The 54,775-nt window shown below is 47.0% G+C and carries 45 protein-coding genes, 1 tRNA gene and 1 riboswitch (1 of these 47 cut by a window edge); of the genes, 31 read left to right on the top strand and 15 right to left on the bottom strand.

Going from position 1 to position 54,775, the window contains the following annotated elements; all coding sequences use genetic code 11:
- The first annotated feature begins 175 nt into the window (after positions 1-175).
- On the top strand, positions 176-1,483 hold the full coding sequence (locus tag DCM90_RS07405; RefSeq protein WP_109250734.1) for a dicarboxylate/amino acid:cation symporter: 1,308 nt from the start codon (positions 176-178) through the stop codon (positions 1,481-1,483).
- A 698-nt stretch (positions 1,484-2,181) separates the two neighbouring features.
- Positions 2,182-2,352: riboswitch (M-box (ykoK) riboswitch) on the bottom strand.
- Positions 2,353-2,406: 54 nt separating this feature from the next.
- On the opposite strand, the gene DCM90_RS07400 is transcribed toward DCM90_RS07405, so the two are convergent.
- On the bottom strand, positions 2,407-3,942 hold the full coding sequence (locus tag DCM90_RS07400) for a multicopper oxidase family protein (RefSeq protein ID WP_109250733.1): 1,536 nt from the start codon (positions 3,940-3,942) through the stop codon (positions 2,407-2,409).
- Positions 3,943-4,146: 204 nt separating this feature from the next.
- Here DCM90_RS07400 and DCM90_RS07395 point away from each other — a divergent pair, with 204 nt between their 5' ends.
- Together DCM90_RS07395 and DCM90_RS07390 are read left to right on the top strand one after the other, a co-directional pair.
- Complete coding sequence (locus DCM90_RS07395) at positions 4,147-4,488, top strand: hypothetical protein (RefSeq protein ID WP_109250732.1); 342 nt, start codon at positions 4,147-4,149, stop codon at positions 4,486-4,488.
- 132 nt (positions 4,489-4,620) lie between these two features.
- Positions 4,621-4,893 carry a hypothetical protein gene (locus DCM90_RS07390; RefSeq protein WP_109250731.1) on the top strand — a complete coding sequence of 91 codons (273 nt, stop codon included), beginning with the start codon at positions 4,621-4,623 and terminating at the stop codon, positions 4,891-4,893.
- Positions 4,894-4,981: 88 nt separating this feature from the next.
- On the opposite strand, the gene DCM90_RS07385 is transcribed toward DCM90_RS07390, so the two are convergent.
- Positions 4,982-6,421, bottom strand: a complete 1,440-nt coding sequence (locus DCM90_RS07385) for a nicotinate phosphoribosyltransferase (RefSeq protein ID WP_109250730.1) — start codon at positions 6,419-6,421, stop codon at positions 4,982-4,984.
- A gap of 95 nt (positions 6,422-6,516) precedes the next feature.
- Entirely contained in the window at positions 6,517-7,233 is a 717-nt protein-coding gene (locus tag DCM90_RS07380) for a GntR family transcriptional regulator (protein WP_109250729.1), read from the bottom strand.
- A 207-nt stretch (positions 7,234-7,440) separates the two neighbouring features.
- Between DCM90_RS07380 and DCM90_RS07375 the strand changes: the two genes are divergently transcribed.
- Entirely contained in the window at positions 7,441-8,439 is a 999-nt protein-coding gene (locus tag DCM90_RS07375) for an amidohydrolase family protein (protein WP_109250728.1), read from the top strand.
- 85 nt (positions 8,440-8,524) lie between these two features.
- Here the strand turns inward: DCM90_RS07375 and gnd are convergent, their stop codons facing one another.
- Together gnd and zwf are read right to left on the bottom strand one after the other, a co-directional pair.
- A complete protein-coding gene (gene gnd, locus DCM90_RS07370) occupies positions 8,525-9,967 on the bottom strand; it encodes an NADP-dependent phosphogluconate dehydrogenase (protein WP_109250727.1) in 1,443 nt (480 codons plus the stop codon).
- Positions 9,968-10,312: 345 nt separating this feature from the next.
- Positions 10,313-11,767, bottom strand: a complete 1,455-nt coding sequence (zwf, locus tag DCM90_RS07365) for a glucose-6-phosphate dehydrogenase (protein ID WP_191981031.1) — start codon at positions 11,765-11,767, stop codon at positions 10,313-10,315.
- Between the two features lie 447 nt (positions 11,768-12,214).
- Here zwf and DCM90_RS07360 point away from each other — a divergent pair, with 447 nt between their 5' ends.
- Positions 12,215-12,997 (top strand): Ig-like domain-containing protein, encoded by a 783-nt coding sequence (locus tag DCM90_RS07360; RefSeq protein ID WP_109250725.1) that lies wholly within the window; start codon positions 12,215-12,217, stop codon positions 12,995-12,997.
- An 11-nt stretch (positions 12,998-13,008) separates the two neighbouring features.
- Here the strand turns inward: DCM90_RS07360 and DCM90_RS07355 are convergent, their stop codons facing one another.
- Positions 13,009-13,725 carry a dihydrofolate reductase family protein gene (locus DCM90_RS07355; RefSeq protein ID WP_109250724.1) on the bottom strand — a complete coding sequence of 239 codons (717 nt, stop codon included), beginning with the start codon at positions 13,723-13,725 and terminating at the stop codon, positions 13,009-13,011.
- A 127-nt stretch (positions 13,726-13,852) separates the two neighbouring features.
- Here DCM90_RS07355 and DCM90_RS07350 point away from each other — a divergent pair, with 127 nt between their 5' ends.
- Together DCM90_RS07350 and DCM90_RS07345 are read left to right on the top strand one after the other, a co-directional pair.
- Entirely contained in the window at positions 13,853-14,884 is a 1,032-nt protein-coding gene (locus tag DCM90_RS07350) for a zinc-binding alcohol dehydrogenase family protein (RefSeq protein WP_109250723.1), read from the top strand.
- Between the two features lie 21 nt (positions 14,885-14,905).
- The gene (locus tag DCM90_RS07345; protein WP_109250722.1) at positions 14,906-16,078 is read left to right on the top strand and encodes an MDR family MFS transporter; all 1,173 of its coding nucleotides are present in this window, start codon (positions 14,906-14,908) and stop codon (positions 16,076-16,078) included.
- Positions 16,079-16,184: 106 nt separating this feature from the next.
- Here DCM90_RS07345 and DCM90_RS07340 read toward each other — a convergent pair whose 3' ends face one another.
- From DCM90_RS07340 to nrdI, 3 genes are all read right to left on the bottom strand, one after another.
- The gene (locus tag DCM90_RS07340) at positions 16,185-16,682 is read right to left on the bottom strand and encodes a GyrI-like domain-containing protein (RefSeq protein ID WP_109250721.1); all 498 of its coding nucleotides are present in this window, start codon (positions 16,680-16,682) and stop codon (positions 16,185-16,187) included.
- Between the two features lie 69 nt (positions 16,683-16,751).
- On the bottom strand, positions 16,752-17,522 hold the full coding sequence (locus tag DCM90_RS07335; protein ID WP_109250720.1) for a nitroreductase family protein: 771 nt from the start codon (positions 17,520-17,522) through the stop codon (positions 16,752-16,754).
- Positions 17,523-17,559: 37 nt separating this feature from the next.
- Positions 17,560-18,033 (bottom strand): class Ib ribonucleoside-diphosphate reductase assembly flavoprotein NrdI, encoded by a 474-nt coding sequence (nrdI, locus tag DCM90_RS07330; RefSeq protein WP_109250719.1) that lies wholly within the window; start codon positions 18,031-18,033, stop codon positions 17,560-17,562.
- 133 nt (positions 18,034-18,166) lie between these two features.
- Between nrdI and DCM90_RS07325 the strand changes: the two genes are divergently transcribed.
- Both DCM90_RS07325 and DCM90_RS07320 read left to right on the top strand, forming a co-directional pair.
- Positions 18,167-20,158, top strand: coding sequence for a cation:proton antiporter (locus tag DCM90_RS07325; RefSeq protein WP_109250718.1), 1,992 nt, complete (start codon positions 18,167-18,169; stop codon positions 20,156-20,158).
- A gap of 242 nt (positions 20,159-20,400) precedes the next feature.
- A complete protein-coding gene (locus DCM90_RS07320; RefSeq protein WP_109250717.1) occupies positions 20,401-21,900 on the top strand; it encodes an ATP-binding cassette domain-containing protein in 1,500 nt (499 codons plus the stop codon).
- A gap of 41 nt (positions 21,901-21,941) precedes the next feature.
- On the opposite strand, the gene DCM90_RS07315 is transcribed toward DCM90_RS07320, so the two are convergent.
- Entirely contained in the window at positions 21,942-23,294 is a 1,353-nt protein-coding gene (locus DCM90_RS07315) for a hemolysin family protein (protein WP_109250716.1), read from the bottom strand.
- Between the two features lie 190 nt (positions 23,295-23,484).
- Between DCM90_RS07315 and DCM90_RS07310 the strand changes: the two genes are divergently transcribed.
- From DCM90_RS07310 to DCM90_RS07260, 11 genes are all read left to right on the top strand, one after another.
- Entirely contained in the window at positions 23,485-23,829 is a 345-nt protein-coding gene (locus tag DCM90_RS07310) for a hypothetical protein (protein WP_109250715.1), read from the top strand.
- Between the two features lie 33 nt (positions 23,830-23,862).
- Positions 23,863-24,267, top strand: coding sequence for an Hsp20/alpha crystallin family protein (locus DCM90_RS07305; RefSeq protein ID WP_109250714.1), 405 nt, complete (start codon positions 23,863-23,865; stop codon positions 24,265-24,267).
- Positions 24,268-24,587: 320 nt separating this feature from the next.
- A tRNA-Glu gene (locus DCM90_RS07300) sits at positions 24,588-24,659 on the top strand.
- A gap of 137 nt (positions 24,660-24,796) precedes the next feature.
- A complete protein-coding gene (locus tag DCM90_RS07295) occupies positions 24,797-27,154 on the top strand; it encodes a cation-translocating P-type ATPase (protein ID WP_109250713.1) in 2,358 nt (785 codons plus the stop codon).
- Between the two features lie 88 nt (positions 27,155-27,242).
- Positions 27,243-27,770, top strand: coding sequence for a DUF1836 domain-containing protein (locus DCM90_RS07290; RefSeq protein ID WP_109250712.1), 528 nt, complete (start codon positions 27,243-27,245; stop codon positions 27,768-27,770).
- Positions 27,771-28,091: 321 nt separating this feature from the next.
- A complete protein-coding gene (adhE, locus tag DCM90_RS07285) occupies positions 28,092-30,710 on the top strand; it encodes a bifunctional acetaldehyde-CoA/alcohol dehydrogenase (RefSeq protein WP_109250711.1) in 2,619 nt (872 codons plus the stop codon).
- A gap of 394 nt (positions 30,711-31,104) precedes the next feature.
- Positions 31,105-31,788, top strand: a complete 684-nt coding sequence (gene apf, locus DCM90_RS07280; protein ID WP_109250710.1) for an aggregation-promoting factor — start codon at positions 31,105-31,107, stop codon at positions 31,786-31,788.
- Positions 31,789-31,986: 198 nt separating this feature from the next.
- Positions 31,987-33,141, top strand: coding sequence for an alpha/beta hydrolase (locus DCM90_RS07275; protein ID WP_165815249.1), 1,155 nt, complete (start codon positions 31,987-31,989; stop codon positions 33,139-33,141).
- Between the two features lie 191 nt (positions 33,142-33,332).
- Positions 33,333-34,052 carry a LysM peptidoglycan-binding domain-containing protein gene (locus DCM90_RS07270; protein ID WP_109250708.1) on the top strand — a complete coding sequence of 240 codons (720 nt, stop codon included), beginning with the start codon at positions 33,333-33,335 and terminating at the stop codon, positions 34,050-34,052.
- A 368-nt stretch (positions 34,053-34,420) separates the two neighbouring features.
- Complete coding sequence (locus DCM90_RS07265) at positions 34,421-35,086, top strand: HD domain-containing protein (protein WP_109250707.1); 666 nt, start codon at positions 34,421-34,423, stop codon at positions 35,084-35,086.
- 21 nt (positions 35,087-35,107) lie between these two features.
- Positions 35,108-35,848 carry a CPBP family intramembrane glutamic endopeptidase gene (locus tag DCM90_RS07260; protein ID WP_165815248.1) on the top strand — a complete coding sequence of 247 codons (741 nt, stop codon included), beginning with the start codon at positions 35,108-35,110 and terminating at the stop codon, positions 35,846-35,848.
- A gap of 21 nt (positions 35,849-35,869) precedes the next feature.
- Here DCM90_RS07260 and DCM90_RS07255 read toward each other — a convergent pair whose 3' ends face one another.
- Both DCM90_RS07255 and DCM90_RS07250 read right to left on the bottom strand, forming a co-directional pair.
- Positions 35,870-36,649 (bottom strand): hypothetical protein, encoded by a 780-nt coding sequence (locus DCM90_RS07255; RefSeq protein ID WP_109250705.1) that lies wholly within the window; start codon positions 36,647-36,649, stop codon positions 35,870-35,872.
- The gene (locus tag DCM90_RS07250; RefSeq protein ID WP_109250704.1) at positions 36,642-37,142 is read right to left on the bottom strand and encodes an aminoacyl-tRNA deacylase; all 501 of its coding nucleotides are present in this window, start codon (positions 37,140-37,142) and stop codon (positions 36,642-36,644) included. The genes DCM90_RS07255 and DCM90_RS07250 overlap by 8 nt, the downstream gene beginning before the upstream one ends.
- A 187-nt stretch (positions 37,143-37,329) precedes the next feature.
- On the opposite strand from DCM90_RS07250, the gene DCM90_RS07245 reads away from it, so the two are divergent.
- From DCM90_RS07245 to DCM90_RS07205, 9 genes are all read left to right on the top strand, one after another.
- Positions 37,330-38,055, top strand: a complete 726-nt coding sequence (locus DCM90_RS07245) for a GntR family transcriptional regulator (RefSeq protein ID WP_109250703.1) — start codon at positions 37,330-37,332, stop codon at positions 38,053-38,055.
- 298 nt (positions 38,056-38,353) lie between these two features.
- Entirely contained in the window at positions 38,354-40,735 is a 2,382-nt protein-coding gene (locus DCM90_RS07240; protein ID WP_109250702.1) for a phosphoketolase family protein, read from the top strand.
- Between the two features lie 728 nt (positions 40,736-41,463).
- Positions 41,464-44,580 (top strand): YfhO family protein, encoded by a 3,117-nt coding sequence (locus tag DCM90_RS07235; RefSeq protein WP_109250701.1) that lies wholly within the window; start codon positions 41,464-41,466, stop codon positions 44,578-44,580.
- Between the two features lie 367 nt (positions 44,581-44,947).
- Positions 44,948-45,982, top strand: a complete 1,035-nt coding sequence (gene ptcA / locus DCM90_RS07230; protein WP_109250700.1) for a putrescine carbamoyltransferase — start codon at positions 44,948-44,950, stop codon at positions 45,980-45,982.
- A 40-nt stretch (positions 45,983-46,022) separates the two neighbouring features.
- Positions 46,023-47,447 (top strand): APC family permease, encoded by a 1,425-nt coding sequence (locus DCM90_RS07225; protein WP_109250699.1) that lies wholly within the window; start codon positions 46,023-46,025, stop codon positions 47,445-47,447.
- Positions 47,444-48,538 (top strand): agmatine deiminase, encoded by a 1,095-nt coding sequence (gene aguA, locus DCM90_RS07220; protein WP_109250698.1) that lies wholly within the window; start codon positions 47,444-47,446, stop codon positions 48,536-48,538. Before DCM90_RS07225 ends, aguA (DCM90_RS07220) begins: the two co-directional genes overlap by 4 nt.
- A gap of 13 nt (positions 48,539-48,551) precedes the next feature.
- Positions 48,552-49,487 carry a carbamate kinase gene (gene arcC, locus DCM90_RS07215; protein ID WP_109250697.1) on the top strand — a complete coding sequence of 312 codons (936 nt, stop codon included), beginning with the start codon at positions 48,552-48,554 and terminating at the stop codon, positions 49,485-49,487.
- A gap of 111 nt (positions 49,488-49,598) precedes the next feature.
- Positions 49,599-50,690 carry an agmatine deiminase gene (gene aguA / locus DCM90_RS07210; protein WP_109250696.1) on the top strand — a complete coding sequence of 364 codons (1,092 nt, stop codon included), beginning with the start codon at positions 49,599-49,601 and terminating at the stop codon, positions 50,688-50,690.
- A 17-nt stretch (positions 50,691-50,707) separates the two neighbouring features.
- On the top strand, positions 50,708-51,496 hold the full coding sequence (locus DCM90_RS07205; protein ID WP_109250695.1) for a MurR/RpiR family transcriptional regulator: 789 nt from the start codon (positions 50,708-50,710) through the stop codon (positions 51,494-51,496).
- Here the strand turns inward: DCM90_RS07205 and DCM90_RS07200 are convergent.
- The gene (locus DCM90_RS07200; RefSeq protein ID WP_109250694.1) at positions 51,483-52,370 is read right to left on the bottom strand and encodes an RluA family pseudouridine synthase; all 888 of its coding nucleotides are present in this window, start codon (positions 52,368-52,370) and stop codon (positions 51,483-51,485) included. The genes DCM90_RS07205 and DCM90_RS07200 overlap by 14 nt on opposite strands.
- A gap of 100 nt (positions 52,371-52,470) precedes the next feature.
- Positions 52,471-52,923, bottom strand: a complete 453-nt coding sequence (locus tag DCM90_RS07195) for a universal stress protein (RefSeq protein WP_109250693.1) — start codon at positions 52,921-52,923, stop codon at positions 52,471-52,473.
- Positions 52,924-53,146: 223 nt separating this feature from the next.
- On the opposite strand from DCM90_RS07195, the gene DCM90_RS07190 reads away from it, so the two are divergent.
- Together DCM90_RS07190 and DCM90_RS07185 are read left to right on the top strand one after the other, a co-directional pair.
- Positions 53,147-53,575: a hypothetical protein gene (locus tag DCM90_RS07190; RefSeq protein WP_109250692.1), complete on the top strand. Its 429-nt coding sequence runs from the start codon at positions 53,147-53,149 to the stop codon at positions 53,573-53,575.
- 5 nt (positions 53,576-53,580) lie between these two features.
- Positions 53,581-54,141, top strand: coding sequence for a hypothetical protein (locus tag DCM90_RS07185; RefSeq protein ID WP_109250691.1), 561 nt, complete (start codon positions 53,581-53,583; stop codon positions 54,139-54,141).
- A gap of 351 nt (positions 54,142-54,492) precedes the next feature.
- Here DCM90_RS07185 and DCM90_RS07180 read toward each other — a convergent pair whose 3' ends face one another.
- On the bottom strand, positions 54,493-54,775 hold the final stretch of the coding sequence (locus DCM90_RS07180; protein WP_109250690.1) for an SAM-dependent methyltransferase. The gene runs 569 nt beyond the window's last position; only the last 283 of its 852 coding nucleotides appear in the window; the start codon falls outside the window, past its right edge — the gene reads right to left on this strand; it ends in the stop codon at positions 54,493-54,495.

Here is a 54,775-nt window from a genome sequence, read left to right as displayed (position 1 = left end):
GATAGGACGTTGCCGCGCAACTAACGTTGAATTTCGATTTTATCGAAGTTCAACGTTTTTTTTAAACCTTAAACCAAAAAAACACGAAAATTTCAGGGGAGCAATTCGAATTTCGTCCGGTTTATGGTATCCTAGATAGGAAGAATGCTAAGACAGAATAAGGATTGGTGAGAAAATGAAGAAATACCATCGTTTTCGGTTATCGTTAGGATGGCAAATCTGGATTGGATTAGGGTTAGGGGTTCTTTTGGGGGTTGTCTTTTACCAGAATAAAATGGCAATTACCGCAATGGAAAGTATTGGAACCATGTTTATTAACTTGATCCAAATGATTGTCTTACCCATTGTGGTTTCTTGTTTAACCGTTGGGATTGCAAACATGGGGGACATTAAGAAACTGGGCCGAGTAGGTGGAAAGGCCATCATCTACTTTGAAGTCATGACAACCATTGCACTTGCACTGGGGCTAGTCGTGGGAAACATTTTTCACCCAGGAACGTTTGTTGATATTCATTCCCTGCACAGTTCAAATATTAGTCAGTATTTGTCTTCGGCTAAAGCAGCTAACCATACTGGCTTATGGGGCACCATTATTGGGATTATTCCAACTAATATTTTTAAATCATTATCAGCCGGCGATATGATGCCGGTGATCCTGTTCTCCGTGTTCTTTGGTCTTGGGACTGCGGCCATTGGCGAACGGGGCAAAATTATTACTGATTTTCTCCAGGCGGTTTCAGAGGTCATGTTTAAGATCACGAACTGGATTATGCATTTGGCTCCCCTGGGGGTATGTGCCCTCATTGGGAATACGATTGCTCAGATGGGGCTAAGTTCCTTAATTCCACTAGGCTACTTTATTTTACTGGTTTATGCCACGATGGCGGTCTTTGTAGCCATCTTTATGAGTCTAGCCGGCTACTTTTTCCACGTTCGGTTCTGGGAGTTAATGCGGGTAATTAAGGATGAAGCCGTATTGGCCTTTTCGACTGCTAGTTCAGAAGCGGCCCTCCCTAAAATGATGGATAAGATGGAAAACTACGGGGTTTCCCGCAGCATTGTGTCCTTTGTGATTCCGACCGGATATACGTTTAACCTTGATGGTTCGGCCATTTATCAGTCCATTGCGGCGCTGTTCCTAGCCCAGGCCTACCACATTAATCTGAGCCTGGGCCAGCAGATTACGCTGTTAGTCGTTCTCATGATTACGTCGAAGGGAATGGCGGGGGTTCCCAGTGCCTCATTTGTGGTGCTGCTGGCGACGATTCCAACCGTTGGGATTCCGATTGCGGGAATGACGTTCATTGCGGGAATTGATCGGGTGATTGACATGGGGCGGACCTGTGTGAATGTAATTGGAAACTCGCTGGCAACCGTGATTATTGGGAAATCAGAAAATGAATACGACGCTGAAAAAAATGAAGCGTTTGTCCGGAAGTACTTAGGTGATAATGCGGCTGACCACGCCGTTGAAAATAGTTAATTAAAAAGCCGTGAAGCTGATAGTAATCAGTTTCACGGCTTTTACTTGCATGATTAGGAGATCACTTACCTCCCAAGCATTATAATGAGTAAGTTTTGGGTGAGAACTTAGTGTCAAACGGATTCGGGTTCGGGTGATTCCCATCAGCCTTAGACCGTTTCGGTTCGTTACTGAATTCCCGTGACTGTGATATGAAGATCGTTGAACCACCAGGCACCCTAATTTCCGGGTACGTCAGTAATGAAGATTAGGCTCCCAACGCAGTTCCCTACGATGTGAAGCGCACCATGACTCGCACGTCAATGCATCTTTGCCATTCTGGTGAACTGAGACTTAATCCCATTGCTCAAGCTTTTTCTGGTGTTAGAACCGGACTTTTGTGACCGTTAAACTCAGTCTGCTGCTTCAAATTGATAGCAAAATCAATTGCAGCCTAATCTTGAAAGTCGGCGCTAACGTTCAGATTGTCATACCACCGTTTCAAGCAGAAACGATGAGCAAGGGAAAGCCTAGCTATGGAATCAAGCCTCGCTGCGCAACGAGTGATGAACACTGGCTACGCTTTCCCTGCCGCTCGTTAGGAGTCGCTCCGGGGTCTAAATCGATTATTGACATTGTCATTGTTCATCACCACCTTTGGTTAGTTTGGTAAACAAAAAGTGCGCTTAACCGATTGGCTAAGTGCACTCCAAAAAAGAACTTTTAGCCAATCGTTGAGTTTTAGCACTATACGGCGTAGTTACAAGCAATTGTAACAGCTACGTTAGTTTATGCCTTGCTTTGACATAAACTGCTGACTCATTGGCGTTTCTCGACGTTTCTGAGTAGTAGCATTTTCCGTATAGGAGCCTCACCTAACAGCTTCTCTTTATTTACCTTACCTGTATTATAACGGGATCGGTTACTATTTTCAACCCGCCTGCTTACATTTTCATTCCCATTTTTTTGTAGGAATCCATGCCGGGCAACCACACGTCTTGAACGTTTTCGTGGCGTTCCTTAGCAAATGCGTTCATTAGGGTATCCATGTCCATCAGTTTATACGTTTGGGGGTGGTTCGGGTCGTAAGCCTCAATTTGGGCCATCATCCCACCGTCTTCATGTTCAATAATGTGGCAGTGGTACATGTAGACCCCCGTCATTTGGAATTGGACCTTTAACCGTACCGTTTCACCAGGATTGACGGCAATCGTGTCTTTGAGGCCGAATTCGTTGGGGTTAGGTTCGTGACCGTTCCGGGAAACGACGGTAAATAGTGTTCCGTGCATGTGGTAAGGGTGCAGCATCCCGCCGTCCATTTCGTTCGTGTTCGTCACGTCCCAGTATTCGACGTTGCCCACCTGTTGCTTATCATCGATTCGCTGCATGTCAAACTTCTTCCCGTTCAGTTCAACTTCTTCGTCCATTCCGGACATTACCGCTTGGTGAACGTGGGTTCCAGGGGTCACATCAGGGTTTGGAATATCGACTAAGTGGTCGGGCAGCTTCCGGTCCTCTGGTTCAAACGAGTGGATTCGGAAGTTAATGAGGGGAGCGTCATCGGAGTATAGGGTCACGGTGTCGCCTTCCTTGTAGTCGCTAAAATCAATGATGATTTCGGCCCGTTCTGCGGCGGTCATCATGAGCCGATTCAGGTAAACGGGTTTTGGCAGGATACCCCCGTCCGTTGCGATTTGGGCAAACGGCAGGTCATCAGTCAAGTGGAGCCGCCACTCACGCCGGTTTGCGCCATCCAATAGGCGTAACCGAACTCGCTGGGTGGTCACGTCAAAGTAGGGGTTAATGGTCCCGTTAATCACTGCGGTTGGGCCCTGGGCACCATCAGGATCATAGTCGGCCCGGTAATCCAGCTGGTTATTTTCGTGGAACTTCCGGTCCTGCAAGATTACGGGAATGTCGTCAACCCCGTAGTTGCGTGGAAACGGCAGCTTAGCTTCCACGTCATCCTTAACCAGAACCATACCGGCTAATCCCTTCCAAACCTGTTCGGCTGTGGCTGGGCAAGGGTGAGCGTGCAGCCATAATGTGGCTGCAGGCTGATCCACCTTAAAATCAATGTGCGAGGTTTCGCCGGGGTACACGGGAGCGTGGCAGCCGCCATCGATAATGGGACCGGAGACGTTCAGACCGTGCCAGTGGAAGGTGGTCAATTCAGGAACGCTATTTTTAAGGTCAATGTGGACATTTTTACCGTTTTCAAAGACAATGGTTTGTCCCAGGTATGGAGCATTGTAACCCCATGTCTTCGTTTTAGCACCGGGGAGAAACTGGGTTTCACCTTCCTGGGCTTCAACGGTGTAGTAAGTATCCGTGTCAGTCGATTTATCTGGCTGCAATAGGGGCGGAATATTTAAAGGTTGCGGCGCTACGTTAGCGGGCTCCAAAGGTATGTACGCCTCATCGTGTGTGTTAAAGGCGGCCTCATTAAAAAAGTAGGAATCGTAAACTTTCTGTGTCATAGGAATCTCCTTTCGGGCTATTCAGTACGCTTCCATCATACACCAGAGAAGAAAAAGTTTGAACGAATAACATTTGTAATCGTTTTAATTCAGTGCGGATGATGTACGAAACTAAAAATTGTGTCATAATGGAAATAAAGGGTTGCACTGATGTGTGACAACGATGGCTAACAATGTGAATTACTTTAAGGGGGAACAGTCGCTTTGGCTGAAACTATACACTTTAATGATCTTAACGACGCAGGAAAAGAGCGGGCAATCAGTGATTTTCTAACGTTTTACGTGGCTTATTTCAAGAAGAACAACCTTGAAATTTTATCCAGTTTTCCGATCGACGCCGATATGTCGGACTTAAATGCCTGGTTGTTTGCGAACCATAACTTCACCAGTGTTGAACTGCACGATAAGGCGCTGGCCCAAAAGCAAGAGATTTTAACGGATATGCTAACTAAGATTGACGTTGACCTGAATCAAACGGGGATGCCAGCGGATGGTTCCTGGGAGAATTGGTATCGTAAGCTGTATGATGGCGTGTCAAGTCGGTAATTGGAATTGGGCGGTGGCTAAGGTCACGGCTCTTTTTTTATTCGCCAAACTGAACCGGATTTGTTATAATGGGGCCAAGTTAAAGGATTAAAAGTGAATGTTGCAGACAGTTAGTTAAAGGAGGTCCTCCTGATGCCTGAAAAATTACTTTTAGCACCGTTATCACCAGCCGAAGTGAAGTTATTGGAAGATCACTTGAAGGAATGGTCCACCTGGCGTCAAAGTCAGGATCCGGATACAACCGCCCAAAGTTGGGATGAATTTATTAATAAGAGCCGGCGTAAAGCTGAATGGGTGGCCGGGTTATCCGCTGAAATTGACGATTGGGAAGCCCTGCACCAAATTCAACTTGAATTGCAAGATCGGTTAGCGGGTTACGCCCATGGCGGACAAACCCGGCAGTAATCGAATGGATGGAAGCATAAAATAACTAAGGGTCCCGGTCATCTGATTAATTAATCAGATGACCGGGACCCTTTTGATTGTGATGGGCCTAAGCCTGGCCCTCTAAGTGATCTTGAACTAACCGGGTCTGCAAATCCTTTAAGGCGACCGTCGTTGAAACGTGGTAGGTACTAGGATTGATTAATCGTTTGGTTTCAGGCCAAAGTTCGTCTAGTTTACGCTGCATGTAAGACTTAATTTCAGCAATTGATGGTGAGGTGTAGACCAGTTTGCCATGATCAAAGATCGTCTGCTGAAGCGGTTCGTACCGGAATTCAGTGAGTTCATGGGCGGGAATGGTGGCCATCGGGTCTGCGTCCACTACGGTGATGGGAGCGTCTAACGATTCATCCGCCAGCGCGATGACATCCGAGAAGGCCTTGCCGGATTCGTTGTATAACCGGTAGACCCGTTTTAACCCGGGCAGCGTCAGTTTGGCACGCGTGGCGCTAACCTTGAGTTTCGGCGTAAAGACGCCGTTTTGTTCAACCCCGGCCAGCTTATAAACGCCGCTTAATACGGGACTGGACGCACTGGTAATGAGATTTTCACCGACCCCAAAACTATCGATGGGCGCATCATTTTCCAGCAGGGTGCGGATGACGTGTTCATCCATGGAGTTAGAGACCGTGATTTTAACGTCATTAAAGCCAGCTGCATCAAGCATTCGCCGCGACTCCATGGTTAGGTAGGAAATGTCACCGGAATCAATCCGGATGCCTAAGGGCTCGTGTCCGCTAGCACGTAATTTTTTAAACGTCTCGATGGCGTGTGGCAGCCCAGAAGTGAGGACGTCAAAGGTGTCCACGAGGAGGGCACAGTTATCGGGGTAAAGGTCGGCCCAAGCGTCAAAGGCTTCCTGTTCGTTCGGGAAGGCTTCAACCCAGGCATGGGCCATCGTTCCCGATGGCGTGCCGCCAAAGTGTTCGGCAGCGTAGACGTTGGAGGTACTGTCGCAACCGCCGATCAGGGCAGCCCGGGCACCGTTAGCAGCGGCGTCGGGTCCTTGAGCCCGGCGAGCCCCAAATTCCATAACGGGGCGCCCGGACGCAGCGTGGACAATTCGCCGGGCCTTAGTGGCAATTAAGGATTCGTGGTTTAAAATGTTCAGTAAAATCGTTTCTAACAGCTGGGCCTGAATGAGAGGACCCTCTACCGTTAATAGCGGTTCCTGGGGAAACACGGGGGTGCCTTCAGGAATTGCTGTAATGGTACATTCAAACTTGAAGTTTGCAAGATAGTCTAAGAAGTCCTGATTAAAAATGTGCAGGGATGCCAAATAGTCAATATCTTCCGGTGTGTATTGAAGATCTGATAAAGCATCGATGACTTGCTCAAGGCCAGCGAAAATCACGAAACTTCCTTGGTCGGGAACCCGCCGAAAGAAGATATCGAATACCCCGGTCGCATTTGGTAGGGCTTGTTGAAACCCATTGGCCATTGAGAATTCGTATAGGTCAGTGAGCATAGATAAATCAGAGATTTTCATCAGTAAATTAATTCCTCCTAAGGAACCTTGTCGTATTGCTTAAATTGTAACAGTTTTCATTGAACTGTCAATGAAAGACGGACGGTCGTTTTAGGCTAAGAAAAGCGGCGGTGCTGCAAATGGCGCATGAGTTTGCCAAATGAAAGGGCCCGACTTAATAGGGCAACTTTTCGGGTGCCCCGACTGATTTCGTCGGCCACCGTTTCCACTTGCATGGCGGATTCCGGCTCATCTGATCCGGGCCGATTAGTGACTACCGGCTGACTGGTCGTGTGAAACTCACCCTGAAACTGATACTTTTGGCGGAGCAGCGGAATAATGGCCGTATGGTTCAGTTCACTAATGAAGAGTTGGGGAAAACGCAGGTAGGGCAGGTAGATCGTATCGAAAAAGACGGGAACGGCATTAGCGTAAGTGACGTACTGGATCTGATACAAGTAATCATCCCGGGTTAGGCCCATTTGCGCCCGGATGTCGGGCAGTCCCCCGTCGACAATCAGGGTAAAGCCAGTGAGTTTAACGGTGGGAACTGCCCCTAGATTCATGACCGTTTCTTTGACGTTATAGTAGTGGAAACTCGGATCGTGGTTTTGCCGTTCTAAGACGAAGGAACCCTGCCCCTGGCGGCTAATAATGTAGCCTTGATTAGCGAGTTCGGCAAGCGCCCGGCGAACGGTCACCCGCCCCATGTGGTAGTGGCGTTGCAGCTGGGACTCGGAGGGTAATTTATCATCGGCAGCCCAATCACCGGATTCAATCCGACGAATTAAGGCGTTTTGCAGGCGCTGATAAAGCGGAATTTTAATGGCCATTTTAATCACCTGTCTGGTTGTTAAGATAAGTTTATTTGAGTTTAAAACGATGCAAACGAAGATGGGGAACCCACCTCATTTTAACGCATTTTTGGGTCTTCGCCGCAACTTGTTCTATTCAAAAAGATCCCGATAAAATTTTGACGCGGCGCGGTCAGGGGACTATGGTGAACCTGTTTACAGCACGTTAATTGGGAGGTTTAATTAATGGATACGAAAAAAATTGCGTTAGAAGAACACTTTTCAACCCCGCAAAACAGTCAACTATGGAATGACTCCGGTGAAGCTGCTAGAAATGGTCAATCCTACACGGACTTTATTGTGGATCGGCTTTGGGATGACAACCAGGCTTACTTAGATGAACTTAACCGGTTAGGAATTGAAAGGGCCGTCATGTCCCTGACTTCACCAGGGGTTCAAGGCATTAACGACCCTCAGACGGCCGTTGACTTAGCACATAAGAGCAATGATGAAGCTTATGAACACTACGTCAAAGCCAACCCCAATCGTTTCAGCCTGTTTGCTGCGGTCGCCCTGCAGGATCCCAAGGCAGCGGCGGATGAAGCTGAACGGGCAGTGAAAGAGTTAGGTGCTAAGGGAATTTTAATTAACGGCTACACCAATATGGGTGACGTTAATCAAGCCATGTACTTAGATGATGCGCGGTTAGATGGTTTTTGGAGCCGGATCAATGACTTACACGTGCCAGTGTACCTGCACCCCCGCGAACCGATGCCAGCTTCAACCCAGATTTATCAAGGCTACCCCGAATTAATTGGTTCAGCTTGGGGTTTTACCCAGGAAACGGCCGTTCACGCCATTCGGTTAATTATGAGCGGCCTGTTTGACCGGTACCCTGACCTAACCGTTATTCTGGGCCACCTTGGCGAGGGATTATCACAGACCTTGCCACGGACGGAACACCGGCTTTACCGGCAACGAAACGGCGAAGTTAACGGAAAAAACCAGCGACCGTTAACGAGCTACCTGCAAACGAACTTCATGTGCACGACTTCCGGCCATTTTAATACGGATGACTTTAAGAGTGCCATTGCCGCCTTTGGGCCGGACCGGGTAATGTTCTCGGTTGATTATCCGTATGAAGATAATGCCGATGCTGCTAACTGGTTTGACCAATTAGCCTTACCAGAGGACGTGAAGAAACAGATTGCCTACGGCAACGCACAAAAACTATTGAACCTTTAGATGAAGGTAAAAAGGGTCGCTCAGTGTTAAACCGAGCGACCCTTTTTTGTATGATTTTATTTCAACGCCTAAGCGAGAAATGGATTTATTGTTCTTCGTACCAAGTGTAGTGGAAGTCACCTGGGCGATCAACACGTTCGTACGTGTGAGCACCGAAGTAATCACGTTGAGCTTGGAGTAAGTTGGCTGGTAAGACTTCAGCACGGTATGAGTCGTAGTAAGTAATTGCGGCACTAAACGAAGGTACGGGTACCCCAGCTTGAACGGCCCAGTTAATAACGTCACGTGTTGATTGTTGGTACTTAGCAGCGATTTCCTTGAAGTAGTCATCAAGTAACAAGTTCTTCAAGTCTGGGTTCTTTTCGTAAGCATCAGTGATGTTTTGTAAGAAACGAGCCCGGATGATACAGCCGGCACGCCAGATTTGGGCTAATTCGCCGTACTTAAGGTCCCAGTTGTAAGTGTCAGAAGCAACCCGAAGTTGTTCGAAGCCTTGAGCATAACTCATGATCTTCGAGAAGTAGAGGGCTTCACGAACCTTTTCAACGAACGTATCGCGATCAGGTAAGTCAACCTTGTTGTCAGGAGCAGCCAAGACCTTAGAAGCAGCAACCCGTTCGTCCTTCATCATGGAGATGTAACGAGCGTAAACTGATTCAGTGATCACTGATTGTGGCACTTGGATAGCTAAAGCGTCTTCTGAAGACCACTTACCGGTACCCTTGTTGTTCCCACGGTCGAGGATCATGTCAACGATTGGCTTGCTCTTGTCATCGCCTAAGTCATCCTTACGAGTTAAGATGTCAGCGGTGATTTCGATTAAGTAACTGTCAAGTTCGCCCTTGTTCCAGTCCTTAAAGATCTTAGCTTGGTCGTCAACACCGATGCCACCAACGTTACGCATGATGTTGTAACTTTCATCGATCAGTTCTTCATCACCGTATTCAATCCCGTTGTGAACCATCTTGACGTAGTGACCAGCACCGTTAGGGCCGATGTAAGCAACACATGGCTTACCATCTTGTGGGGCCTTAGCAGCAATCTTTTCTAAGATTGGGGCAACGAGGTCGTAAGCGTCCTTTTGACCACCTGGCATTAATGAAGGACCTTCTAAGGCACCTAATTCACCACCGGAAACACCCATCCCGATGAAGTTGATGCCTGATTCATCAAGCCGTGCGTTCCGTGCCATGGTGTCGTGGAAGTTAGTATTCCCACCATCGATTAAGACATCGCCCTTATCAAGCATTGGGAGCAATTCATTAATGATGTCGTCAGTTGGTTGACCAGCCTTGACCATCATCAAAATCCGACGAGGCTTCTGTAAGGAATCAACGAATTCTTGTAAGGAGTAGGTTGGGATTAAGTTCTTGTCCCCGTGATCCTTGATAACTTGTTGAGTTCTTGCTGGAGTCCGGTTAGTGATTCCTACCGTGTATCCACGACTTTCAATGTTCAGGGCTAAGTTCTTGCCCATGACAGCCATACCGACAACGCCGATATCTGCTTTTTTTGCTGTATCTGCCATTACTAACCTTCCTTTATCAAAAAGAATTTTTAATTTCGATATTACGTATATAGTGTATCATCTCACAAAAAGAATGTGAACTAATTCGTGCCATTTTTTTAATATTTTACAATTTTATTCCAGCCACGTTAGATTGTGAATCTGCTGTTTCACAAGGGTAAATAGCTAGAATTCAATTGAAAAGTTAAAAGTTTGTGAAAATAAGAAAAAATTGGCTTTCAATTATCGTTAATGGCGTTGGGAATAAAATGGAAGCAACACACAGTAGGTCACAAAAGGACCATCATAAAAACCGACTCACCAATTCCAGTTGTGAAAGGTGAGTCGGTTTCAATGTTTAGTTCATTAGTGGTTCAAATGGTAGACCCATTCGCGGTGGTCACGTTCCAATAGTTCATGGGCACTAGCTGGTCCCATGGAGTATGGCGTGTAGTTAGGGAAATCGGGTTCTGACAGATCCCAAACCCGGCGAATCTGATCAACAAACTTCCAGGAGTAGGCCACTTCTGACCAGCTAGAGAAGTTGGTTCCATCACCCTTTAAGACATCATGAAGCAGACGTTCGTAAGGTTCTGGCGTCTGATCGGAGTGGGCTTGGTCGATCATGTACGTTAAGTTAACGGGTTCGGTTTGGAAACCGGGTTCGTTATTCTTAGCGTTTAATTGCAGCGAGAAACCAGCGTTTGGTTCAACGAAAATGGTTAACACGTTAGCGGATAATGGCTTTTCGCCGCTTTGTGGGAAAGCGAAGATGTCCACTAACGGCTTCTTGAAGACAACGTCGATCCGGGTAAACTTCCCGGCTAACTTCTTCCCGGTCCGGATGTAGAATGGGGTGCCTGACCAACGGTAGTTGTCAAACAGCAGCTTTCCGGCCACGAACGTTTCGGTGTTGGAATCACGTGGAACATCGTCTTCGTGACGGTAGTCGGGTTCATCACCGTACGAGCCATATTGCCCCCGAATAAAGTTGGTGGCGGCTTCCGCAACGTCGTAAACCCGTAGCGAACGGAGGGCCTTCACCTTTTCAGTCCGGATATCGCTATCCAGGAAGGCGACGGGTTGTTCCATGGCTAACAGGGAAACAATCTGCATGATGTGGTTTTGAACCATGTCGCGCAGGGCTCCGCTGTTATCATAGTAGCCGGCCCGTTCCTCAACCCCCAGCTTTTCAGCAAGGGTCACCTGGATGTTATCGATGTACCGGTTGTTCCACAAGGATTCGAGGACGGTATTGCCGAACCGTAAGGCCATGATGTTTTGGATCATTTCCTTACCTAAGTAGTGGTCAATCCGGAAAATCTGGTTTTCATCGAAGGACTTGCTTAATTCATCGTTTAATTTCTTGGCTGATTCAAAGTCACGGCCGAAGGGCTTTTCAATGACTAAGCGGTTAAATCCGCCGTTAGTGGATTGTAAGCCTTCCGTCTTGATGTAGCCCGCCACGGGACCAAAGAATTGGGGTGCCATTGATAAGTAGAAAATCCGGTTCCCGTTAGCTTTGTATTTCTTGTCCAGTTCGTTTAGGCGGTCGCGTAAGACGGAGTAGTGAGCTTTGTCGGTAACATCATGTTGAACGTAGTAGAAACGAGAGAGAAATTCAGCAGCTTCCTTGGTATCCGCCTTTTCGCCGGCGTGGACAAGGGATTGCTTAACGACGTCTCTGAATTCATCGTCGTTTAATTTAGCCCGTGATGTTCCCAGTAAAACAAAGTGAGTGCCTAACGTACCTTTTTGGTAAAGATTGTAGAGGGAAGGGTAAAGCTTCCGTTTTGCTAAGTCACCCGTTGCCCCAAACATTAAGAATTCTGCATCTCGTTCAGTTGCCAATGATGTTCACTCCTTGAATAGTCGGTATTTTTTGTCGATTCAGTTCGTTTATTGCAGTGAAACAAAATAAACGTAAAGGGTTGACTGATCGTCTAGACCACTTCACAGGTATTATAACCCATTTTCACTAATTTAGCACCCGTTTTGTAAACGTTTTTTTAAAAATGATGCATCCGGTTGCATACGTGATATGACGGCAATTAGTTACATCTTATTGTTTAAGGTATGAAAAGAAGTTTGAAAACAAATCAAAACGGTCATTTCGAGAAAACGGATGAAACTAATTCGGGTGGAATTTTGGCGCTTAAAAAGAATTAAAACTTTTTGATTTTGAGTTTTATCTGAGGTGAGATTGGTATAATGACCTACAGATTGATAAATTTAGTTAGTCCCTTGAGGACTAAAGGAGAGCATTCCATGAAAAAACAGATTGCGTTGATTTCTAGTTTAGCCGTCTTAGCCACGGTTGGGGGCGTTGCAACGTCTGCCGTTACTGCGATGACACCCATGACCGCCCAGGCAAAGCACATTGGACCTAGCCTTAGCACGGCAGGCAGCATTAAAACCTCGTCCACGTCCATGTCCGGAACGGCCACGAAGGGTTCCAAGATCGAAGTGAAAGCCAACAATAAGAAGGTGATTGCTAAGACGACGGCTTCAAAGAAGACCGGGAAGTGGACCGTTAAGATTGCCAAACAATCGAAGAGTACCCGGCTCTACGTCTACGCCATTAACCCCAAGACGAAGCTCTCCTTCTATAACATTGTCCACGTTAACCAAGCCGCTAAGTCAGCAGTGAAGACATCAACTTCGAAGAAGACGTCAACCAAGACTACGACTAAGAAGAACACGAGCAAGTCGACGGTAAAGACCAGTGCCGTCAACGTTCAGACCCCAACGGGAACCTGGAAGTCAAATACGTCTAAGGGAGCCTACCAAGTTTGGTCCTTCAGCCAGAAGACGGGCTTGAACGAAAAACAGTACCAAAAGGGTAAGAAGACGAAGACGCTCCTCTCCTACGCTACCTATAAGGTTTCGCCAAAGACAACTTCGTTTTGGAAGATGACCCAGAAGGCTAAGGGTGCTAAGAAGGCCACGACGTTCTACGTTAAGTTCACGTCGAACAAGAAGTTCCACTTAGTGAACAGCAAGGGAACCGCCGTGAAAACAACCTACAACACGTTTACAAAGACGAAGTAAATCGAAGCGGATTAGTAAATCGTTTCGTACTGTAACCATAAGCCACTATCCTTTAACGGGGTGGCTTTTTTGAGTTGGAAATGTTTAGGAACGCTTGGATTGGGGGTTTGGTTATTAAAGAGCTTCGGAGCCGTTTTGTCAGCAGCGACCATGGGCACGGTCACTAAACTTAAGGCATCAATCAGCCCGGCTTCAAGAAAGCTGGCGTTGACAATTCCACCGCCCTCCAGCATGAAATCAGTCAGTTGGAAGGTGTCTTCTAACCGCTGGATAAGGTAGGGAAGGTCAAGATCGGGAGTCTTTCCAGCAAAAACGTAGGAGATTCCCAGGTCGCGCAGAAAAGCTAAGTAAGCGGGAGCCACCTGATCACAGACAACTTCAATGATGGCCTCGCCCTCTCCGGGGACCGCAGGGTTGCCAATGACCGGGGCATCCCATCCTAGTTTGCCCATGGGGTCAATCGCAATCGCATATTCTTTGGCGGTCGATGTGGCAATGAAATCACCGGCGGGAACCGACTGATTTGAATACGGTGTCAGGTCGACTTGACGGCCCCCCGTAAAATCTTGTTCAAACGTTTGGCGCCCGCAGATCCAAGCGTCAGCTGCGGCTTCATCGTGGATTTGATTGTATACGGCGAGAAAGTAACTGAGCCGGGGGTTCGTGATGAAGTCACCGCTAATCTGACCGTCCAGCGTGGTCAGCATGTGGCAGGTAATATGGGACATGGTCAAGCACTCCTTTCGTTTGATTTATCATATCATAGGTAAAAACCCCAAGGTACAAACTTCGTTGATTTTGGTGCATAATGGAGGTAATTTGTGCCGTTTAAGGTGGGAAAAGGAGCGATACATTATGAAAGCAATTGGCAGCTTTAAGGGCGAACCCATTACGGATTCTGACTCATTAGTCGACGTTGAGGTTCCAACCCCTGACTTAGCGGAACACGACGTTCTCGTGGAAGTAAAGGCGGTATCTGTCAACCCGGTCGATACTAAACTCCGGGCGGGAGCCCCTAGCCAAAAGGAACCGCTGATCCTGGGGTTTGATGCCGTGGGGATAGTGGTTAAGACGGGATCGAACACCACAAAGTTTAGCAAGGGCGACCGGGTTTGGTACTCGGGGACGACAAAGCGGCCGGGGAGCAACGAAGCCTATCAAGCAGTGGATGAACGGCTAGTGGCTAAAGCACCCCGATCCCTAACGGATGAAGCAGCGGCAGCCATGCCCTTAACCTCGATTACGGCCTATGAATTACTCTTCGAAAAGATGGGTGCCAACTTTGGTCAGCTGGCGAACCCGGGAAAAACCCTCCTGATTGTTAACGGGGCTGGCGGTGTGGGATCCGTGTTAAGCCAACTCGCAAAGTGGGCCGGTTTTACCGTAATTGCCACGGCGAGCCCAGCTAACTTCGACTGGCTTCGGGCCAACGGGGTTGATCAGCCCATTGACTATCACGATGACTTAGAAACCCAAGTTCAGGGGCTCGGGCATCACTTTGTTGACGCCGCCGTTATTTTGTACGATGTCCCGAGCTATTACGATGCGGTGACTAAGTTAGTGGCACCTGGAGGGCACATTGGGGCCATTGTTGGGACCCAAGCCAAACTGAATATGGAACAATTAAAGAGCAAGTCGTTGAGTTTAGACTGGGAGTACATGTTTGCAAAGGGCGACTTTGATTTCCGCATGGAAACCCAGGGTGAGGCCCTCCGACAAATTGCCCAGCTGGTTGATAATAATTTTGTTCACACGACGCTATCCCGAACGATTGACAGTGGGCTAAACGCGAAAAACTTGCGCGAAGCCCATCAGGTTGTTGAAGAGGGTCACGTGGTCGGTAAAGTGGTTGTTTCAGGTCCGTTTAACGGTCAGGTCAACGAATAGTGAAGGGCGGGGAAGATTTGAATGGGACGTAAACGACAAGAAGTAACGTTGCTAGGGGTGTTTTCAGCAACGTTTCTTTTAAACACCGGGGCCGCCTTTATGTGGCCGCTGGTGACAGTCTACATGCACAATTATTTGCATCAATCATTAGCGCTAGCAGGGGTGGTACTCCTCCTGACCTCGCTGATGATGATTTTAGGAAGTTGGTTAGGCGGCAAGATGTTTGATCGGTGGTCGCCGTACTGGTCGGGAATTGTGGGATCTTTGATCTCACTCGTTACCATTGCCATTTTAATTTTTTGGCACGGGTGGCCCATTTTTGGGATTTTGCTGCCGCTGACCGGACTAGGTGATGGTATCGCAATGACCGTGGTGAACTCTTACGCCACGTTAATTACGTCGCGGAGCAGCCGGTTTGTGTTTAACCTGATCTATATTGCGCAAAACGTGGGGGTTGTGATCGGAACGCTGCTGGTTGGTTACTTATTGGATGATGGTGTGTGGATTGTCTTCACGATTGCGGCGTTATGTTACGTTGTGTTACTAGCAATTATGGCCACGGACTTCCACGTACCCGTTAAAAAATGGTCGGGTGACAGCGGGGATGCGAAACCGGCACCGGCTAACTTACATTTGATTTACCTGATTTGTTTTCTCATCTTTGCACTATGGTTAGGCTACTCCCTGTGGGAAAGCGACATCTCGGTCCATATGACCAGCCTGGGAATTCCGTTTGAAAAATACAGCTGGTTGTGGACGTTAAACGGGGTGTTAATTGTCATTGGCCAACCAATCACCAATCACATTGGGCTGCACTTTAAGTTAGCCCATCAGATTTGGGTCGGTGCCTTTATTTTTGCCCTTTCGTTTGTGGTCCTCATTTTTGCGAAGACCTATGCCATGTTCGTATTGGCAATGGTGATTTTGACGTTTGGTGAAATGATTGGATTTCCAGGCATGCCCGCTTGGATTGACTACTTGGCGGGACCGAACGCCAATAAGGGAAAGTACCAAAGTATGAATAACATGGCTCTATCTCTGGGTCGTGCGGTAGGCCCCCTTTACGGCGGCCTCGTCATCGACTATGCGAGCTACCGGCCCCTCTTTATTTCGGTGACCGTTCTCATGTTAATCGGGTTAGCACTCGTTATGATATGGACGAAACGACTGCCTAAAAAGACGGTCCCGGATTAGGGTTGAAAGATGACGTCAATTTGACCATAGTCATAGTACATGGCTAAAAAGACTGGCTTCCTCTGAACATAGCCGTTCAGAGGAAACCAGTCTTTTTAGGATACAATTAACCATAGAAACAGTAATCTACGGTTGTTTCGTCATCGTTAGGGTTAAAGCGGCGATCGTCAAAGCGTTCCATGATTCGCGTTGGCTTGGTCCCGCTCTTAGCTAAGCCACGGGCAACGGCGTATTGGTAAGCCTGTGAAATTGGGGCGGACCCCAAAATTTCACCGTTTTTAAAGCTACCGTGGACGTGGGTATCGATAATTTCACCTTCGGGGAGAATTAACGAACTGCAACCGTCTGGAATTGCGGAATCCATGGTACAGGCGTACCCGATCCAGTAACTGAAGTTATCCTTTTCCATGAGAATGACGCCCATTTTGGCGGGATCCGCAATGGAACCGATGTTTTCAATTTCAGTGAACCAACCGTTGGTCAGCCATTGCTGCCACTGGTCCTTAAAGTTGCCGTCTGCATTGCGGTCACTTTCAGTATAGCGACGCCCAACGAACTTAACCGTTTGGACGTCATGTTTATCAGCGCGGGTTACTTCAAACATAAGATCACCATCCTTATTTTCGTTCCCCTTTAGTATACGTCAGAAAAAACGAAAGGAGGAACTTTTTGACTACAATTCAAACCCCTGCCGTTTTATTACCTGAGCTAAATTAGCCCGGGCTTCTGGATCACGGGCCACTTCATGCAGCATGTGATCCACGTAGGTTTGGGTGGACTCGTTAGGCCCACGGGAGGCGTAGTAATCGGCAACAAGTTGGTTATAAGCCACAAAGTCTGGTTCTTGCACGGAGAGGGGTTCATAACGATTGGTAAAGTGAACGAGAGATTGGGGCAGTCGGGGTTTGAGCTCAGGCTGCTCCTTTGGGTATCCCATGGCCAACCCTAAAATCGGAAAGGTGAGGGACGGCAAGTTAAGTAAATCAATCATCGCTTGAGCATCGTTTAAAATACTACCCATAATGGTACTGCCAATCCCCATGCTTTCTCCAGCGGTTACCATAGCTTCGGCCGCAATGGCGGCATCTAGAACGCCGGCTAAAAACTTGTCCGTGCTGTGCAGGACGGTATCCGATGCTCCGGCTGCAGTCACCATCGTTTGGTTGCGGAATTGGTCTACCAGAATAACGAAATAGTGGCCGGCCGTTTCGGCCCAGTGATGGCCCGTAATTTGACTGATAACGGCAAGCTTTTCAGGATCGGTGACGCTAATGAGACTGAACTGCTGTGAAAAGGTGCTTGTGGGTGCGTGCTGGGCTGCGGCCACTAATTGGGCGACGTCATCCGGCGTCAGCTTTTCAGCCCGAAACGACCGGACGCTGCGGTGGGTCATCAATGTGGCTAAGACCGGGTTCTCGGGGTTGGATTCCGTAATGCGTGTCATGAGATGAATTCCTTCTTTTGGGGTAAACTTAGGGTGGCTATTCGGCGCTAGCGACTTCTTCGGCCCGCTTGACGAGGGCGTCGTAAATCCGGACTTCATCTGCTGGGACTCCGCGGAGTTCGTAATCAGCAATGAACGGTGCCTTAAACATGTAGGCATACCGACGGGCCGTTAAACAGTACTGCAGGTTGAAGTTCCGGTTGCCGCTGCCAACGACCCCAATTAAATGGCTGGCATTTTGGTGATACGCAATATATTCGCCACAAACGTTGGTCATGAGTTCTTTAACCCCGGAGTTAACGCCGTCCCCGCCGTCTAAGTAAGTTGGGACAAAGCAGAAGTAGTCCTTATCAAGATCATCAAAGTCGGTTTGCTCGGAGACTTCCTTAGCGTTTAACTCGGGCAAATCAGGATTTTGAGCGTGTTGCTCCGCCGCATACCGGGTAAGATTCTTAACGAAGTTGCGGGTGTTACCTTCGATGGAAATATAGAGTACGTTTAAGGGTTGCATGTGTGTCGCCTCTCTAACAATTTATTTTATTTTTAGTGTACACGGAATTTTTTTATAATTCATCCCCGAGTTTTGGGTTATGATCAATTTAAGAAATTAATAATGTTGAAGTTTGAAGAAGGAAAGGAACCACATGACTCAGACCTTTTTAATTACACAGTTGCTTGTTGCCGTTATCGTTGGAAATATTTTGACCCGGCACTTCACCAAGGTGCCACTGCCGTTTTGGCTAATTGGGCTCGGAGTTGTTTTTGCGCTGTTTCCAGCCTACCATAACTATCAGTTTAACCCGGCCGTCTTTTCGTTTGCCCTCATTTCACCGCTGCTCTACGACGAAGCTCAAAACGCCTCTCGGTCTTGGATTGGTCGGTCGTTAACCAATATTTTATCCTTAGCGGTTGGGTTGGTTATCACAACGATTTTAGTCGTGGGGTACGGCGTTTACTGGTTATTCCCGCTCCTACCGCTGAGTTTAGCGTTTGCATTAGTCGCCATTGTGACCCCAACGGACGCTTCGGCTGTCAGTGCAATTAGTGGTCACAGTGATTCCTTACCCATGCAGATGTTATCCAGTGAGTCATTATTTAACGATGCGGCCGGAATCGTGGCCTTTAACCTCGCCATTGGGGCGTACATTTCCGGGGAGTTTTCGGCCAACCTCGCCATCATGGATTTTTTGCAGGAGTTCTTCGGGGGGCTAATTTTGGGGGCCCTCTTCGGTCTCTTCATTATGTGGACGTCGACCGCATTAATTCGGTGGCACGATGATACACCGTTAATTATGGTGACTATGCAGCTTTTAACGCCCTTTGTGGTTTATTACTTAGCCACTAAGGTGGGAGCGTCCGGAATTTTAGCCGTTGTTGCTGCCGGGTTAGTGCAGGGGGAAAATCGGGACCGGCTGCGGCTGACGTCTTCTCACATGCAGTTAGTGAATGCTAACGTCTGGGAAATTATTAACGGGATTTTATCCGGGATGGTCTTTGTTTTGCTTGGTTTGTCGCTGCCCGTTGTGATCCGACAAATTTGGGGGAATAGTTGGCGAATGCTGTTCCTGCTGTTTGGAATGGGGGTCTTCATTTACGTTTCCCGGGTGGCAATTCGGCTCCTATGGTCCCACTTTTTCCTGCGGTTCGAGGACCATTCCGTTCCGAGCTGGAAGGAAAGCTGGGTGATTGCCCTTGGCGGGGCCAGCGGAACAATTACGCTGGCGTTAGCCTTCTCAATGCCCGTCTATGTTTCCCACCACTTATTTGCCCTGAGGGACGTGCTAATCTTTGTGGCGGCCGTCGTCATTTTACTGAGTTTAATTGCACCCACCCTCGCCTTTCCCCACTTGGTTGCCAAGCCGGCATCACCAGACGAAGATAATGCAAACCTATGGAAACGACGGATGCTGGATGCTGCGATTTCAAGTGTGCGAAAACAACGAGTTGATCATCCAGCGGAGGCCCAGATTGTGATTGATGCCCTCGTGCAGCAATTGACCTTAAACCAAGTCCCCAAGCACCGGCAGCACCGGATCGTTTTGGGTGAAGCAGGGGATGCTGAACGCGAAGTGATTCATCAGCTAGTCCAGGACGGCAAGGTTACACCAGCCGAAGAAAAATATTATAATCAGTTTCTCGCCTTAAACGAAGCCAGTTCGAAACGAAATTTGGTTCATGACCTCTGGATGCGGGTTCGGTTTAGCATTCATATGGGGTTTATTTCCAAGGATTTTCGGACGGCCCAAAACACCTTTTTAACGTCACCACTTGTAATGGAAGAAATTTACTGGCGGCGGGCGTTTGATAACCACGGCGAGGATATTCGGCCCTTAGAAAACGCGGGGTATGCGGCAGCAATGCAGCGGCTTCACGATATTGAGAATAGCGAGAACCAGGCCGAGGTTAACCTAACGCGGCGGGGGCTACGTAACCGGCACCGGCGAATGCAGCAGCCGGAACCAGATCAACGGGTGATTTACCAACTCTTTATGTCGGCCTTCCACGCGGAGTATGAGCTGATCCAGCAGGCGGTGAGCGACGGCGATATTTCGATGGGCCTTTCCGAAGACCTACAGCAACAGATTACGTTTGACGAGATTTCTTACATTCGTAACAGTGCGGTATATATGAAGTAAGGTTGCGGCGCGCGCTCTGCCGTGCTATAATCTGGCTATTCTAAACGAAAAATGGAGGATTCAGCGGATGCGCATCTAATCATCGATTGAAGAACAATGAACCAGGACACCCAAAGGGGAAACTGGGCAGTTTTTCAGGGATGATGGGCGTACGCAGAATCTAAAATGCGGCGTACTTTTCCTTAATTAAAAGTACGCTTTTTGTGTGCGCTGACTAATCCCTGGTGAAAGAGGGACTTAATATGACGCAATTAACGATTACGAACTTAACTCAAATTCAGCGGGGTCAAACCCTATTTAAAATAACCCGGTTATCCGCCCAAACGGGGGATCGAATTGGATTGATTGGTCGCAACGGGGTCGGCAAGTCGACCCTCGCCAAACTAATTTGTGGCGTGGATTCAGCCAGTACCGGCCGAATTAATGTGGATTCGGCGGTGACCTACGTTCCCCAAATGGTGGCAACTCATGACAAAAGCGGGGGTCAAGCCGAGTTTCAACGCATTCGAACGGCGCTGATGGCCCACCCCGCAGCCTTAATCTTAGACGAGCCAAGCGCTAACCTGGATGAAAACCATCAGGCCCAACTCATTAAGGAGTTGCAGCAGTACCCCGGCTTACTGATTGTTATTTCCCACGATCGGCACCTGCTAAACGCAGTGGCGACCCGGATTTGGGCGCTTAAGGAACAGCACGTAACGGTTTTTGAGGGAAACTTCGAGCAGTACCAAGATTGGGCGAACCACCGGTATCAGCAACAATTAACCGACTATGAACGTGACCGCCGGCAACATCATCGACTGCAGGCCACCGTTAACGAACGTAAAAACAAGGCCAATCAAATCCGTCAGGGCAAGGGGATGACACGTAAAGAGCGGGGCAACGGGCGGAGCCTATTGGAAAAAACGGCGGGGAAAATGGAACGTAACGCCAAAAAGCTAGCTAAACGAGCTGATCGTCAGGTAACCCCCGAAAAACCATTTGAAGATCAGGGAATTAAGGTCATGGCCACCGACTTGCCACCGTTTACGGGTAAAACCGTTGTGTCAGTTCGCCACCTGACCCTTTCACGGGGAACGCAACGGTTGTTACGCAACGCTAACGTTACGGTTAAACCGGGCGAACGGGTTGCGATTACGGGACCCAACGGGAGTGGTAAAACCACACTACTTCATCGAATCGTGACGCGAGAAGACGGCATCCATCTCTCTGACTCCGCCCAAATCGGCTATTTTCAACAGGACTTAACGGAGCTTACCGGTTCACTCACCGTGCTACAAACGGTGTTGGCCCATACGAAGCTTGATGAAAATCGGGTCCGACAAGTCATGGGGGCACTGGGATTACCCGCTCAGTTTTACGATCAACCCGTTCATAGCTTAAGCGGGGGAGAGCTGGTTAAGGTTCAGCTCGTTCAGGTCATTACAGGAAACTATAACGTCCTGATTCTTGATGAACCCACTAATTTTTTAGACATGTCCGCAATTGGGGCGCTCCAGAACTTCTTGTCGGCCTATCCTGGTACCGTTATTTTTGTTTCCCACGACATGAGCTTTCGGGAAGCCGTTGCCACCCGGGAACTATCCATTCAAAACCAGCAACTCATTGACCCCACCTTGACAGCGGTTGATGATACTTTATCAGCGGATCAAACGATGCTCCGGTTTAAAATTGATCAGATGATGTTGGCGGAAGAAGTGGACTGGGATGAAATTCGGCGGCTGAGGAAGATGATGAAATAAAAGAAGCGATCGGTTACACTCCGATCGCTTCTTTTATTGGTTTATTTATCCTTATCGTTCTCATTGACCGGTTTAGGGTCGTTTACCGTGACGGCAAACCAATTGATAAAGGAATTTTCATAATCGAGGACTTTTAGGTCAAAGTTCTCGATGTGGATAATGTCGTCGGACTTAACGTCCGGGTAATTATCAATAACATAGCCGGATAGGGTAACTGATTCAGAAGCTTCAAATCCCTTAATATCAGTATCAAAGAAACGTTCAAAGTCATACGTGGTCATCTTGCCGCTAACTTGGTAGGTGCCATTGGGCTGCTTAAAGATATATTCATCGTTGGCGTCATCAATTTCATCACGCACGGTTCCGAATAATTCTTCATAGATATCCTTGTCCGTGATGATCCCTGATGTTCCACCATATTCATCCACCACGACCACGATTGGGGTTCGGTGCTGAATCATTTGTTGGAGCACTTGCGTGATTGGCATCGTTTCAGGTGTGGTATCAATGTTACGAAGCAGCCGGTCAATCCGAATGTTAGGGTTGACCTGAGATTGTCGAATTAAATCGTAGTTGTAGACGTAACCTAAGATTTTATCTTTATCACCATCTGCAACGACGGGGAGCCGGCTGAACCGTTCTTGGAGGTAGACGTTCAACGCTTCCTTAACGGTTGCCGTAATATCAATCACGACCAGTTGGGTACGATCAATCATGATATCTTTAGCGACCTTATCGTTTAATTCAAAGGCCCGCTGCATGTAAACTAAATCGTTTTTTTCTAATTCACCACCAGCTACGGCATTTTTGGACAGGCTTAAAATTTCGGATTGTGAGAAAACCTCATCGCTTTCGTTAGCGACGGGAATTCCGAATAACTTAACGACGCCAGTTGCGGAAGTATTCAGCAACCATACAAACGGATAAAACAGAATGTGGAAATAGTGTAACGGTGTTACCACGAGCTTTAAGACCTTCATCGGCATGTCAATGGCCACGTTCTTAGGAACAATTTCCGTTAAGACCACTTCAAGGTAGGTCAAAATCAGAACCCCTAAAAGCACACCAATGATATGTGCATATGGACCAACAAACTTTTCTAACCCAAATAGATCCATCAAAATATCAATAAAGAAGGTCTCACCAATCCACCCGAGAATAATTCCTGCAAGTGAGACCCCAACTTGTGTTGTTGAAAGATATTCATTTAAGTTCGTAATCATTTTCATAGCACGTTTCATCTTAACCGATGGATTATCGTGCTTACTCATTTCATCTTCTAACGCACTTGGACGGGTTTGTACAAGCGCAAATTCGCAGGCCACAAAGAAGGCTGCGAAAAAGAAAGTCACGATAATGATCACGAGACTACTTATTAATTGACCACTAGCCAAAAATCATTCCTCATTTCATGTTTTCAATAGTCTTGTCTAATTATACAGCGGATGCGGGTGTTTTTTAAGTCAAGGTGCTTAATTGGATGAAAAATTTCGACATTAATTGTGAATTGGTCGGTCACTTCGCTTTTCGTTTTAAAAGATTGGGCATAGAATGGAGGTATACTGAACGAAGGAGATCTTAGTTATGGCTGATAAAGAACAGGAAACAGAAAAGACGTTTGCTTTTGATGATGAAACGGTTAATCAAGCGGCTGAAGTAATTTTGGACCAGGGTTACGTCACCAAAAAGGACATCCCCGAAATGGATGATCCAGATTGGGCAAAGGCTTTTGCTGGTGAAGTTGAAGGCCATTTCTTAAATGATGAAGATCACGATCCATTTGTTTACTACGAAGAATTTGACTTTGTGGGTGGAGATACGGACAGCATTATTTTTAACATGGATCAAATTCCACGTGAACAAGCCCAAAAGTTGCTGGCGAATGCCATCGGCCAAAAGATCCAAACGGATGCCGGTGATGTCTTCTAAGGCTAAGCAACCTTAACCAAGGGGGAATTTAGAATGGGAAACCTTAATCTGGACCCCAAGCACCTTTTTAATCAGGTGGGGGAACATTTCAACCAAATGGTAGCGCCAAAGTTAATGAAGACGGATATTGTGGAGACTAAAACCCAATATTTGGTGGATGTTGACTTGCCAGGGTTCAAAAAACGTCATTTACACGTTGATTACCGTGAGGATACTTTGCGAATTGCAGCGAAGTATGAAGCAGCAGGAACGGTTGAAAATTCGTCTGATCATCTTATGCTTCAAGAAAGATTGACGGAGGACCTTTCGCGGGCCTTTTATCTGCCTAACGTTGATCGTGACAAGATCGAAGCCACTTTTGAAGATGGCGTCTTACACTTAAGCCTTCCCAAGATTAATCAGGACGGCGAAGGAATGCATAATATTCCAATTGAATAGGCAAAAAGATGGGGGCAGGGACATAAGACGTTCAGGCCATGCCAAATAGGATAAAGGACCAGGTTCGATTGTATTTTGATCGGATTTGGTCCTTTATCCTATTTGGTTGTGGTCTGTCTTATGTCCCGTAACTACTGGTTCGAAAGCATTCTGCTAAGGATGAAGAGCTTTCGGACCATGTTGCAAGAGTCAGATTTTTAAGCGAAGCGGGCCTAATGTTCCAATTATTCTCTTTGTTGTATCAATATAATTAGGCAAATTTATCCGTTTGTCAGTAGATTTTCCTAATTAATTTCGATATGATAGTAACATATTAAAGCGACCCGTTGGTCAAGTGGTTAAGACACCGCCCTTTCACGGCGGTAACATGGGTTCAAATCCCGTACGGGTCAGCAGTAATCCCTTCTCTTGGAGAAGGGATTTTTTTATTCCTTAAATCCTCCTCAAGAATCAACGGTCTCACGGGCGAAAGTGAGCAGAATTGAGTACAATAGAAAGTGTAGGTAAAACGATGGAGGTGTGGGATCACATGGAGAAATCAAAGCAGGAGCCAACTAATTTGGCAACCGGACTAACGACTAGTGAAGTTCAGCAGCGCGTTGCTAGCGGACAGCAAAATGATGCCCTGCCGCCGTTGACTCGATCGGTAAAGCAAATCTTTCGGGATAATGTGTTCACCCTATTTAACGCCATTAATTTAGTTCTTGGAGCCCTAGTTTTGGTGACGGGAAGTTATAAAAACCTGCTTTTTTTGGGGGTTGCAGTGGTGAATACGGCCATTGGGATCTACCAAGAAATTCGCTCGAAACATCAAATTGATGAAATGACCCTGTTATCTGAGGGGGTAATGACGGTTAGGCGGGATGGCCAGCCACTGGAAGTCCGACAGGAAGAGGTTGTATTAGGCGATTTATTGTTATTGGGCCGCGGGGATCAGGTGCCCGTTGATGGAATTGTACGTGAGACGACGGGAATTGAAGTGGATGAATCCCAAATTACGGGTGAATCCGATTCAATCTTCAAACAAACGGGGGATGCCGTCACGTCTGGCAGCATTCTCATGAGTGGCCAAGCAGTGATTCAGGCTACTGCCGTGGGAGAAAATAGCTTTGTGAAGCGTCTTTCTACGGAGGCCAAGCACGAAAAACAGAGCGCAAGTCAGCTACTGGCAACGATTAACAGAATTATTAAAATTTTGACGTACACCATCATTCCGTTGGGGGCCATCTTATTTGCCTCCAAAATGCTGCACGGCAACGACCTTAACCAGTCAATTCTAGGGACGGTCGCTGCCATGGTGGGAATGATTCCTGAAGGTCTAGTGCTATTGACGTCCGTGGCTTTAGCTGCTGGAGCGGTAACCTTAGCCCGGAAACACGTTCTAGTTCGGGACTTGCCCGCCATTGAGGCCTTAGCCAGAGTAGATGTCCTGTGTTTGGATAAGACCGGGACCATCACGAGTGGTCGATTAAAGTTAGCGGCAGTTAAGCCCCTCGGTCCCTTAGATGAAGGTGGGCAGAAACAGGCGCTGAGTGCCATTGTGCGGGCAACGGAGGATACTAATGAAACGGCCATGGCATTACAATCAGCGCTGCCCGAAGTAAACTGGGCCGTTGATAGCGTTATGCCGTTCTCATCGGAACGGAAGTGGAGTGGGGCCAAGTTTAGGGACCACGGCATTTTTGTCATGGGGGCACCAGAGTTTATTTTCAGTCCAGTTCCAGACGGGGTGACCGAGCAAATCAACGGGTACGCTGAAGCGGGGGACCGGGTCTTAAGCCTGGCGACGGCCGAAGATGTTCGGGATCATCAGTTAGTGAATCCAACCCTTCAAGGCCTTGTCTTAATCAGCGATGAACTGCGGCCAAACGCCAAGTCCACGCTGCGTTACTTTAAGAATCAAGATGTGTCGCTGCGGGTCATTTCGGGGGACAACCCCGCCACGGTGGCCAGCATTGCTAAGCGTGCCGGGCTAGACGGAGCCGATCAGTTCGTTAACATGAGCCAAATTACGGATGAGGCAGACGACGGACAATATGACGACCTAGTGGCCCATGAAACCATTTTTGGTCGGGTTACGCCCGCTCAGAAGAAACGACTCATTGCTGCGTTTCAACGGGCTGGCCACACCGTAGCTATGACGGGTGACGGGGTCAACGATATTTTAGCGATGCGGCAGTCGGACTGCAGCGTGGCCATGGCAAGTGGGAGTGAAGCAACAAAGAGCATTGCCGACTTCGTCCTGCTGGATTCTAACTTTGATGCGATGATTAACGTGCTCAATGAGGGCCGGCGGGTTATCAATAACATTGAGCGGGTCGCATCGTTATACCTGATTAAAACGATGTACTCGGTAATGCTAACGCTGATTTTTATTTTTATGACGCGTAGTTACCCGTTTCAACCCATTCAATTAACGCCCATTTCGGTTCTGACCGTGGGGATTCCCACCTTCTTTTTGGCCCTTGAGCCGAACTATCAGCGCTTAACGGGGCAGTTCATGGAGAAGGTGATGCAGATTGCGGCCCCGGCGGCGATCTGCGACGTGGGGTATATTTTAGTCATTATGTACCTGGGCGACTTGCTGGCCCTCAATTACACGCAGACTTCAACGTTAAGCGTGATGTTTACGGGTGTGATTGGGCTATTTGCCTTACTGCTGGTCGCTCGGCCGCTAAACCGTTTGAAGATCGGCCTGGTGACGCTTATGGCCGTATGCTTCGTTAGTATTTTCGTCTGGGGCGGTCCACTATTTTCACTCGCTTCCATTTTTAATTGGAAAATGGCCGTGATCTACGTACCCCTGCTTATTAGCGCCTATCCCGTCTACTACTTAGTCCAAGGAATCCTAGGCAAACGGGTTTTCAGTAAAATTCATTGGCGGTAAATCTTTTTTATACTTTCATGATGTTATCTAGTCGTTAAAACTAGGTAACGTGATATAATGGAATAAAGAAGCTCAGGAGGGATTGCTTATGAACGATTTTGAACAGTACAAACGTTGGGAACAGCAGATGCATCACATCAAATTACCCCGGTGGGACGATTTGCCGAACTTTGATTTGTACATGGACCAAGTGATTGCACTGATCAATGATACGTTAGGCCCCCTAGGAGTGGATACTATCACGCCCGCCATGATTAATAACTACGTTAAACACAAGGTGATTATGGCCCCAATCAAGAAAAAGTATCAGACCATGCAGCTCGCTGACATTATCATGATTTCGCTGCTAAAACCCATGTTTCAAACGGATACGGTTCGCGAGGGTATTGATCAGATCACGGCAGGTAAGTTTCCGAAGCAGGCCTACGATAACTTCATGGATCAGCTGGAGATGCAGCTGCACCGGCTAGGCGACACCTACGAGGTCAGTTCAACGGACAACCTGAACGAAAACTTGGTGCAGGTAGCGATTAATGCGATTGTAGCTAGGTTGCAGTCGGAACGGTTATTGCAAATCGTTCATCGGCCACTTCAGGAAGTTAAGGAAACGAAATAGTGATTGGCGGATTAGCTAAAACCAAGTGAAAGCTTGCGTTTGAACTAATCCGCCTATTTTTTTATTCACACACTCTTTCGATTTGACTGGTCCATAGCGTGAACGTCTTAAAGTGATTTTTTGAACAAATAAAATTAATTTGGTGATAATGTATTCGCTTACAACGCCTATTTAATGAAAACAGGCGTTTGTTAGGGCTGGGAGGGTAGAAAAACAATAAGTGATTTTTTGAACAAACGGGTTTACATTTTAAAAAAACGTGCTAAACTATTAATTGTGAATGAGATAACAAACCTGAATCAATAAACGGAGGCATAAGACATGGCTAAAAGTACAAAAACGCAAGAAAAGCCAAAACCATCAGTTTCTGTAGATGATTATATTAATAACATGGTGGACAAAGCCCAAGTTGCTTTGAATACTATGGATAACTTTACTCAAGAACAAGTTGACCACATCGTTCACCAAATGGCGATCGCTGGATTGGATCAACACATGAAATTAGCTGAAATGGCCGTTGAAGAAACGGGCCGTGGTTCAGTAGAAGATAAAGCCATTAAAAACATTTTTGCGACCGAAGAAATTTGGCACAAAATTAAAAACGATAAGACGGTTGGCATCATTGATGATGACCAAGACCGTCAGTTGATTTCCGTCGCTGAACCCCTTGGGGTGTTAGCCGGGATCACACCCGTTACTAACCCAACGTCAACGGTGCTCTTCAAGAGTTTGATTGCCGTTAAGACGCGGAACCCAATTATCTTTAGTTTTCACCCTCAAGCCCTGGAATGTTCCATGGCAGCTGCAAAGGTTGTCTATGATGCAGCCGTTGCTGCTGGGGCACCAAAAGACGTTATTCAATGGATTGGGACTAACGATTACGGGGTTGAAGCCGTTAGCAAGTTAATCAACAACGATGGGGTTGCCAGCACGTTAGCTACCGGGGGTCCCGGTATGGTGAAGGCCGCTTACTCCACCGGTAAGCCAGCCCTAGGTGTTGGACCTGGTAATGGTCCTGTCTACATTGAAAAGACGGCTAAGATTGAACGGGCCGTTAACGACATTGTCCTTTCTAAGACGTTTGATAACGGGATGGTTTGTGCCACTGAAAACAGTGCTGTAATCGATGCCGAAATCTACGATGCCGTTAAGGAAGAAATGGAAGCACGTCGGGTCTTCTTTGTTAAACAAGAGGACATCGAAAAGTTAACTGACTTCATGTTTAAGCCGGATGGCGGCGTTAAGGGCCCAATCCCTGGGATGTCTGCCGTTGCTATTGCTAAGGGGGCTGGAATTGATGTCCCTGATGATACCAAGGTTTTAGCAGCTGAAGTTTCGAAGGTTGGCCCAGATGAACGAATTTCTGGTGAAAAACTTTGTCCCGTAATCTCAGTCTACAAGGCTAAGGATCAAGAAGACGGCTTCCGGATTTGTGACGCTATCCTTCACTATGGTGGAATGGGTCACACGGCTGGGATCCAAACTGAAGATGACGAAGTGGCCACTCAGTTCGGAATTCAAATGAAGGCTTCCCGGATCTTAGTCAACACCCCAACTTCATTAGGTGGGATCGGTAACCTTTACAACGAAATGATTCCTTCATTAACGTTAGGGACTGGTTCATGGGGTCACAACTCAATTTCTCACAACGTTTCTTCATTCGACTTAATCAACATTAAAACTATCGCAAAGCGGCGAAACAATATGCAATGGATTAAATTACCTCGTGTTTACTTTGAAAAGACTTCCGTCCGTTACCTGAACGATATGCCTGGTATTCACCGTGTATTTATCGTAACGTCACCATCCATGGTTTCGAATGGGTACGTGGACACAGTGCTGAACGAATTAAAACGGCGTCCTGATGGTTTCCGCTACGCAATGTTCTCTGACATTTCGCCGGACCCAGATACGGATACGGTTGACCGTGGGGTTGCGCTGATGCGTGAATTCCAACCAGATACCATTATTGCCCTTGGTGGTGGGTCACCACTGGATGCTGCCAAAGCAATGTGGTTGTTCTACGAGCATCCAGACGCAAACTTCTTTGGTGCTAAGCAGAAGTTCTTGGACATCCGGAAGCGGACTTATCAGCTGGATAAGGCTAACAAGGCCCAGTTCGTTGCCATCCCAACCACGTCCGGAACGGGTTCCGAAGTGACACCATTTGCTGTTATTACGGATTCTAAGACCCACGTTAAGTACCCGTTAGCTGATTACGCTTTGACACCAGACGTTGCCATTGTGGACAGTCAATTCGTTATGACGGTTCCAAAACGGACGATCGCAGCTTCAGGACTGGATGTTTTGACCCACGCCCTTGAATCCTACGTTTCCGTGATGGCGTCTGATTACACTCGGCCATGGTCCTTACAAGCGATCAAGATGGTCTTCGATAACCTGACCGCTTCATACAACGGCGACCAGCATGCCAGAGAAGAAATGCATAACGCAGCAACCATTGCCGGGATGGCCTTTGGGAACTCATTCCTTGGGATTACCCATTCCATCGCTCACAAACTTGGTGGGGCCTTTGGTTTAACCCACGGGATTGCCATTGCCATTACGTTGCCACATGTCATCCGTTACAACGCCCAGGAACCAAGCAAGATGACTGCATGGCCTAAGTACGAAGCCTACCGGGCTAACTCTGATTACGCGAACGTTGCGCGTTACCTCGGCTTAAAGGGTAATACTGACGATGAATTAGTGGAAGCCCTCGTTCAAAAGTTCATTGAACTTGCTCACTCAGTTGACGTTACCTTAAGTCTGAAGGCTAACGGCGTTGACAAGGATGAATTTGAATCCAAGGTTGGCAGTTTAGCTGAATTAGCTTACGAAGATCAATGTACGACGGTTAACCCTCGTGAACCATTAGTGACCGAACTGGCCCAAATTATGAAGAACGAGTACGACGGTACGGACGTTGAAGGCAAGTAACTCAGTTTTACAGCAGCATTAAGTTAATAATATAGGAAGGCACCTCAAAATTACCGTATTGATCGGTAATTTGGGGTGCCTTTTTTATGATGATATAGCGTTTAGTAATAACTGTTTATTATATGCATTAATTATAGCTTATCGTTTTTAAGAAACAAATTTAGTTCGAAAAAGCCAGGTTATTTTTCATGCGTTTGAAACAAAATGCAATATACAAAAAGCTATGGTGCGTGGTGTTGATTGAAAAACATCATTTCAGTTTGATTACAAATAAGACAAAATGTAATAAAAAAGCGCCGTTTTTAACATGGACGTAAAAAAACGACAATTCACTCGTAACATTAAGCAGGTATCCTTATTACTCGTTAAGCAATTCAAGGAGGATATCAAGTACATGACTATCAAGAAAACATTAGTGACAACTTTGGGGACAGCTGCAGTAATCGGGGGCGGCTTAGCATTTACTGCTTCAACTGCGAGTGCCGATACTAACGTTACCGTAAAATCTGGTGACACGGTTTGGGGAATTTCTCAAGAATTCAACACGACCTTAGATGCAATTCAAAACGCCAACAAGTTAAGTGACGTCAACGTGATCTTCGTTGGTCAAACATTAACTATCCCTGGCGAAGATTCAGCTCAAGTTGCAACGAGTTCCAACACGACTTCAAACAACAACGCTGCATCAGCATCATCAACACAATCTTACACACCAGCTGCTAACTACAGTTCAGCAAGCAGCTCAGTTTCGAGCTCCGCTAACTACAGCAGCACGACTAACCAAGCTTCTGCATCTACTTCAACTAACACGACTCGTACAAGTTCTGCATCAGCTTCTACCACGACGGGTTCTTCATCTGAAGAAGCTGCTAAGGCATGGATTGCTGGTAAGGAATCCGGTGGTTCATACACTGCCACTAACGGTCAATACATCGGAAAGTACCAATTAAGTTCTTCATACTTAAACGGTGACTACTCTGCTGCTAACCAAGAAAAGGTTGCTAACAGTTACGTTAGCTCCCGTTATGGTTCATGGAGTGCCGCACAAGCATTCTGGCAAGCTAACGGTTGGTACTAAACTTAAAAACCAACGTTAAACCGCTCAGCGACTAAGGCGTATGCCTAGGCCGGTGAGCGGTTTTTTAGTTTGAAACAACTAACAAATGATTAGTGAAACGCTTGAGGCCCAAAGCTTCGGGCGTTTTTCTTTGCATTTTATGGACAGACTGTTTACGATAGGGGTGGTTCAACTTAACTAATGGAAGGGGAGTTTCATATGATTACGTGGACACCAACTGTAAAGGATTACAATGCTAAGCTTCGACGTTTGGAACAGAATGCAGATTTTGCAAAGAACGACGATAATGTTTGGTTTCGGGGAATTACAGATCCATGGGTCCCACAGTACAGTATGGATGATTTTAACGCTCATTTTCAACGGGATAACGGGGGCGCTTTTGCACCAACGTCAGAAATTATGAGTAAGGTTAAAAATCGGCCAAATAGTGAAGCTGATCAGGCAGCGTACCGCTGGCGTGACCGAATGGGGTCAGAAGGGATCGATCTGTCGCACGGGGTAACAACGACTAAGGTCTATACGGATGGCGATCCTAAATTACCAATTACAGTATATACCCCACAAATGAGCGATCCTGACGAAGAGTTAGGGGCCATTGTGGCTTACCATGGTGGTGGATGGATTGGCGGTAACGTTTTAGTCAACCAAAACTTCTGTCGTTACATGGCTGAACAGGCTCATATGCGCGTCTTTAACGTTGACTTTCGGTTAGCACCTGAATATCCAGCAATGGCCGGGTTTGACGACTGTTACGCTGCCTTGAACTGGATTGTGGATAATGCGGGTGACTTACACGTTGATTTAAACACGGTGGCGGTATACGGTGACAGTGCAGGGGGAACCACTGCAGCTGCCGTTGCTTACCAAGACCGTAAAGACGGGCATAATTACGTTACCCATCAATTTATGGCCTACCCATGTTTGACGTTGGACCATGACGTTGCGGAAAAGATTGACTGGCCGGCATCGAAATACCATTTCAATTCAGTCACAAAGGAACGCTATGATAATGATCAATTATTTGTAGGAAAAGGAATGGATACATTACGTCAAGTCTATGTTGGAAGCCAAAATGTTGACGATCCTCGGATTTCACCAATTGAAATTCCAGATGATATTATGGCAAAGATGCCACAGGCCTTGATTGCCATTGATGAATTTGATCCATTACGGCCCCAAGGCTACCTGTACGCAAAGAACTTGGCTAAGGCTGGCGTTAACTCCCACAGTATGTGTTACTACGGCATGAGCCACGCCTTCCTTGATAAGTTTGGGATCTTTGCTCAGGGTCAACACTTTGCTGATACCGCCGCAACTTGGCTTCACCAGGGCTTGACCGGGCAAACAAAGTAAGCGAGTCACCGACGGAAATGTGAATGAAAGCCCTCTAATTAAACTAAACGGTTAAAAATATTACAGAATGTAACAAAACCCTTGGTTTCTTAACGTGTTTGACATGTGATGTCAATTTATTAGTAACACAAACCGTGTATTCTAATAGACATCAAGTTAAGCAACACAAATCAAGGAGGACTTTCGTTTACATGAAAATCAATAAGACTTTAGCTTCAACCTTAGGTACCGCAGCTGTATTAGGAATTACCTTATTAGCAGGGACGACTTCAGCAAGTGCCGACACCACTGTTACTGTTAAATCCGGCGACACGGTTTCAGAAATTGCACAAGCTTACAACTCAACTATTTCTGGCATCGAAAAGGCTAACAACTTAACGAACGACCTGATCTACGTTGGTGATCAATTAACTGTACCTACGGATGATGATGCAACCACAACTACTTCAACAAGTAGCCAACAAACCACTGGTTCATACACGCCATCGTACACTTACACACCATCAACAACGAGCTCATACAACACGAACTCTAACAGCTCAGCTGCTTCAACGAGCTCAAACAGTTCTTCTGCTTCAACTAAGAGCTACTCCAACACAGCAGCAACTAGTTCAAGCAACAACTCGAGCTCAACTTCAACTAGTTCAACTTCTTCCTCATCAGTAGGAAGCTCAGTATCATCAGTTGCTAGTGCAATGGCTGCTAAGACCGGAGTATCTGCTTCGACTTGGCAACGGATCATCATGCGTGAATCTGGCGGTAACGGTAACATCTCTAACGCTTCATCAGGTGCATACGGTTACTTCCAATTACTAGGCCATGGTGAACACTCTGGTATGTCAGCTGCTGAACAAGTTAACATGGCTGCTAGTGTTTATGAAGCACAAGGTATGGCTGCCTGGGGCGAATAATTTCAACCCATCATTAAACAAATATATGACTAAAGCGGAAGGTCGATTGATCTCCCGCTTTTTATTTGAGGCCGGGACATAAGATGTTTAGACCATGCCGAATAGGGAAAAGGCCCAAGTTTGATTGTATTTTGATCGGATTTGGGCCTTTTTCCTATTGGATTGTGGTCTGTCTTTAGTCGGGATCCGCTTCTCAACTTTCTGCGGTTAACCATGCCGCAAGAATCGCTTTTTTAAGCGAAGCGGTCCTAATGTTCTAAACCTTTTTATTTGTCTAAAGCATGATCGAATTTTGATCGTGCTTTTTTTGCTGACGAATGGAACGGAACGTGGGAAAATAGGGGAGAGCAACTAAAGGAGGAAGCGGTATGAATGCAAATGAACAGCAACAGTTAGAACAAATTAAAGATTATGCGTTAGGTCAGGCGACCGATGATGAAACGGGTCACGGGGTTGACCACATTATGCGCGTTGTTCGCATGGCAAAAACCATTTTGCGCCGGATCCCTCAGGCCAATGAACTCATTACCTTGGCGGCGGCCTACCTGCATGACACCTATGATGAAAAACTGGTGACTGATGTTCCGGCGGCTAAGCAGGCACTCCGCGATACCTTAACGACCATTGGCTTAACAGCCGATCAGGTTAGCCAGATTTTTGCTATTATCGATAATATGTCCTATTCTAAGTCCTTAGAGGGGGCCGCTCAGCCGCTTACGCTGGAGGGACAGGTGGTTCAAGATGCAGATCGGTTGGATGCCATCGGGGCCATTGGCATTACCCGGGCCATTTATTACGGGGGCCGGTTTGGCGAAAAAGTATACGACCCTAGTATTGCTCCCCGAACGGACATGAACCATGATGAATACCGCAACCTTGATCACGAAACGATCATTAATCATTTTTACGAAAAACTCTTAAAATTAAAGGACCTGATGAACACGGATGTGGCGGTATCAATTGCGGCTCACCGGCAAGAAGTTATGGTCGATTTTCTGGGTGAATACCAAGCGGAATGGCACGGTGAAGAGTAGGTCAGCTAGGAGGTTGAAATGATGCAAAAAACAAGTTGGACAAAACTGATTACCATTTGGTTTGCGTTTATTATCGTCGTGTTAGGTGCTAACGCCCTTTTCCCTAAGTCGTGGAATTTTTCCACCCGGCTTATTGTGCAGGAATTAATTGCTATTGCTGTTATCCTCACTTTAAATTATTTTTGGATTCATCAACCACTCCATTTTAAGTCGGACGTACCCGCAAAAACGATTCTGATGGTGAACAGCTTAACCATAATCGTCTGCTTACAGGCAATCCTAGTATGGACTCAAACTAAAAATGCGAACGTTGAAACCGCCCTTATTATTGGGGTGTGCGCTGGGGTTACAGAGGAACTTCTCTTCCGGGGGATCTTACTTCCTGGGACCCTATCCCATTTTTCTGGCCATGCCGGAATGTGGCGGACAGTTCTCATTGTGAGTGTTCTATTTGGTGCCACGCACATGGTCAATCTAGGCGCCCATCAAGTCATTGAAGCGACTCTGGTTCAGGGGCTCAACGCCTTCTTCTTGGGGTTATTCTTAGCAGCCCTCTACCTGCGGACCCGAAGCCTAATTTGGCCAATGCTGTTTCACGGAATAAATGACTTCGAGGCGTCACTTGGTGTCAGCGGTTCAATCATTTACACCCACGGGCTAGCTATTCTACCCCTGTTAGGTCCCTGGATTTTGATGTTGGCCGTTTCCATCTTCTTGTTGCGGAAGAGTAAGACGCAGCGGGTGTATGAAGTGGTGGAATAGCAAAAAAGGGTCGCTGAACTATCAGCGACCCTTTTTTATAGCAATTATTATCCGCAACAGGAAATAGGTCAAGCAGCTTAAAATAAAGGAATACATTAAGATGACGGTCAAACTCACCGCAAATCGGGTGGCGCCGTTGGCAAATGCCGTCACAATGCCAAAGACGGTGAGACCACTGGTTAATGCAACGATGAGAACCAGATAGCTTAACAGTCCCACCTTTGAATTAAGGTAATCAGCCGTACTGAGGTCAAAGCCGCCAATACAGATGCTAAGGGAGAGGATAATCAAGGTTACCCAGTGCCACCACGGGGTTGACGACTGACTGATGGTGGCCAGAAAATGCTGAAGTTGAGTCCACGTGGGATTCTGCTTTAAAGGGGTCATCCCCGCAAAGGCCTCGGGCGTTAACCAAGCCATCAAAGCAAGGAGGGCCCCCGTACAGCCGAAAATGGGAGCTACACCGATAAAGAGGTTACCGACCGTTTGATACAGGTTGTTTTGATTCCAGGTGTGGTTAACGGATCCCAGGGAAAGATCGGGGTCCTCGTTTTTCGGAAACCGTAACAGGGTGACATGGGTGATGTGGTGGCCAAACAGAAGAGCCACCACTAAATGGCTCGCTTCGTGAATAATGATGCCTAAGCTTCCTAATACGGCCTCGCTGCGCATCCCGAAGTACTGGGCCAATAACTCCTTAATTTGGCGGTTTACCCAGGTTAACAGGGTGATAAATAGGACGGGAACGACCACCAGATCCAAAAGCACCTGCGTATTGACTTCGAATAGGGTCTTAATCATGGGCTTCTAAATCGGCAAACGTCCCGGAGACGAGATGGGCCAGGTCATTGGCGTCGAGAATAACGGACCGGCCGATTTGCCCCGAAGAGACGGCAATTTGGCCCTGATCTTGGGCGACCTCATCAATATAAATGGGGTACTTGCTTTTCTCCCAAATGCCGATGGGGGTGTTGGCGCCGTGTTCGTAACCGGTGGTCTTTTGGAGGTCCTTCAAGGGGATCATGTTGACTTTTTTGTTGCCGGACACCTTAGCCAGCTTTTTTTCATCTAAGTGTCGGTCAATGGGAAGTACCCCGATCACGGGGCCCGTTGTGTTACCTAGGAGAGCCAGCGTTTTATAAACGTGATGGTCGTCATTGGTATGAACCGCGGACTGAACGTCACCATCCGTATAGGTTTCAAACACTAACTGTTGGTAGGGAATTTTGTTCTTATCGAGGATCTGTTCCACAAGGGTTTTGTGCAACCGCCCCTTCTTGCTTTTTTTCGCCATGTTGGTTCACCTTCTTACCGCCTAGTTTAGCATGTTTTATGGACCGAGACGAGTCGGGTTTTTAGAAATTGGATTGGACTTTTAAAATGACTGGACCGCATATCTTTGCGAGAAACAAGACACGGGTTCTAAAACCTGTTATACTGGGTGGGTTAAAGACCATCCAGTGAAGATTAGAGGAGTCGTCATGGCAGATTTAGTGTACCGACAGGTAATGCACGATCTAAAGCAGCGGATATATCAAAATCAGTTTCCGAATAAAAAATTACCGGATGAACGAAGCTTAAGCGAAGAGTACCAAGTCAGCCGGAGTTCCATTAAACGCGCGCTTAACGTCCTGGCCAACCAGGGCATTATTTTTAAAAAGCGCGGTTCCGGAACCTTTATTAATCCACTATACCTAAAAAATCAAAGTATTTTTAAATACGAGGGATCGAACCTCGGGGTAACCGATAGTATGAAGTCGGCGGGAGCCACCCCGGGCATTAAACTCCTGGCGTTTAACGTTGTCTCGGCCACGCCCGATCTGCAGCAGGAATTATTTTTGGATGCGGGCGACTTTGTGTACGAAATTAAACGGCTGCGGTTGTTTGATGATCAGCCGTTTATGATCGAGACGGGGTACATTCCCATTAAGATTGTCCCGGATTTAACGGCGCAAATTGTCTCGGGGTCGATTTTTAACTACTTAGAGACCCAGGGCAAAACGGCGACTAAGTCGTTTATGACCATTAAGGCTGCCCCATCTAACGCTGAGGACCAAGACCTATTGCGGCTAAAACCCACTGAACCGGTGGGGATTATGGAGGGAATTTTCTTCCTCGACGATGGGACTCCGTTTGAAGTGTCAAATATGAGGCTGCATTATAAATATTTAAATTACAATACGTTCGTTAATCTTGATGAAGAATAGCGGATTAAACAACCATCAAGAGTCGGAGAATTTCCCGACTCTTGATGGTTGTTTTTGGATAAACATTCAGGAACTAAATCCTCGCAATTATGGGGCCGATTTGACATAATAGAGGACTCCAGATACTGGGGTAATCAGTTTTTATGAATTGATACGGTCCAATTTATAAAAAGGTTGACTTATAGTAAAAATGGTTTATCATTGTCAGTGTAAATTACTCGAAGAAAACGAGTAAACCTTACGCCATAGTTCTATCAACAAGTTTTAGACTTTGATTTCAAAGAAGGAGTGTTAATTCATGGCAGTAGATTACGATTCCAAAGAATATTTGGAAGGTGTTATCAAGTACTGGAACGCCGCCAACTACCTTTCAGTTGGTCAATTGTTCTTACGTGACAACCCATTATTAAAGGGCGATTTAACTTCTGATGACGTTAAGATCAAGCCAATCGGCCACTGGGGTACGATTGCTTCTCAAAACTTCATTTACGCAGAATTAAACCGTGTCATCAACAAGTATGATTTAAACATGTTCTACATTGAAGGTTCAGGTCACGGTGGCCAAGTAATGGTTTCCAACTCTTACGTTGATGGTAGTTATACTGAAATCTACCCTAACATCACCCAGGATGAAAAGGGACTTCAACGCCTCTTCAAACAATTCTCCTTCCCAGGTGGAATTGCTTCCCATGCGGCACCTGAAACTCCAGGTTCAATGCATGAAGGTGGGGAACTTGGTTACAGTATTTCCCATGGGACTGGTGCAATCTTAGATAACCCAGACCAGATTGCCGCCGTTGAAGTTGGTGATGGTGAAAGCGAATCAGGTCCATTAGCTGCTTCATGGTTCTCCGACAAGTTTATCAACCCAATCACTGATGGTGCGGTATTACCAATCATCAACTTGAACGGGTTTAAGATTTCTAACCCAACCATCCTTTCCCGGATGACCGATGAAGAGTTAACCAACTACTTCAAGGGTATGGGCTGGGATCCAATGTTTGTTGAAACTGACGGTGCTGCTGATGATGTTATGCGGACTGCCGAAGCTATGGCTAAGGTTATGGATAGTGCAATCGAAAAGATTCAAGCTATTCAAAAGAATGCTCGTGACAACAATGACAACACTGAACCAATTTGGCCAATGATCATCTTCCGTTCACCTAAGGGCTGGACTGGTCCTAAGAAGGACAAAGATGGTAACCCAATTGAAGGTTCATTCCGGGCCCACCAAGTCCCATTAGACTTCTCTGCCGGCAACATGGACGACAAGGAAGAATTCTTAGCTTGGATGGAAAGCTATAAGCCAGAAGATCTCTTCAACCAAGACGGTTCAATCAAGCAAGACGTCATCGACATGGCACCTAAGGGTACTAAGCGGATGGCCATGAACCCAATTACTAACGGTGGGGTTAAGCCTGAACCATTAGACTTGCCTGACTACAAGAAGTACGCTGTTGATACTTCAACTCCAGGCAAGACGGTTGCTCAAGATATGGTGGTATGGTCAGACTACATCCGCGATACGATGAAGTTAAACCAACACAACTTCCGTGCGTTTGGTCCTGATGAATCCAAGTCTAACCGTCTTTACTCAATGTTAGACTACGGCAAGCGTCAATGGATGGAACCAATCCACGAACCAGCCGATGAAAACATGGCCCCACAAGGCCGGGTAATCGATTCTCAATTATCCGAACACCAAGATGAAGGTTTCCTTGAAGGTTACGTTCTGACGGGTCGTCATGGTTTCTTCGCTACCTACGAAGCATTCGGTCGGGTCGTCGACTCAATGTTAACCCAACACTTCAAGTGGTTACGGAAGGCCTCAGAACAATACTGGCGTCATGACTACCCATCATTGAACTTCGTTGATACGTCAACCGTATTCCAACAAGATCACAATGGGTACACTCACCAGGACCCAGGTATGCTGACTCACTTGTCAGAAAAGAAGCCTGAATTTATCCGTGAATACTTGCCAGCCGATGCTAACACCCTGTTAGCCGTTGGTGACGTCGTATTCCGGAGCCGCGAAAAGATCAACTTGATCGTTACTTCAAAGCACCCACGGCCACAATGGTTCTCAATTGAAGAAGCCACTAACCTGGTTCACAATGGTTTAGGCTACATTGATTGGGCATCAACTGACCAAGGCGAAGAACCTGATATTGTGTTCGCCGCTGCTGGGACTGAACCAACTTGGGAATCATTAGCTGCAATTTCTATCTTGCACGATAACTTCCCAGAAATGAAGATTCGCTTTATTAACGTTGTTGATATCTTGAAGCTTCGTTCACCTAAGTTGGACCCACGTGGTTTGAGCGACGAAGAATTCGACCGTTACTTCACGACTGACAAGCCTGTTATCTTTGCATGGCACGGTTTCGAAGGCATGATCAAGGACCTCTTCTTCGATCGTCACAATCATAACTTACACGTTCACGGTTACCGTGAAAACGGTGATATTACCACACCATTTGACATGCGGGTTCTTAACCAGCTCGACCGGTTCGACTTGGCTAAGGAAGCTGTCTTGGATCAACCTAAGTACGCCGTTAAGGGTGCCTCATTCGTTCAAAAGATGGATGACATGGTTGCTAAGCACACTGCCTACATCGATGAAGTGGGAACTGATTTACCAGAAGTTGAAAACTGGGAATGGAAGCCACTTAAGTAGTCTGTTCGACGACTAAGGTGCTCATCACCTAGTTAATTATGGCGCCGGGCAAGTTCAATCTGAACTTGCCCGGTGTTTTTTTGATTTGGCTTGACTAATGTCACGTAACTACTGGTACGAAGTCATCCGGACTTTGGATGAGGGACGTCGTGTTAAGTTGCAGATTTGTGTTTTTTGAGCGAAGCGGGCCTAATGTTCCAACCCCATTTTTTTGCACCTTCTGTGAAACATATTAGCGGGCCGATATTAGATTAACAAAGTAAGACAACCGCTAAAAAAAGCAACATGTAGTTCGAAACGTTAACAGGTATTAATTAGCCTTAGAAAAGCAAATGGGAAACGTTTTACACTGTTTACATGGTACAAATTATGTTTTACCTGTTATGGATTTGTAATATTACAATCGAATAAAAATTACCTGTGTGTGAAACATTTTTGTTATAATTACTCATGTCGATAACAGCTGAGTGGTAGCTGACGACTTGATAGGCTTGGCGAAAACCTAACTTGATATGTCCATACGTTTTGCTTAACTTAAATCGTTCATCAAGTTTATCAACCGGATGGGAAATCCCCGTTCTTTCTAAGGGTGTTGGCCTTAAAAAGAGCGGGGATTTTTCTTTGGTTTTAAGGAAAATTTGTTGAATTTTTAATGATCATTAGTTCCAAAATCATCAGGTAACGCCGTATAATGAATAATAGATATGTTTTAAGTTAGGGGAATTAGGGTGAAACGATTAACTTCCAAAAAAATTTATGCGCAGTTTACAATTTTATTTACCATTTTAGTCTGCATCATTTACGGAATCTTTCTACTTACGGGAAAATCATTTATCTGGTGGGGGGATGGATTAGCCCAGCACTATCCCATCCTGGTAAAGTTCTATGATTTACTCCACCACGGGTTTCCGGGGAGTTTATTTGGGTGGTCTTGGGCCCTTGGTTTAGGGGCGGATAAGTTAACTACCTTTTCTTACTACGTAACGGGGGATCCGTTTGCTTACCTTATTGCGGTATTTCCCAAGAATAGGATCGAAATGGGGTATAACCTCCTCGTTATTCTCCGGTTATTCTGTAGTGGGTTAGCTTTCCTGATATTTTCACGGCAGTTCAAGTTCAAGCCGCAAAGTCAGTTGCTTGGTAGTTTAGCCTACACCTTTACGGGTTACTCCCTGTTTGTGAGTGTTCGGCATCCCTTCTTCTTGTTGCCGATGATTCTGTTTCCACTGCTGGCCTATGGGATTGAGCGGATTTTCCGGGGGAAATCCTGGCTGCCGCTTGCTCTCGCAGTAGCGGTAACGTTGGCTAGCAACTTTTACTTTGCCTACATATTAGCGATTGGTAGTTTTGCGTACGCTGCAATGCGGTATGCGCGGTCGTGGATAGATCATCAGCCAATGCCGTTGTTTAAGACGCTTTGGCAGCTCGTGAAACCGGTAGTGACGGGCTTTTTATTATCCGCTATATTGTTTATTCCGTCCGTCATAGCCATGATGCAATCGACCCGGGTCAATTCAACGGCGCAGTTTGCTAATGGCTACTGGTTCTATCCCGTCAACTTTTACCTCAGCGTACCATCTTCCATCATCACTTCTCCGGGCCGGGCCGGCTTCTGGCTTAGTATGGGGATTAGTACGTTAACCTTTCTGGGAATCGTGTACGTTTTAAGTCATTACCGTCGTTACTTGGCGTTAAGCGTGACGTTGACTTTGATCCTGGTGGGGAGTTTATCACCGGTGGTCGCTGCCATTATGAACGGGGGCTCAACCCCGTCAGACCGGTGGATTCTTTTGGGCTGCCTTTTCTTTAGCTTGGCCCTCATGATTTTTGTCGACCACTTTAGTACGCTCACCCGGTATGATTATCGGGTCATGGTTGGCGCCGCTATCATTCTGGTTGGGTTAGTCTGGGTGGCTAACGGATTTATCTTTGATAATCCCATTCACGATTCCGTGTCGTACGGCCTCCTATTCGCCTTAATCGGGGTTCTGGCACTCCGCCAGCAACTAGGGTTGTCATCTAAAATGGCGTGGGGCACGGTTTGGGCCATTTTTGGCCTGAATCTGATCAGTAATGGTTACGGGTTCTTTAGTCCGAACGTCAGTCCAGATGGGATTAATTCGGAATTATTAACCCGTGGTTTAGCTACCGCCTACCAGAAGAAGTATTTAGATGGTGCGGATAAGTACGTCCGGGAACAATCTGGGTTCTACAGGAGCTCCACCGGAAAATATTATGATTATAAAGCTAACGCCAGTACGAACGTGGGCTTAAATAACGGCACCCACGATATTATGTCGTACTACTCGGTTCAAAATAAGTGGCTGGGGCAGTTCAGCAATGCAGTTCAAAACACGCAGGCCAATATGAATAAACCCATTAATCAGTTAGATGGACGGACGAGTTTGAGTAATTTGTTAGGGGTTAAATACCTGTTTATTCGGTCAAATCAACTGGGAACCCAAACGTTACCCTACGGTTACCACAAAGTTAAAAGCGTTAAGGATAAACCGACTCGGTTATACGGCAATGGAGTGGGAACTACCATCCTGAAGTCGAATAACGCGCTGCCGTTAGCCTACTTACAGACCTCAATTCTCAGCCAAACACAATTTAACCACCTGAACGGTGTTGATCGTGAACAGGCAATGACTTACGGGGCGTTGACGACTGGTAGCCGTAAGAACGTTAAAACGGTTGATTATCACTCCCAGGCCCAAACTTTGGATTACACAACTTCTGTCAATACGACCCGCGTTTTAGATTCCTTGCAAAAAGTGGTTCAAAACCGGCAGGATGATGCCGATCAAAAATCTGCGGATCATCAAGGTACCGGCGTAAAGACAGATTCAACCATGGCAACGACATCGACGTGGCTGAGTACGCCCGAAGACTTGGATAAGGAGCTGGCAACTGCCAACAATGAAAAATTAAAGAAGAGTTCAGCAGGGAAAGCATTGTTATCTGAAAACCGGGTTCAGTTAGAAACAGCTGTAAGAGAAAACCAGCAGATTGTGAAAAACAACCTTAAGGCGAATGAAGATGGCTTGCATGAGCTTACTTCCAGCAATACGGGCCAGCGACTTTCTTACCGGTTAACGCTCAGTAAACCGGAACTAACCAAGAATACGGAACTCTATCTTCAACTGGATGGGATTAAGGTCCAACCACGAACGATGACGGACTCGGTAACCAATACCAAAAATAAAAATACCTTTAATAACACGCCATATCCGTTTGACAGCCAGCTTCAAACCTGGCGCAAGGCAACCTCGGTTACGGGTGACGGAGCCTACAATGTTCAAGTGAAGAGCAAGCATAATTTGACCGGGTACAACCAACTAGGGTCAACGAACCTCTCCGATTACGAACCAAAGACGAGTCAACTACTCAATTTGGGGTACTCCAAGACCGCTAGAAAGACTGTTGATATTACTTTTGAAGGGGTCCAAGGAATTTCGTACAAGTCGGCTAAGATCATCGCAGTGCCGATGAACAAGTCCTATAGCCAACGGATGCAGCAGTTGAAGAAGCAAAAGCTGACCCAATTGTCCGTTCATAATGATGTTGTCACGGGGACGGCGACGTCGGATCAAGCCACCATTTTAACGACTTCCATTCCGTACTCCAAGGGATGGCAGCTTACTGTAGATGGACACCCAGCAAAAACCTCCCGGGTTAACGTGGGATTTGTTGGCGCACACCTACCGGCTGGGACCCATAAAATTAAGTTAACCTATCAGACACCCGGATTAAAACTAGGTGAGCTTTTGACGCTGGGCGGAATGATCATTTTCGTCAGTGCCGGGCTATTCCAACTATGGCGTCGGCGCCGTTCAGAGTAGTTAAGCGTTAAACAAATTAGATATCATTTCCACCACAAAGCAGGAACTTTAGTGTCATTCGATCGATTTTCGATCGGATTTAACTAGGGTTTCTGCTTTTTTGAACCCGAAATGTAACAAAACGATTGAGGAATTAGAATCGGATCGGTCAATTAATTAGTGTAGGGGATTAAATAAGTTGATGGCATGACGTTTTGGTCCGGGTGGAACATGTTCCGGGAAATGGAACAAAATTCATCGCCTTACATGGCGGGTCAGGAACCGCAAAAAGGGTTTAAAAAAGCGTTTACATTTTGTATTCTTAAATTGTTCCAAGGAACCAGCAAGCTAGTTAACCAATTTAAAAACATTTAAGGAGTGTGCCATTATGAAACGTGATTACATTGATACTAACTCTTACTCTCGTGAAGAAATCCAATACATTATTAAATTAGGTCTCCAAATTAAGAAGGACATCAAGGCGGGGAACTACCCCCAACTTTTGCCACACCGGACTTTAGGTATGATTTTTGAAGAATCATCGACTCGGACTCGGGTTTCCTTTGAAACGGCTATGACCCAATTAGGCGGTCACGCAGAATATTTGGCACCTGGTCAAATTCACTTGGGTAGTGCTGAAAGTGAATCCCTCGGTGACACCGGAACCGTTCTTTCCCGCTTAACGGACATTTTAATGGCTCGGGTAGCTAAGCACGAAACGGTCCAGGAATTAGCTGCGACTTCCACCGTTCCCGTCTTAAACGGGATGAGTGATTACAACCACCCAACCCAAGAAATGGGGGACATTATCACCATGGTGGAAAACTTACCAGCTGGTAAGAAGTTAAGTGACTGTAAAGTTGTCTTTGTTGGGGATGCCACTCAAGTTTGTGTTTCCATGATGTTCATGGCCACTAAGATGGGAATGGACTTCGTACAATTTGGTCCTAAGGACTTCCAAATGAAGGAATCCGCCATTGAAATTGGTAAGAAGAACGCCGCAGTATCCGGTGGGAGCGTCAGTGTTACCGATAATGCTGACGAAGCAATGGCGGGCGCCGACTTTATCTACACTGACGTTTGGTACGGTCTTTACGAAGCCCCACTCTCATACGACGAACGGATGAAGATCTTCTACCCTAAGTACCAGGTAAACGATGAATTAATGGCTAAGGCAGCTCCACACGCTAAGTTCATGCACTGTTTACCAGCCAACCGGGGTGAAGAAGTGACGGATAGTGTCATTGACTCACGGGCCTCACTGGTTTGGGACGAAGCCGAAAATCGCTTAACTTCCATCCGGGCCCTCCTTGTTTACTTGATGGAACCTTACATGAACTACACGGACGCACAATTAGATGGATTTAACGATCCGGAATTAGTTGAAATGCTATTGGACCGCGTTGACGATGCGACCCTCTAAACCTGTCCGTCCCTAGCGCAGCCAATGAAGGTGAATGATAATGGAAAAAAAGAAAAAATTTAGGTTGTTTGATGCCGTCCTGATGGCTGTCGTGGTTGTGCTGGTTGTTGAATCAGTGGCCCCGGCCGCCGCAATCGGCCCCTCCCAGTTCTTCTGGTGGGGGTTGCTCCTCCTGTTCTTCTTCTTACCGTACGGATTAATTTCTGCCGAATTGGGGACGTCCTATGATGAGGGGGGCGGAATCTATGATTGGGTCAACCGAGCCTTTGGTCATAAATGGGGCGGGCGTGCCGCCTACCTCTACTGGATTAACTTCCCGATTTGGATGGCCAGCTTAGCCGTTCTCTTTGTGGAAGTGATTAACCAGATTTTCCAAGTTCAGCTTGGAACGTGGCCGTCGGTGTTAATTGAGCTGGCCTTTACTTGGATTGTGACGCTTATCTGCTGCTTCCCAGTGGCTGACAGCAAGTGGATTTTGAACTTAGCCGCCTTCGCCAAGATTTTTATTATCTTGAGCTTAGGGGGATTAGGGATCTACGTGGCAACCACGAAGGGAATGGCAACGACACTTACGCCAAACAATATGCTGCCTAGTTTTGATGCCCACAGCTTAAGCTATATTTCCGTTATCCTCTTTAACTTTCTTGGTTTTGAAGTGGTCACTACAATGGCCAGCGACATGCCGAACCCGAAGAAACAGATTCCAGAAGCCATTGTACTTGGCGGGATTTTAATCGCTGTCTTCTACGTCTTTGCTGCATTTGGAATGGGAGCTGCGATTCCTACCAACCAACTTTCCGCTTCCGGTGGATTAATGGACAGTATCCTGTTATTAGTTGGCCAGCACAATTGGTTTGTGGTTCTCGTCGGAATTCTCTTTGCCTACTCCCTGGTTGCAAACTTGATTTCGTGGTCGGCTGGGGTGAACGAAGGGGCTGAATATGCCGCCAAGAATCATGATTTACCCAGTGTTTTCAGTATTACCAGTAAGAAAACTGGGATGCCAACGGGTGCAACGATTTTAAACGGCATCATTGCCTCAGTTCTGATCGTTGCCGCACCGTTCATTCCAAATCAAAATATTTTTTGGGCGTTCTTCTCGTTGAACGTGGTCGCACTTTTAGGGGCTTACCTGCTCATGTTCCCGGCCTTCTTCCAGTTGAGAAGGAAGGATCCCGACCATGAACGGCCGTTCAAGGTCCCTGGAGGTCCCGTCGTTATTGCTTTGATGGCTTTTATCCCCGTGATCTTACTCTTAATCGGGGTTTACTGTTCCATCATTCCGCTAAACGGTAGCGCCGCCGAGTTTAACACTAAAATTCCAGTCTTAATCGGTACGATTATTGCCGTGGTGATTGGTGAAATCTGCATTTACTTTGCCCAATTAAACGGTCGTAAAAAGGATCAGCAAAGCGATCAATCAAAATCTGATGATAAAAATCATGAAGGAGGAGTCCCACTATGAAAACCTTAGATTCTTCACCAAAAAAAGACGGCTTCAGAATGCCCGGCGAGTTTGAACCCCATAAGGGTGTCTACATGCTTTGGCCCCAACGGCCAGATAACTGGCGCAACGGGGGGAAGCCAGCCCAAAAGGCCTTTACCGACGTTGCTGCTGCCATTTCAGAGTTTGAACCCGTTACGGTAGGGGTTAACGATGACCAGTTTGAAAACGCTCGGCACATGCTGCCGGATAACGTTAAGGTCATTGAAATTTCGAATAATGATGCCTGGATTCGGGACTGTGGGCCAACCTTTGTTAAGAACGATAAGGGTGAAGTCCGCGGGGTTGATTGGACCTTTAACGCTTGGGGTGGCTTAGTCGATGGCCTCTACTTCCCTTGGGATAAGGACGATCGGGTAGCCCAAAAGGTGATCGAAGTTGAGGGTGACGAACGTTACCGGTTAGATGACTTTGTCCTAGAGGGTGGCTCCATTCATGTTGATGGCGAAGGAACCTTAATTGCGACCGAAGAATGCCTGTTATCCAAGGGGCGGAATCCGCAACTTTCAAAGGAACAGATTGAAAGTGTTCTGAAAGAAAACCTGAACTTGGAAAAAGTCATCTGGTTAAAGAACGGAATCTACTTGGACGAAACTAACGGCCACGTTGATAACATTGCGAACTTTGTGAAACCTGGGGTGGTAGCGTTAGCCTGGACCGACGATGAATCCGATCCTCAGTACGCCATCTCCAAGGAAAACTATGAGATTCTCAGCAACGCAACGGATGCTAAGGGCCGTCAGATTCAGGTTGAAAAAATGATCCTGCCAAAGCCAATTACCATTACTGAAGAGGAAAGTCTCGGAGTAGATGCCGTTGATGGCACGTTGCCACGGACCGTTGGTGAACGGTTGGCAGCTAGTTACGTCAACTATTACACCGCAAACGGCGGCGTTGTATACCCATTGTTTGGCGACCCAAGTGATGAAAAGGCCCAGGAAACGTTAGAACGACTTTACCCTGATCGGAAAGTCGTCGGCGTTCCAGCTCGTGAAATTCTGCTTGGTGGTGGGAACATTCACTGTATCACCCAGCAAGTACCCCTAGGATAGGATGTGGATTTAGATGGCAAAGATCGTTGTTGCACTTGGTGGAAACGCCATTTTATCGGATGATGCCAGTGCTGAAGCTCAACAAAAAGCGGTTAAAAATACGGCTAAGGAACTCGTGAAGTTTGTGGAAAATGGGGATGAACTCATTATCACCCACGGTAACGGACCCCAAGTCGGGAACCTCTTGCTCCAACAGTTGGCGGCAGCTAGCGATAAAAATCCGGCTATGCCCCTTGATACCTGCGTGGCCATGACGCAGGGGAGTATTGGCTACTGGTTCCAGAATGCCTTGCAGGAACAACTGTTAGATAAGGGCATTAAGAAAAATGTGATGACGGTCATCACGCAGACGGTCGTTGATGAAAACGATCCGGCCTTTAAGGCTCCGACCAAACCAATTGGCCCCTTCTATACGAAGGAAGAAGCCGACGCCATGCAGAAACAGTATCCAGACTGGCAGTTTATGGAAGATGCCGGTCGGGGGTACCGGCGGGTGGTCCCATCACCTCGCCCAACGGAAATTAACGAATACGAAGCAATTTTAAAGACCATTGAAGCTGGAATTATTCCCATTGTGTCTGGTGGGGGTGGCATTCCCGTTGTTAAGAAGGGTAACCAGCTAGTGGGCAAGGAAGCCGTCATTGACAAGGATTTTAGCGCTTCAAAGATTGCTCAGCTGATCAATGCTGATAAGTTAATTATCCTCACGTCGGTGGGTGGCGTCTTCTATAACTTTGGTAAACCCAACCAAGAAGAAGTCACGAACGTCGCCGTGGATGAGGTTCAACAACACATCGACCGGGATGAGTTTGCCAAGGGCAGCATGATGCCAAAGGTTAAGGCCGCCGTCGACTTTGTTAAGAATACGGGGCATCCCGCAGTCATTGGGGCCCTTGAAGATGTTAAAGGAATTATCAGTGGTGACGAAGGTACGGTAATCCATGCCTAGGTCCCACGATCAAAAAGAACCGCCCACTAAGCAAAAAGACTTAGCCGGGCGGTTCTTTTGGTAATAAAAATGGTACTCTAATAGTTAGGAAACTTTAAGGGAGAGAGTAAGATGGAAATTTCGGCGTCGACACCGACCAAAGATGGGTTTTATATGGTTCCCGAGTGGGCCAAACACCAGGGAGCTTACATGATGTGGCCCGAACGGCCGGATAATTGGCGGGAGGGCGGAAAACCCGCCCAACGCGTCATTACGGAGATTGCGAATAAACTAGTGGATTTTGAGCCGGTCACCATGCTGGTCTCACGGGCGCAATACGAACATGCCTACCAAGCGTTATCTAACCAGGTCCGGGTGGTCGAGATGAGCTATAACGATGCCTGGATTCGCGACATGGCCCCCACCTTCTTGTTGAACCAACTGGGAATTCGTCGGGGCATCGACTGGCGGTTTAATGCCTGGGGCGGATTAGTAGACGGACTTTACTTTCCGTGGGATCAGGACGATCTCGTAGCCCAGAAGATTTGTGCCTTAGAACAACTGGATTTCTATAAATTGCAGCATTTTGTGCTTGAGGGGTGTTCCTACACGACGGATGGCGAGGGGACGCTGATTGTTACCGAAGAGGTCCTGCTATCGGAGGGCCGAAACGGAGAAATGACGAAGGATGAAATTGAAGAGGTGTTGAAAACCTACCTAAACGTCACGAAAATTATTTGGCTGCAAGAGGGCTTCTTTATGGATGAAACTAACGGGGATATTGATAACATGGTGAGTTTTATCCGGCCAGGCGAGGTGGCCTTGACTTGGAGTGATGACCAAAACGATCCCCAAACCCGCATTTCCCGGGCGGCCGAAAAAGTTCTCCAGTCAGCAACGGATGCCATGGGGCGGCCGTTTAAAATTCACCGGCTCACGGTGCCAACGCCACTCTACGCCACGGCCGAGGAGAGTGAAGGCGTGGATCCCGTCAACGGACTACTTCCCCGGTATCCGGGCGACCGGTTAACTGCCACGTACGTTAACGCCTACCTGGCTAACGGCGCTGTATTTGTGCCGACGTTTAAGGAACCCCAGGATGAACAGGCCCTGCAGCAGTACCAAGCGTTTTATCCCGATCGTCAGATTATTCCGATTTATTCCCGTGAATTATTACTTGGGGGCGGTAGTATTCACAGCGTGATTGCCGGATTGCCTGAGTAAGGAGGAATAGAAACAGCATGAACTTTTTTGAAATTGTGAACCCGAACGTTGAAAAGCTCAGTAAGAACGAATACGCTCTGCTGGACTACGTGATTAAAAATATGGACGACGTTAAGAGTAAAAGTATTCGGGAGGTCGCCGCTGCCTGCTTCGTGTCAACCACGACGTTCTTACGGTTTGTCCGTAAAATCGGATTTTCAGGATACAGCGAATTTTCAACGGTGATTAAATATACGTTATTAAATCAAACGGATGAGGACGAAGAAAAGGCCGATACGCACTTTGTGGTTGAACAAAATGCGTACCGGCAAGAATACTTGAAAAATATTCAGGAAACGGTGCGGGTATTAGAGGGGCAAAAACTGATTTCCCTTTCGCAACTCATGCTTAAAGCCCCGAAGCTAATTATTTACGCTAAGGGGTTGAGTAAGTACGCTGCTGAATACGTTCGGCATCTTTATACGCTCAACGGATTCATTATTTTGTTTCCACTCAACTATGAGGAACGCCAGGTGGCCTACCGGCAAATTGGGCAGGACGACCTGGTCTTTATGTTTAACTACGGCGGTGAAGATCCCGAACTGGTGACCCTCATGCAGGAAATCGAACGTAAATGTACATACGGCGCCATGGTTTCCATTACCGGTGCGAATAATAATACCATTCAAAATATGAGTGACTACAATTTTTACCTGTTTACGGACGAAGTAGTTCAAAACGGGGTGGAGATGACCTCTCACGTGTCCATTATTATCATCATGGAGTTATTAATGTACCAGTACCGGGAGCTTGTTAAACAGCGTTAAAATGCCGGGGAACGGGAGCAATCACCGTGACTCGTTCGGTTGAAAACGGGAGGGGAATAATTAATTGGCGGCAGTGGAGCCGTAACCGAGTGGTGGGCTTATCATGGGCGTAAAGGGGATCACCAACGATTGGATAACCGTTTCCAGCAAGGTGAACCCGAAGTTGGTGGGTCCGGCCGGTTTCTAACCGTAACGCAACAAGTGACCTGTTGTGATGTCGGTCGAGGGTACGATAGTGGGTGATAGCAGTCTGGGGGTTCACCCCGTTAATTTGCCGCTTTCGCTTATCCGTGGGATCCAAGCCAATGGGATCGGTAAACGTGCCCTCTGGGGGCGTCGTACCATGAACCCACGCTAAGTAAGTTCGCTGAACCCGTTTATTGGCAATTTCCCGCTCTAGAATGGGGACAACGACGGGGGACTTGGCAAAGAGAAGGACCCCGGTCGTTTCCTGATCGAGCCGGCTTAGAATGTAAGGCCCGTCAGCATTGGGACCTAGATAGGCGGCCACGTGGTTTTGGGTGGTCCCGGTTTCCCAGGGGAGGTTCGGGTGGGTCTTGCTCCCCTGGGTTTTGTTCACCACGACCAGATCGGCCGTTTCATAAAGCACCGCTACCGTCTGGGCACTATCAGGACGAACGTCGGCGTATGGGTGGCCGAAATCATTGGGGACGAAGGTCATTTGGAGCTGATCGCCCGGGTGAACTAACGTATTCACGGGCTGGTATGTTCCGTTTAGGGTAACCCGGCGGTGCTGACGTAAGTCACCGACTAAGCGTTTGGGTAGCTGCCATTGCTTTTGCAACAGGTTACGTAACGAAACGGTGGGCTGCGTCGGACTAAGTTGACGATTGACCTGCCATTGTGGCGACATGGTGTTCCTCCTCATTGATGGCTAACATCGAATAACCGGTCAACCTCTTGCGTGATGCGAGAAGTTGACCGGTTATTTATCTTCATTTATCCAAATTGACTTATTTGTTAACTGGCTTAACGATTAAGACATCGCAAATGGCACTCCGGCTAACGTAGTTGGTTACCGATCCCACCATTAAACGTTCAACGGCGGTTAACCCAGTTGAACCAATGACAATTAATTGGTTGTCATGGTCCTCTGGGAATTCACGGGCGATAACGGGTTTAGGGTTACCGAACCGAACGTGAATTTCAACGTCTTTAACGCCGGCATCCTGAGCCTTACGCTTGAGTTCGGAAAGCCGGGATTGAACGTCTTCTGATAACTTGTAAATGACATCGCCACTAACGGCGCCACCGTAAGTATCACTGAATTGATTGACTTCAAGGACGTTTAAAATATCTAAACGCGTGTCGTTTTCCTTAGCAATTTCAATCGCTTTTTCTAAGACGGGTTCAGTTGCCTTAGATCCATCAACGGGACACAGAATGTTCTTGTATTGTTGTAACATAATGATGACACCCCTCACATTGGATGATTTACTATACCTTAACTATATCATTCATTATACAAAATGTAAGCCTTTTTATCCATGAGATGACTTGAAAAATTTTCAAAGCCCGGTCCCATGCACTTGCCAGATAAAACTTTAACTGAAATGGTCAGAAACATATGGACAAGTCGCTGATGTACGATAAAATGAAGCAAGAACGACTAGTTTAGGGGGTAAAAACGTGAAAGAACGTCCAGTATTGAAATGGGCCTTGGTCTCACTGGTCCTATTTTTAGGAATTAACCTCATCATGTCCCTGCCAATTGCCGGAGTCGTTGAACGAAACGGGCTATCAAGCGAACTATTGGCGTCTTCAGCCATCGTCGTCGTGCTGTACCTCGTTCCTTTTTTGGCGGCAGCACTCGGTTTTGGGCCAGCCTACTACGTCTTAGGAATCGTCATGGTCATGTATTCCGTTGGCCTAGCGGGGGGAATCGTGACCCTATGGACACAGGGAACCGCTGGATTCTTTATTAATGGGATTCTAACCCTGGCCTCAGTATTTGCCTTGCTCGTCAACCTGTATTGGCTCGTGCTGGCTATTCGGCTAAGGAATGAGCGGCGCTTAAAACGGGATATGGATCGTTATGGACATAAAGAAATGAGATGAAACGAATGAAACTGACTGTACAAACGTTTTTGGATGAAATTAACGCCGATCAATTTAAAAAGCAGACGAAGTCCTTAAGTTTGGCAACCTTTCTTGATGACCCCGTTGCCGGAATGAACTCCCTCTACACCTTTGTGCGTGATGAGGTTTTAGAGGGGCACCTCGCCCAGGGCGAACTAAAAATTGAGGGGACGGAAGGGTCATTTCGGGTTGAAACGAACGTCATTAACCTGCCAATGGCTGAACCTAACGTCATCAGCAAAATTACCGTCGGCGAAGAAGAACGGGAACTCATGATTTATATCATGGTCCAAGACCCGAAGATTAACGTCTCCAGCTTTCGGATTGACGAAGTCTGTTCAGCGGACGCCTACGTCGATGACTTTGATTCGGCCAAGGTCAAGATGGATGATTGGCTGCTATCACAAGTGGAAATCCTCAAAAATGCGCCGGATAACGTTGAGGAGTCTGAACCTGAATCAAAGCCAGCGCCAGCAAAAAAGCCCGCAAAGAAAACGACCAAAAGAACAACTAAGAAAACCGCTAGTAAAACGACCAAAAAGTAATTGAAAATTGAATCGCATGAGCGTATATTAGTCTCATGCGATGAGTCGAGATTTCGCGCATTCTTGGTAACAGGAATGTCCAGTCCTACTGGCTAGGCGAATTTTGATAGACGGGGCACAAGGTTTCACCACCGGATGTGGCGTGCCCGATGAATGGGGAATGTGGATTCCCTGAATCTGTTCAATTGAATACGTCTGAAAAAAGCCAACCCGTAATGGGCTGGCTTTTTTTATTTCTCCGTTAATTCTCGGAAGTTCCCGAAATGCTCCACACCCTAGTCGGGTTCCATCACTCAGATCTCTTCGGTTATTCCTCCAGATCTACCGAGTGATTCCACACCCTGTTTCTTCTTATCGTACTAAAAAGGTGTGATCCTGAATAAGGTCAAACACTTTGTGGTGTCGGTTAAGCAGCTCAAGGGACTCGTCCGTTCCCGTCAGCTGGAGGTTGTCCCAGAATACCTTTGAATCTGTGGCGCCGTTCATCTCACCGATGACAATAAAGTCAACGTGATGCTCGGAACGACGGATGGCTTGCAGCAGTTCCCAGTCAACGGGTAGACCGTCTGGCGACCAACTCATAATCACAACGTCGACCTCGTTCCCATACTTTTGCCAGGCGTCTAAGGCGCTG

The sequence above is a fragment of the Levilactobacillus bambusae genome, assembly GCF_003124125.1.
In the GTDB taxonomy this organism is placed as follows: domain Bacteria; phylum Bacillota; class Bacilli; order Lactobacillales; family Lactobacillaceae; genus Levilactobacillus; species Levilactobacillus bambusae.
The sequence above is the reverse complement of the archived record's forward strand: the minus strand, read 5'-3'. Positions and strand labels throughout refer to the sequence as shown.

Excerpts from the sequence above, each read along its gene's own strand:
- DCM90_RS07350 (WP_109250723.1), top strand. The coding sequence starts at position 13,853 with ATGAAAGCAATTGGCAGCTTTAAGGGCGAACCCATTACGGATTCTGAC.
- DCM90_RS07290 (WP_109250712.1), top strand. The coding sequence starts at position 27,243 with ATGAACGATTTTGAACAGTACAAACGTTGGGAACAGCAGATGCATCAC.
- DCM90_RS07275 (WP_165815249.1), top strand. The coding sequence starts at position 31,987 with ATGATTACGTGGACACCAACTGTAAAGGATTACAATGCTAAGCTTCGA.
- DCM90_RS07195 (WP_109250693.1), bottom strand. The coding sequence starts at position 52,923 with ATGTTACAACAATACAAGAACATTCTGTGTCCCGTTGATGGATCTAAG.
- DCM90_RS07325 (WP_109250718.1), top strand. The coding sequence starts at position 18,167 with ATGACTCAGACCTTTTTAATTACACAGTTGCTTGTTGCCGTTATCGTT.
- DCM90_RS07305 (WP_109250714.1), top strand. The coding sequence starts at position 23,863 with ATGGGAAACCTTAATCTGGACCCCAAGCACCTTTTTAATCAGGTGGGG.
- DCM90_RS07400 (WP_109250733.1), bottom strand. The coding sequence starts at position 3,942 with ATGACACAGAAAGTTTACGATTCCTACTTTTTTAATGAGGCCGCCTTT.
- nrdI (WP_109250719.1), bottom strand. The coding sequence starts at position 18,033 with ATGCAACCCTTAAACGTACTCTATATTTCCATCGAAGGTAACACCCGC.
- DCM90_RS07335 (WP_109250720.1), bottom strand. The coding sequence starts at position 17,522 with ATGACACGCATTACGGAATCCAACCCCGAGAACCCGGTCTTAGCCACA.
- arcC (WP_109250697.1), top strand. The coding sequence starts at position 48,552 with ATGGCAAAGATCGTTGTTGCACTTGGTGGAAACGCCATTTTATCGGAT.
- DCM90_RS07295 (WP_109250713.1), top strand. The coding sequence starts at position 24,797 with ATGGAGAAATCAAAGCAGGAGCCAACTAATTTGGCAACCGGACTAACG.
- DCM90_RS07185 (WP_109250691.1), top strand. The coding sequence starts at position 53,581 with ATGAAACTGACTGTACAAACGTTTTTGGATGAAATTAACGCCGATCAA.
- DCM90_RS07375 (WP_109250728.1), top strand. The coding sequence starts at position 7,441 with ATGGATACGAAAAAAATTGCGTTAGAAGAACACTTTTCAACCCCGCAA.
- DCM90_RS07340 (WP_109250721.1), bottom strand. The coding sequence starts at position 16,682 with ATGTTTGAAGTAACCCGCGCTGATAAACATGACGTCCAAACGGTTAAG.
- DCM90_RS07240 (WP_109250702.1), top strand. The coding sequence starts at position 38,354 with ATGGCAGTAGATTACGATTCCAAAGAATATTTGGAAGGTGTTATCAAG.
- DCM90_RS07245 (WP_109250703.1), top strand. The coding sequence starts at position 37,330 with ATGGCAGATTTAGTGTACCGACAGGTAATGCACGATCTAAAGCAGCGG.
- aguA (WP_109250698.1), top strand. The coding sequence starts at position 47,444 with ATGAAAACCTTAGATTCTTCACCAAAAAAAGACGGCTTCAGAATGCCC.
- DCM90_RS07380 (WP_109250729.1), bottom strand. The coding sequence starts at position 7,233 with ATGGCCATTAAAATTCCGCTTTATCAGCGCCTGCAAAACGCCTTAATT.
- DCM90_RS07345 (WP_109250722.1), top strand. The coding sequence starts at position 14,906 with ATGGGACGTAAACGACAAGAAGTAACGTTGCTAGGGGTGTTTTCAGCA.
- DCM90_RS07320 (WP_109250717.1), top strand. The coding sequence starts at position 20,401 with ATGACGCAATTAACGATTACGAACTTAACTCAAATTCAGCGGGGTCAA.
- DCM90_RS07355 (WP_109250724.1), bottom strand. The coding sequence starts at position 13,725 with ATGTCCCATATTACCTGCCACATGCTGACCACGCTGGACGGTCAGATT.
- DCM90_RS07260 (WP_165815248.1), top strand. The coding sequence starts at position 35,108 with ATGCAAAAAACAAGTTGGACAAAACTGATTACCATTTGGTTTGCGTTT.
- DCM90_RS07360 (WP_109250725.1), top strand. The coding sequence starts at position 12,215 with ATGAAAAAACAGATTGCGTTGATTTCTAGTTTAGCCGTCTTAGCCACG.
- DCM90_RS07390 (WP_109250731.1), top strand. The coding sequence starts at position 4,621 with ATGCCTGAAAAATTACTTTTAGCACCGTTATCACCAGCCGAAGTGAAG.
- apf (WP_109250710.1), top strand. The coding sequence starts at position 31,105 with ATGACTATCAAGAAAACATTAGTGACAACTTTGGGGACAGCTGCAGTA.
- DCM90_RS07255 (WP_109250705.1), bottom strand. The coding sequence starts at position 36,649 with ATGATTAAGACCCTATTCGAAGTCAATACGCAGGTGCTTTTGGATCTG.
- DCM90_RS07225 (WP_109250699.1), top strand. The coding sequence starts at position 46,023 with ATGGAAAAAAAGAAAAAATTTAGGTTGTTTGATGCCGTCCTGATGGCT.
- DCM90_RS07250 (WP_109250704.1), bottom strand. The coding sequence starts at position 37,142 with ATGGCGAAAAAAAGCAAGAAGGGGCGGTTGCACAAAACCCTTGTGGAA.
- adhE (WP_109250711.1), top strand. The coding sequence starts at position 28,092 with ATGGCTAAAAGTACAAAAACGCAAGAAAAGCCAAAACCATCAGTTTCT.
- DCM90_RS07265 (WP_109250707.1), top strand. The coding sequence starts at position 34,421 with ATGAATGCAAATGAACAGCAACAGTTAGAACAAATTAAAGATTATGCG.
- DCM90_RS07310 (WP_109250715.1), top strand. The coding sequence starts at position 23,485 with ATGGCTGATAAAGAACAGGAAACAGAAAAGACGTTTGCTTTTGATGAT.
- ptcA (WP_109250700.1), top strand. The coding sequence starts at position 44,948 with ATGAAACGTGATTACATTGATACTAACTCTTACTCTCGTGAAGAAATC.
- DCM90_RS07270 (WP_109250708.1), top strand. The coding sequence starts at position 33,333 with ATGAAAATCAATAAGACTTTAGCTTCAACCTTAGGTACCGCAGCTGTA.
- DCM90_RS07385 (WP_109250730.1), bottom strand. The coding sequence starts at position 6,421 with ATGAAAATCTCTGATTTATCTATGCTCACTGACCTATACGAATTCTCA.
- gnd (WP_109250727.1), bottom strand. The coding sequence starts at position 9,967 with ATGGCAGATACAGCAAAAAAAGCAGATATCGGCGTTGTCGGTATGGCT.
- DCM90_RS07200 (WP_109250694.1), bottom strand. The coding sequence starts at position 52,370 with ATGTCGCCACAATGGCAGGTCAATCGTCAACTTAGTCCGACGCAGCCC.
- DCM90_RS07405 (WP_109250734.1), top strand. The coding sequence starts at position 176 with ATGAAGAAATACCATCGTTTTCGGTTATCGTTAGGATGGCAAATCTGG.
- aguA (WP_109250696.1), top strand. The coding sequence starts at position 49,599 with ATGGAAATTTCGGCGTCGACACCGACCAAAGATGGGTTTTATATGGTT.
- zwf (WP_191981031.1), bottom strand. The coding sequence starts at position 11,767 with ATGTTTGGGGCAACGGGTGACTTAGCAAAACGGAAGCTTTACCCTTCC.
- DCM90_RS07205 (WP_109250695.1), top strand. The coding sequence starts at position 50,708 with ATGAACTTTTTTGAAATTGTGAACCCGAACGTTGAAAAGCTCAGTAAG.